We start from the raw sequence: 57671 nt of genomic DNA on the forward strand, positions 1-57671 counted from the left end.
CTGGATTTTAAACGCCTTCGTATATTTGACCATAAAAAACACCCCATAAAAGTTGGATTTTCATGTCCAACTTTTATGGGGCAGTTCATTTTGAGGGGTGCTTTTTAATGGTTACATGAAGAATTTTCATTCATATTTCCTAACGTTTGAATTCACCTTGGAGTGCACTCTGTATGACATCTTGTTCTACATACCAATCGTAATTCCTAATCAACTCTGTCAAGCGATTCGGTGGCACCTTCAATTTTATAATGAAGAACGGTACCAGTAACAACTAAATAGCTTGAATTTATTAGAATCAGGAATTAAGTTGCTTAAAAGATTTTGTCTTGTCTACTTGACGGTCATTTGTCTTATTTGCTTTTAGTCTATCGACTAATCTTGAAAAAAATCGAATACAAGAACTGAATTGTAATATTAAGTGCTGCATTTATCCGAAAACAAAAAAGTCCATAATGTCCTTTGGATGAGATGTTACATGCTGATTCGCTAGGAATTCAATTCTTTTTTGGTAAATCGTTTTATTTTGCTTATGTATACGCTAACATTTTTATTTATCTGGAGGCATCATTCTTTATTTAATCCCATCAGAAAAGTACATAACGATCAATAAGAAAGGAAGTCCTTATGAATCTAAATGCTTATTTCCGCACTCACTTTGACAATCCAGATATTTTGGAAGAATCTTTTGCGGAGCGTCCGCTGACACTCAGTCTCGACTTGCAAAAAGGACTTTACCAAATTCAAGAGGATTCTGACGAACTGAACATGGCGTACTTTGAGAAGGTCTATCAAAAATCCCTCACTTTGTTTGAAGATCTGTTTCAAGAAGATGATCGTCTGTATCTCATTGTACGTGTCCGAAAAGAACTTTATTCTCCTGCAATGAAAAGTACGGAAATTTTTGAGCGTTTTCTCAAAAATAACAAGGAACGATACGCGATTGAGTTTGAAAAAAAGCATGTCCGTGGTGAGGAGGAAGTCATTTACCAATACGCCCGTTTGTTGCCGAGCAGACAGACCATTCGTTATAAAAAGTTGCTTCAAGCGATCTGTAATCAAGACTTTCCTGAGTTGTAACCCCGATTTAAATCAAGACAGACGTACTATCCCGAGATTTATTTTGTGAATCCGGGCAAAGACATCATCCTGTATATTTTTGACGACCGGGGTTGTTTCATTCTGCTCAATGAGGAAGAAACCTTTCACCGTCTGAAGGAAACATATAAATCGGATCAGTCAGATGGCTTCCCGATTGAGAAACCATGACATTTTAATTTGACTGTTTTGCCTCCATCTATTTCAGCTTTCCTTACGTGTCCTCAAGTTATCTTGATTTCCGCCTGTTCCTCGATCGTCCGCTGAATCGTTTGCAACACACTGTCCGCATCATTTGATCCGATTACGGCATGCGCCCGGGCCTTCAACTCCGGTACGGCATTACTGACGGCATAGCTGAAATCCGCCTGTTCAAACAGTTCCAAATCATTATAGCCGTCACCAAATGCCATCGTCTCATCCGGCCGGACCTGTAAGATCCGTTGCAATTGTTCAACGGTCGTTCCTTTGTGGACCCCATGATTCGCAATATCGATCCAGGCGGCTTCCGAGGCAACAAAATAAACACTATCCCGGAACGGTTCCAGTGACTTGACCGTCTCAAAACAACGTAACTTCGGATCATGAATGGTAATTTTGACAAAATCGTCTTCAATCGATTTTAAGTCCGCGACCCGTTCCACCTGTCTGTACGATCCACGGACGATTGCCCACTCCTCGTCTGAAATCGTCTCGCTGACGACTGCTGCTGTTCTTGTACAGGCGATGATCGTATGTCCGAGCTCCAGTTTCTCCAATTGCCGGATAATTTGACGACCGATGTTGTTCGGAAGCAGGGATTCATAAACGTAAGTACCCGCCCGTTTAATCCGCGTCGCACTGTCGCCTAAAATCCACATCCCGTTGGCGGCTTCCAAAAAGAGCTCTTCAATCCGTTCACACTGCTTACCGCTGACTGGTGCAAATTGAATATTGTGTTGCTTCAACAACGTCTGGATTTCTTGAAAAAAAGTCCGATTAAAATCGCCGCTACTGTCTAAGAACGTGCCATCCATGTCAGTCAAAATCAGCTTAATCATCTGTCGAATCCCCTTTTGAATACTCGATTTTGTAGCTTCCCCTTCATATTGGCTCACTGCTGAATTCGATGCAAGTGATACCCGGTCAAGACGGTGCCGAATAAGACTGGTCGTGACGAACTGTTTCCTGTTGCGTCCATCTCATTAAGAAATCAATCGGTTAGTCTTCGAATTTTTTTAAGACAATCGCCGCGTTATGACCGCCAAACCCAAAGGAATTGGATAATCCGAATGTCATATCTGCGGTTCTGGCCACTCCCGGAACATAATCCAAATCACATACAGGATCTGCCGTTTCGAGATTGATCGTCGGTGGAATGATCCCCTCCTGTAAACTCTTCGCCAAGGCGATCGCTTCCGCTCCTCCTGCCGCTCCGAGCATATGGCCAAGCATGGACTTGTTTGCTGTAACGGGAATCGTGTAGGCATGCTCCTGAAACAGTTTTTTGATGGCCAGTGTTTCTGACTGGTCGCCCACCAAGGTACTGGTTGCATGCGCACTAATCACGTCAATTTGACCGGCTTCGATTCCAGCACTCTGCAATGCCTTTTTCATGGCCAGGTATGCGCCTTGACCTTCCGGATGAGTGGCCACGATATGATACGCATCAGAACTCGCGCCATATCCTGCAATCTCAGCATAAATTTTTGCCCCTCTTGCTAAAGCATGTGTCAGTGATTCGACTATTAAGATGCTCGCCCCCTCGGCCATCACAAACCCGTCCCGTCCTGCATCAAACGGACGGCTGGCTTGAGTGGGGGCATCGTTTCGTGTAGATAAGGCAGTCGCGTTTCCGAAACTTGCTAAAGATAAATCCGTGATTGCGGCTTCCGTCCCTCCTGCAAACATGACATCCGCTTCTCCCATACGAATCAGCCGGAATGCTTCTCCGATTGCCGTATTTCCAATGGCACATGCCGATACAGGCGACATCGTCGGGCCCATGGTTTTCCATTTGATGCTGATATGAGCCGCAGCCGCATTTGACATGATGGACGGTACTAAACTCGGACTTACTCTTCTCGGTCCCCGCTTATCCAGGACATCCACGTTCTGAATCAGGGTCTCGATTCCGCCTATTCCTGAACCGACATACACACCCATCTTCTCTGGATCGATGGAAATGCCTTCTAATTCCGCATCTTCCCAGGCTTGAGTTGCTGCTGCGAGTGCAAACTGTGTGAACCGATCCAGTCGCTGTGCCTCTTTTTTCCCGATGACCTGTTCCGCATCAAAATCACGGACGATTCCAGCAATCTTCGCTTTATGCGGCGTTGTATCAAACGTATCAATCATTGAAATACCGGACTTTCCTTCAATTAAATGCTTCCAAAATGTATCGACATCATTTCCAATAGGAGAAATCACACCAACACCTGTAATAACCACTCGTTCCAAATTCCTCACTCCTCGTTATCGTATAGGGTAATCATATCCGTTTACTATCCTATTACAAGTGGCTGTTTATCCTATTATAAATTATACTTGGATGGTGATTTCGATTGGAGGACCAAGACATGAACGATAAAAACAGACTCGACGCCCTTTCAACGTTTTTAAAAACCAAAAGAGCCGAGCTTAAACCGGAATCCCTCGGTTTTCCGTCAGGTGCAAGAAGGCGCACCCCGGGGTTACGCCGGGAAGAAGTCGCCCAATTAGCAGGCGTCAGCACGACATGGTATACCTGGCTCGAGCAAGGCAGAGACATCAAAGTCTCGAGAAGTGTATTGGATTGTGTGGCGCAAGCATTGCGTTTGAACAAGGATGAGCGGGAGTACCTGTATGATTTAACGATTGATGCGAAATCCGTCACTCCGTCGTTAAAAAAAGATCCATCCCCGATCAGTTCATCGCTCGAAAAAATTTTATCGGACCTGACTTATTGTCCGACGATTGTCACGGACCGCTATTGCCAGATTGTCGGTTGGAATACGGCGGCGGCCCACGTATTCGTAGACTTTTCAAACATTCCGGAATCTCAACGGAATTTAATTCGGCTCGTTTTTTCCCAAAAGGAATTTAAGGTGTTAGCTGTTAACTGGGAACATTTCGCAAAAGGCTTTTTGTCCATTTTCCGCACCTATTACGGTCAGTATTCTGGAGACGAGTGGTATACCGCCTTTATCGAGGAGATGAGTATCACATATCCGGATTTCCTAGAATTATGGACTCAAAGCCAGGTCAGTAAAGCTCCCGAGATCATGATTGAATTTCGGCATGCAAAAGCCGGAAAAATGCTGTTTGATCTGACCTCGCTACAAGTTCAGGGAGAGACTGATTTAAGATGCAGTATCTATACACCAATGGAGGGCACGACGACGGAACAAAAGTTAAAACGGTTAATCGCCAACACTTAACATACGTCTAGCTTTTGCTTTGTATCTTCTTCATCAAAAAAACGTGAACTCTTCTCCTACGCTGTATTTAGCGTCGGGAAGAGTTCACGTCAGTTGGTTTCAAAGCATCTATCCTGTTTATATCCGTTTTCGGTTTCGCTCATAACCTATGACCCAACCATGTAACATCATTCCGATGATGCCCGATAATATCATGACGAGTCCGACGAGCGTTAAAATAATCTTCAAAAATGGTCCCATTTCCGTATCCGATAAGAAACGCATGAAGACGATGCCGGCTATCGTCAGCATCACTAAAGCAGGAAAATTCTTAATCATTATCGTCGCTCCTCCTAAAATCACATTTACTCTGCCGATTTATCCGCACCGAGTGCTGTCCGTTTTTGAGCTTCCTGTTTTGCATCTTCATTCCACCAGCCATTGATGAAAAACGTACAGCCGACAATCAAAGCACCAATCGGGAAATACTTCAGGTAATAATCATCAAGCGATTCACCGGCAAAGTTCGGTGACAGCTCGATGTAGGCACTGAACAGTTGAACAATGAAAAACAAGAAAAAGCTGACAATCAATGCCCACGTGCCATAACGATAATTTGGATTCTTCAACATGTGTGTTCCTCCTGGATTGAATTATTTTAATCTGATTTCTATATCGCCACCGCTACTTTCACCTTTATCGTCACGAACGATATAGTCAATGTCATACACACCCGCCGGAATGACACCGGCTTTGACTTTTCTCTTAAGCGTCACCGTTTTATGCGGTTGTACTTCTTTCGACAACCGTTTCGGTTCCACCTCTTCGTACGAATCATAGACGACTTTTTGTGAACCATGTTTACGGACCTTGACGTTGAGCAGATGACCGGCCCGGGAGGCGACTTTCACCGGATAATCGCCGGTATTGGTCAGTTTGTATTCAAATACAAACCCGTCTTTGACACTTCCTGTGTACCCCGTTTCGATTGTCTGACTGCTCGGCTTCACGTCGAGGGACATACATCCGGCTAAACTGAATAACAACGGAATAATCAGTATTTTTTTCATTTCAATTCCTCCTTTTCGCATGCGTTTCAAAAGAGTAGATGAAATGAAAGTGCTCCTTGAACGTAATGCTTTGCTTATTCCCAGCCTGGTAACGGGCGCGGTAACTGATCCGCAAAGGCGCGGTAGCCGTCATACGTCAAACCTTGACGTTGCGGATGTTCGTTTCGAATCAGTGGATCACCGGTTTCGGCTTCATTTCTAAAAAAGCTTGGTTCCGCCTGCAGGACGTGGATGGAAGAATACTGAAATCGTCGATCTGCAAGTAACTCACGGACGTCTTCCATCAGCTTTTTAAAACGCGGTCCATCGTTATATTTTGACATCAACTGCTCTTTTCGAGACTTGCCTTCATAGATCGAGACCGTATAGTAAGAACCGGATTTTGAAATCGGATATTCGATTTCGACCCGGACGGAATCAACGAACTTAATCGGCAATGGCGGCTTGACGTTTTCTTCTGGAGTATCTTCGTCGACAAAATAACTATCCTTTTCAATACTGAAGCCCTTGAACTCCCAAAACATATCACCCTGGGCGATGATCGAATACTCAAGGAACGTGCCGAAGTTTTGGCCGATTGGATCGGTGTCCTCAGTTGTTCCCTCATGATACTTCCAGTACATGTAAGGTGTGTCTTCTGTTTTAGCATGTTCCGTATGAATCAAAAGATATCCTTCACTGACTTCACCAATCACCCAAAAATAATCAAAATCTTCATCAATAAGACCATCTTCTTTTGCTTCTATTGTCGATTCGATTACTTTATCAAGAGAATACAACACCAGACCAAGACCGTCGTCAAGAATAAACAGATCCGCTCCGTCATGCAGTTCAAGAAACGTTTGGTATTCACTCGGTAATTTTTGATTAAATTCGGCTTCGAATGCCGCAAGTGACTCTGCCGTCACAGGTGCCGGAAGATTGAATTTTGCCTGCCCGATTTCATTGTACTTCCGTTGAATGAACGTTGATCCATGACTGATTTTCTGCTGAAGCCCACCGAGTACTGCTGCGATTTGATTCATATCATTCTCTCCCTGTCATGCTTTTTCCCAGCCTGGTAACGGACGCGGTAAGTCGTTCACAAATGCTTGATACCCGTCGTACTGCATGATTTGGATTTGCGGATGTTCGACGCGTTTCGCAATCTGTTCACCGGATGCATCTTCACTTTCCCAAAGTGGTGCTTCTTTTTGGAACACAGTGATTTCTGTAAAATGGAACTTTGGTTCTTCCAGCGTTCTCATAAGAGATTGATGCACCTGTTTCATCGTATCGTAGTCAAATTTCCACCATAAATCAGGTTTTCCATTTTCATATGTATAAAAAGAAACGATAAAATCTCCCTGGCGGTAAATCGGATACTCGATTTCGATCCGGACCCGTTCCTCGGATGCAATCGGTACGCCCGCCTGCACGTCCTCCGTTTCTTCTTCAACATAGTAATCATCTTCCCGGACATCAAAGCTGTTGAACTCCCAGTATATGTCGCCTTGGGCGATCATCGACCGTTCCAGAAACGTCCCGAAATTTTGACCGATGGCATCGGTGTCTTCAGTCGATCCTTCATGATACTTCCAGTACATATAAGGGGTATCTTCTGTTTTTGCATGATCCGTGTGAATCAAAAGGTACCCTTCGTTGATTTCGCCGATGATCCAGTAATGATCATAGTCTTCATCAATCAGACCGTCTTCCTTGGCTTCAATCGTCTTTTCGATCACTTCTTCGAGCGGATGTAAGACCAGCCCCTCGTCGCCTAACATAAACAGTTTTGCGCCGTTATGCAGTTCGAGAAATGTCTGGTATTCGCTCGGTAAAGGTTGCTTGAACGCGGCTTCAAATGCTTGAAGCGTTTCCGGTTTGACCGGTTTTGGCAGATGGAACGTGGCCTGACCGATTGAATTGTAACTGCGTTGAATAAACGTCGATCCATGGCTGATTTTTTGTTTGAGTCCGTCGAGGACAACTGCGATTTGATTCATTGGATCCACCCTCTTATTTCTCTATGTATGAGCCACCTGGCCTCATCTTCCTTTAGTCTACCATTTTACCAATAATTTGGGTGAACTCAACTTCCTGTTTCTGTGGTATTCTTTTTCTAATCAAAAATGATTCCTGAACAGCATCTATGTCCATCGACCTGGAGGTGAACCATGCAGAAACAGTCTTCGATGCTGCTGATTTTACTGGCGGCAATGCTTTGGGGTACGACCGGCACGTCCCAGGCGTTTGCGCCGGAAGCGGCCCATCCGATTGCGATCGGTGCAGTCCGTTTAGCGGTCGGCGGCTTCTTTTTACTTTGTCTCGTCTTATTGACCGGAAAGCTAAGCTTAAAAAATTGGCCGCTGCCCACGATTTTCCTCGCTGCCCTCAGCATGGCCGCTTATCAGCCGTTGTTCTTTTCCGCTGTCCTTATGACCGGAGTCGCCGTCGGAACCGTCGTCGCAATCGGCAGTGCACCGATTTTTTCCGGAGTGATTGAATGGCTTGTCTTAAGAAATCGACCGGGTACCATTTGGTGGCTGTCGACATTGCTTTCGATTGCCGGTTGTTTACTGTTGGTCATGAATCAGGCATCCGTTTCAGTCGATCCGTTCGGGATCGTGCTCGCACTCGGTGCCGGACTATCGTTTGCCGTCTACACGTTTGTCAGCCGGGACTTAGTGAAAACACACCCTCCGCTATCCGTCGTCGCGGTCGTCTTTACACTCAGCGCCCTCTTGTTATCGCCACTGTTATTCCTGTTTGATCTGTCGTGGGTCTTCAGTCTGCGCGGTGCCGGTATCAGTCTCCACCTTGGTGTCCTCGCAACAGGACTTGCCTATCTATTGTTTGCCCGCGGTCTTGCGCACGTCTCGTCGTCAACCGCCGTTACACTGTCACTTGGTGAACCGTTGACCGCTGCACTGCTCGGCGTATTTGTCCTCGGGGAAACACTCAGTCTGTTGTCGTGGAGTGGCATTTTACTTTTATTTTGCGGTATCGGTCTGCTCATCTGGTCGTCGCGTTCGCCATGGCAGCCGGACATCCTCAAACTCGCCAAGGAAAAACATTCTTAAGGAGGGATTCCTTCATGCACCTCACATTCGAAAAGCTGTTGTACCGGGAAGACTACCAGATTGCGCTCGATCACTTTGTCATAGATGAAAAAAACGGCGATCGATTGGCCTTTTATTTTCGCGGCCATACGGACGAAATCATGGTGCTCATCGGTGACTATTCCTGCAATTATTTTGAATTGTTGTTTGAAGCAGATTGCGTCCTGCTTCGCTCGTCGGATTTGCATGAACTGGATGACGGGCTGGAGTTTAGTCCGGTTCCGCTCACTCTGTATCAGGACTCGGCACTTCTGACCTTTGCGACGGCCTGGATGGGCTTGAAGCGGGACCCATCGCGCGACTGGACGCACTATGCCATCCGAGCATTCGAGCAGGATTTTCATGTCCTGTCCCCGCGTCCGCCGGTCTTTACGGATCTTGGTCATAAGATGAGTGACTTTACGGTCAGACATTCTTTTAATCTGCCGAAAGAGAATTAATATAAAAAAAGCCCTACCTCGCCAAAGGTAGGGTGATGCGACTCGTCCCGCCCGACGGCTTGCGCCGGACGGGACGTAATTCAATTATACATAGCGCTCCAGTGTTTTTTCAATCGTCTGAATCGAATCGACCGGCGCAAACCGTTTGACGACCCGTCCTTTTCGATCGACAAGAAACTTTGTGAAATTCCATTTGATTTTTGACGATAACAGACCACCCTGCTGTTGCTTCAAATACGTATACAACTGATGTTCCGTCGGTCCGTTTACGTCAATCTTCTGAAACATCGGGAATGTCACACCGTAATTCAACTGACAAAACTGCATCGTTTCCTGCTGATCGGCAAACTCCTGATTGTTGAATTGGTCACACGGGAATCCGAGCACTTTGACACCTTGATCGGCATACTTGTCATGCAACTGTTGCAGGTCTCCGAGTTGCTTGACGAGCCCGCACTTACTTGCAGTATTGACGATGACAAGCACCTCTCCGGCGTAGTCGTTGAGTGAAACAGTCTGACCGGTTGCGTCCTGTACCTCGATTTCATAGAGCGATGTATTCATTTTCATTCCCCCTTTGTCATCAGTATACCTCGCTGAAAAAGCACCGTCTTTTTTGAACACGCGTCAACTTACTTACCAGATGTGTTCATCCCGGTCGCTCAGCTTAATGACAAACGGCATGATCAACAGAAAAAACAGACTGATGTATCCGAGTGACAGATAATGTTGGGTATCTTTTGAAAGATATTGCTTCTTCCCGCAGTTCGGACATGTTTTGCCGTGGTTTGCAATAGTGACAGCAAGCACATCCTTCGTCTTCCACTTATAGTCGCAATTTGTACACCGTACCATCTCATCATCCCCTTTGAATTCTTTTACCTGTTTGTTCCAACAAAGGTTTCATGAATATGATGATTGGTTGAGAAAAGCCAATCAGCGAAATGTACTCAATCCTTAATTTTAAAGTTTTTCTCCTCTTCCTGAAATGCTTTGATCCAATCCCGAAAATCGTTGTCTACATGAAAATACTCGTTCGGAGTATTTTGCAAATCCATTCCATAGACTATCGTCAGACAACGAAAGACAGCCAATTCCTGCTTCGTCAACGACCTGCCTTCTTTCTCTTCCATCCACTCCAAAGCCGCCATCCGTTCATATGCCCACTCGGATACTTCCTCTCGTGTCAGTTGTTTTTTCAGAACGTGTTCCAGTTTTTTTATTACATCATCGATTTGAATAGTTCTCATGTCATCATCTCCCAATTAAATAATCATATGAATAATTCAGGCATTAAATCCTTTAATTTTTATGGTATAATTTTACATATGAAGTTCTGAACTCTATCCTCATCGTGAAACAAAGAAGTTCATAGTCCTAACGATTTAGAAATGGAGGTCATCCCGTTGAAAAAAGTAATTACTCCTTTGCTTTGCATCCCGTTCCTGCTGTTATCATCCTGTACAGACGAAACAGAAAAAACAGTGACGCACTCTGAAAGTAAAGAATTTAAACCGGAAACTGTGAAAATCAACAAGGATAGTGAATTAAACATCGTTCCGCTTTATACGCCCTATCAAAACTATTTGAAGGCATCCCTTAAAGAAAATGATCCAGAAGCGGATAAAAATAGTTATGCGAAATCTGTTCTCGGTTACATAGATGAAATTGGAGAGAAGGAAAACTTTGATACGACCAGTTTAAAAGGCTACTTTTTATTGCAATCAACTGTTTACGAGCAAGAACTGGTGGATCGGACAAACGAGTTGATGAAACACCATGACGAAATCAAAGACATCATCATAAAAAACTATACCGCTGCAAATAAGGTACTTCCGAAAAAAAAAAGTACGATTTTCATCGTACCTACCAACTCGGAATATTCTTCTATGAGTGAATCTATGAAAGGCGTATTTGCCGCAGCATATAAGGACACGTTCATCCTGTATCTCGATACAAACTTTGATCAGGATACACTTGCTTACACAGTCGCACATGAATACCATCATTTGATTCTTCAAGATACAGCCGAATATAAAATGAATGAGATTCTTGATTCAATCATCACAGAGGGCAAGGCGGATGCCTTTGCCGACCGTGTCGTCAAGGACGTTTCACCGCCGTGGAACGTACCGATGGATGACAAGTCCAAGAAACATGTAGCCAGTTTGATCGAGAGCGGTGAAGCTACTTATGAAGAAGTTGTAGGCGGTAGTCAGCAAAAAGACATTCCCCAATGGAGTAACTATATCTTAGGACGGGATGTCATGGATCATTACTTTAAAACGAATCCTGATCATTCCATATCGGAATGGACATTTGCAGATCAACAGGATATTTTAAAAGGCTACAAGTACCAAGATATTCTGGAATGATACATTAATACATTTCGAAAAAACTATCATTGTAAGATGTTTACTTAGTAAACGGATTTCAATCTTCTCTTAAACTTACGTTGGATAATGCCCGAATTACATTTTCGATGATGTCGAGAGAAGCTGGAATCTGAATCCATTTTTCCATTACCTGGTCAAAATAAAGTCCTTGTTTTCGCATGTTTTCTTTATTGTTCACTTCATCAAATTCTAAAATTTGATTCAGATTTCGATTGGCTTCCTCAAAGTCATCGAACGGTCCTGAGCCATAATAAAAGAGTAAGTCTTCTTTTGTAAATCCTTCTAATTCTAGAATCTTTTCTTCCATTAATTCGAGCGGACGTATGCGGGCTTGCGCGTAATCGATGATTGTCGGATAAATGCCAAATGGTATGTCGTATTCTAAAAATCGTTCCGAATACCATTCCCAAATCCATTTCCACTTACAGATGAAATACACGATGTATTCTACTTGCGATGTTTCTTCCAGCTCATGCATTTCGTAAGATAATGTGATGGTGTCTTGTTCCAGCTCGAATTCAATAATAAATTCACCATTCCTATTTTCATCTTCCAGAAGTTCATTGATTCGTAAATCATTTAGTTTAAGATAGTCCAACAATGAAACTGGTCTTTTCGCTTCTTCACGAAATAAAACGCTAATATTTTTAATCACTTCGATTGTCATTTAGAACCTCCAAAAGGAATCAAGCAAGATCACCTTGCTTGATTCCAGTAGTTTTATCAAAACCAGGTACAAATATACCTACTCCTAAACCTTAAGAACGAAATCCTCATAAAAGTCATAACCGGGTACCTATATACAACAAATACAAAATGAAGGAGTAGAAAACATGTTTTATGATGAATACGAACTGCTTGAATTATTCGAATCCGAACCGGAAGAACTTTATCAGGAAGGGGCCGGTTTTTATATGTATAAGAAGGTCGACAAACTTGGGTTTCAGCTATTATTGTTCATCTCATACTATGGAAAAGAATGTACCATCAGCTTAAGTAATGATGAGTACAATTGGACGATCTTCGATTTTGAACTACATCATATAGAATCAATCAGAAATGAAAATGAGTGTTTAAAAATCAGAGGCAATTCAGGAAAAACGGAAATTGATATACAGTGTAAACCACATTTCAGTTTAACTCATATTAGATTATCTTATTAAGCATACGATTGATCTTTTAAGAAATTACTTACGAAGGAGGGCAGTTTCAGATGCGTAAATTTTTATTAATCGGCTCTGTGATTATCATCATTGCTTTTTTTGTTCATTTCAAACCCTTCCGTGATGAACCACCCGATCCCCGTGTCGAGATACAGGGAAAAAGTATTCCGACGGTCCAAGGGACATTTTGCTGGAGTGGCCTGTTTAGCGGCCAATGCGTAGACAAAATCTATGTAGACGGTTTACACATGACTGAAAAAAGTAAACCGGTCACCGTCATGCCGAACGAGAAAATCCAGATTTCCTTCGATCCAGAACCTGATACAATCAAAATCCTTCGATTTAATAAGGAGACCGGTAACCCGGTTACGTTAAAAAATAATCAACTCGTAACACCGAAAAAAGCCGGCACATATGCCTATGAACTTCAAGCAAGATGGTCAAAGAATGGTGACGGTCAGTTTGCTTTCTTAATCAAAGTAGATTGAAGGAAGAACGAATAGATCTTGTGTCTATACATCTAAATACGTATTACAATGTATTGCAAAGGAGATGATAAGTATGAGTATAATTTCTGTCTGACTCGATGATCAGGATGCACAATTGATCAAAGAATATGCGAAAGCGAAAAACATCACGATTTCTACACTTGTTCGCGATGCCGTCCTCGATCGTATTGAAGATGAGATCGATTTACAACTCTATCATGATTCCATGGCAGCACACCGCAAAAAATCAAAAGCAATCTCATTTGACGATATGATGAAGGAACTTGTTTTAGAATGACAGTATATACGGTATAGTTTGAGCGCGGAGCTCAAAAGTCTCTTAACAAGATAGATCCGCGGATCATCATGTCCTGGATCAAGAAGAATGTGGTCAGGACGGATAATTCGCGTTGTCATGGAAAGGGACTTGTTTCGAATCGTTCGGGTGAATGGCGGTATCGCATCGGACTATCGTCTGATCGCTTACAAAATTCGTCATCTTGATTCTCGATATCGGGCATCGTCGTGATGTTTATAAATGATTGTTGTGAAGAATAATTAAATATTTAACCTAGCAAACAGCATAGTTACTATAGAAAAAAATCCACATCATTCCTCAGATGTGGACTTTTTTTCTTTCAAATCTACCCTGGAACAGTTCGTCTATCTTGTTCACCTTTATCTACATAGAAATTTAGATTATCAACAATATTTTATAAAGATCATTTTTATATTAAAAATCAATCTAAAATATCCGATATTACTTTAAGACATACTTTACTTATTTTTAAAAGGAGAGGAACTATTTTGCCCAAAAATAAAAGTTATCCTTTTCTTTTAACCACTGGAATTGGTTTATTATTTTGGTATTGTAACAACTTTTTTGAAGCATCTCGATGGAATGCATTGGTTTTACTAAATATTATTCAGTTTCTAGTTGGTCTATTAAGCACTTTTTGGATTGCAAGAGCTTACTATCGCTCTCATCCATCACTCAAGCAATTTTGGCTTTTTTTGAGCCTAGCAACTAGTATGTCTGCTACAGGTACCTTCATATGGATCGTTTTACTTTATTTCGAACAGACGATGAGTTTCCCTACTACATCCTATCTTGCATGGACAGGGTCCTATCTCTTTTATTTTGCAGCACTTTTAAACAGACTAAAAAAAAGCTCGCTTGGAGTTTCGAACGCCACCTACCTTTTTAATACCATGATCTATATGATTACAGCCAGCTCAATCAGTTATTACTATCTACTTTATCCGCTTTATCGGATCGAGCAACATTCGATATGGAATATAGCCTTCACATTTCTTTTTCAACTTGCCGATTTAGGCATTTTATTTTTTGTCATCACACTTTTTTATCTGATTCAATTCAATAAAAAAAACCATTCACTCCTCTTTCTTATTACTGGATTATCCCTTCAAGTTCTAGGCGATGTTCTTTTTGCACAGATGAATATGGAGAGCGGTTATAAAACCGGCGGGATTGTGGATTTCATTTGGACAATCGCATTGCTCTTCATTGGATTCACTGCTCTTTTTTACAAAGATGAACAGAATGAGAGAGATGTTCCTCCTGCGACAGGACCTTACTTAAAAAAAGAATTTATCTTTCCTTACACGAGCATCCTTATTCTCTCTATCTTGATGATGCAGAGTTACGAATGGAATTTAAATGCATTGAGTGCCGGTTGGATCATCATTTTTCTTCTCGTCATAGTCAGACAAGCTTTTACTGTCCTTAAAAATAATACGTTGTTACTTGAATTAAAAAAGACTGCTTATATAGATGTATTGACAGGACTAGGTAATCGTTCTGCGTTTAAACAAGAAACAGCATCCTTGTTCAACAATAAAGAACGATCTCTTTCTTTTATATTGTTACAAATTGACCGGATAAAGATATTCAACGACGCCTTTGGTCATCAGGTCGGCGAACAACTCATTCAGGAAGTTTCTTCACGACTGAAACATTTAGATACGATGAAGGTTACAATCTATCGTTTCAGTGAAGATGAGTTTTTACTTGTTCTCAAGAATAGTTCGAAATCAGCTATTGGAAAAGTAAAGGAACATATCCTGATGTCTTTAGAAGATTCATTTAAATTAAAGGACTTTGAATTAAATATCATCGCGCACGGTGGCATCACGACATTCCCTGATCAAAGTCAAACCATTGAGGAAGTGCAGTTACAAACAGCGGAAGCTCTATCTCAAGCGAAACAACATGGAAATCATTCTTTCGTATTTTATGATTCCGAACTAAAATCAAACGTGGTGCGTAAACTCGAAATGGAATCTCATTTACGTCATGCCATCAGCCAAAATCAATTGGCTGTCTACTATCAATCTAAAATTGATTTGAAGTCGGGACGGATTGTCGGAATGGAAGCTCTACTCCGTTGGTATCATCCAAAACATGGATGGATATCGCCTATAGAATTTATTCCAATCGCTGAAGAATCTGGTTTGATTAACGAAATCGGCGAATGGGTGATTCGAACTGCGGCCTATCAAAGTAAGCAACTCCAACTGATTGGATTTGATCCGTTACTCCTGTCTGTGAACGTATCGGCACTTCAATTCCAAAATCCGTACTTCTGCAAAATGATCCATCAGATCATTCAAGAAACACAGTTAGATCCTCAATGGCTTGAACTGGAGATTACAGAGAGTATCGTTCAAAACATTCAGGAAAGTGTCTCCATCTTGCAACAACTGAGGTCTTTAAACATCAAGACATCCATCGATGATTTTGGGACGGGATATTCCTCTTTGAATGTATTAGAACAATTACCCATTGATACGTTGAAAATTGATAAGTCATTCATCGACCGTTTGACTCAAAATACGTCTTCTCCCATGGTGAAAACGATTATCGATCTTGGATTAAATCTCAATTTAACCGTCGTAGCGGAAGGAATCGAAACGATTGAGCAAAAATCGCAGCTGGAATCCTATGGATGTATGATTGGCCAAGGCTATCTATTTTCTCGGCCCATCGATTTTGACTCGTTCATTCATCTACTACAAAATCATCCTATTCCTAAAGAAATGTCCTATTGAAATTGAAGTGCATGATGGAGACGATGCTTGACTGTCTCTATCATGCATTTCATGATTTATTAATCGTATGATGAATTCAGTTATATGACAGGAATACCTAGAGTTCACTTTATAAAATCATAGACCTGTTTTATAAACCATATTTTATGAAAGAAGAACTCATTGTATACTTAGAAAATATGATTAAAAGGAGTATATGAATAGCATGTCTAAACGACCTAAGATTTTTATCCTGATCATTCTCCTATATGTTTTAGGATATTACGGCTGGATATTCACCTTCCCTGATTCAGCCTCTCTACAAATAGTAGGAGGAAGTCTCTTTTCGATCGTCGGACTCTTGATTGCGCTCTTCTATCTAAAATTAGCCGTCAGTCAAGCGAATTCCAAAGACCGTAAGTTTTGGTCCTTCATCGGACTCGGAACCTTTTTTTATTTAATCGCTGAATTGATTTGGTTTTTTTCAGAGAGTGTCTTAAACGAAGACGTGTCATTTCCAGGATCACCAGATATTTTTTACATTTTACAGGCTCTTTGCCTCCTCTATGCTTTGATCCATAAAATTTTAAAGGAAGCAGCTATCCAACAACGGATTTCTTTTTTGTTTGATGTCATGATTATTCTAGTCGTGGCCAGTACGTTCTCATGGCACTTTTTGATTGCACCTATCCTGACTACAAGTGTTGCTTCTATGGAGGCTTTAGTCGTTTCTTTGATCTATCCGATTGGAGACCTAGGCATGCTGGTCGCTGTTTCTTTTCTATTTTTCAATTTATCGACTAAAGACAAAAATCATTCAATGTATCTCATTATCGTAGCGGTGGCATTGCAAGCCATTGCCGACTCCGTCTATCTGTACTTAATCGCGCAAGACACTTATATTACAGGTAGTTGGATTGATCCTTTGTTCATTGTTGGAATGATTCTCTTAAGCTTCGCTGGTCTTCAAAGTAACTTAGACCAAAAAAATATAGAGTCTCCTAAAGAAATTGAAAGACTAAACGTGTTTCAAATGTTGACGCCTTATGGCGGCGTGTTGATCCTGTTCGTCTTCATGGGATTTCACTCTACAAACTTTGATATCGTGACGATGGGTTCTGGTCTTTCGATTTTATTGGTCATCATCCGGCAAATTTTAATCATTTTCGAAAATCACAAATTAATCCGGCGTTATTATCATCAAGCTCAGATTCTCGAAATGAGTGAGGAGCGCTATAAATCGTTATTCGAATACCATCCGGACCCTGTCTATTCCACGGATCTCAGCGGGAAATTCGATAGTGCCAATACAGCGTGTACTCATCTACTCGGCATATCCAAGGTTGATTTAATCGGCCAAAACAGTTTGCGGTACGTCAAAGACTCTCACCGAAAGCGTGTATCGCAAGAATTAAAAGAAGTCTTTAATGGCATGCCCCGTAGTTATGAGACGGTCGTCCAAAACGTGGCTGGCTCCGCACTACATATGAACATCACGAACGTCCCGATCATCGTCCGAAACGAATTGGTCGGAATTTTTGGCATCGGTAAGGATGTAACCAAAGCGAGACGGATTGAACAAGAGATTCATTACCTCGCTTACCACGATGCACTTACGGGACTTTTCAATCGTCCTGCTTTCGAGGAGCGTCTGTCTGGACTTATTAAACACCGCCCCTCGAAAAATGACTCAAACGTTTCTTTGTTTTTTATGGATTTAAATCAGTTTAAACATGTCAACGATACACTCGGACACGATGTCGGAGATCAATTACTCAAAGCCGTTGCTACACGATTAAAAACATTCGAAGACCTTTTCGACATGATGGCGCGACAGGGAGGCGACGAGTTCACGCTTTTGTTGAGAGATGTTGCCACGTATGAACAGTTGCTTCAATTAGCAGACCGATTGTTGACGGCATTACAGGAACCCTATCAAATCGATCATCATGTCATCACTTGTCCACCTAGTATCGGAATTTCTTGTCACCCGAATGATGCTTTGACTATGCTAGAAATGATGAAGCACGCGGATCTCGCGATGTATCATGCGAAACAAACCAAAACAGGAAGCTATGTTTTTTACAGTGAACTTCAACATATGCCACTATAAGCGCACCCCATTCTACTGAAACTCTTTCGTTTCCATGGACGTATCGAATATCTCGAATAGACTGTACAATATACGGTTATTGAACTATTTCAAATCAATTCTTCTAAATTTCTAAAGCGCTCCATGTTTTATAGAGCAATAAAAAAACATGTCTTATCATACTATTACTTCTTTTAATTGGATTAGCAGGATATGGAATTTCTGCACTGATGAAAGGAATAACAAGTTCTTTAATATTTGAAAAACCCGGATATATAGTATTGCTAGTTGCTTATATGGCTTTAATACCTTTAATATTCTCTATTTTTCATGGCCTTCGTATATTACAATTCATATCAAAAAGCTCTAAATCAATCGATTTGATTTTTTTATCGGCTCAAATGATAAGAAAGTCGTTTTTATTTATTGCCTTTTTAGCTCTTTGTATTTTACCGATATTTTTTTATATTGGGCAAATGGACGATGCTCCAGGTTTGGTACTAGTGGGCATAATTCTTGTTGTAGTACCGTTAGCAGTAAGCGCTATATTTAGATGTTTTCAATACATTCTTAAAGATCTTTTTCTTTCTTAAAGATTAAAAACTAGTATGAGGAATTAAGTATAAAACAGTGTTACTCTTTCTTATACAATCAAGAAATCATAAAAGGTATACATTTCGACGTCGAAATGTATACCTTTTATGATTTCTATTACTTATTCAGAAGGTTTACCAAAGATGGGTCGCATATCTCTATCCCATGTAAACACTTGTGCGCGCGTATGCCTATTAGGATCATACAATGGATCGCCCTCAATGTTCGTATAAGTGCGGGCATGATAGACAATGACATCTTCACCATACTCGTTCACAGTAAAACTATTGTGCCCAGGACCATATTGGCCGGCCTCTATATTTGTTTTAAATACTGGCTTAAGTACTTTTTTCCATATGGAAGGATTGAGTATATCTCCTTCTTCAGAAGCACTTAACATACCTATGCAATAGTTTTCATCTGTTGCACTAGCAGAGTACGTTATAAAAATCTGACCATCGCGTTTTAATACTGCCGCACCTTCATTGACGAGAAACCCTTTTGTTTCCCATTCTAACTCGGGTTTTGTGAGCATAATTTGTGGTAATTTGATGGTCCACGGATTTTCTAACTCTGCAATATAGAGATTAGAATTTCCTTCAATAGCTGGATCTTTTTGTGCCCAGACTAAATAATGAACATCTCGATGCTCAAATACAGTCGCATCAAGCGCAAATGAATCCCATTCCGTTTCGATTTGTCCTTTTTCTACCCACTCGCCTTCAAGAGGATTCGTAGAACTATTTTCCAGTACGAACATCCGATGATCAAAGAGTCCATTCACAATCTCACGTGATTTTGCAGCTGCGAAATAGATATACCATTTCCCATCAATATAATGTAACTCTGGAGCCCAAATCAAATCACTCATCGGACCTGTTTCGTGTTTGACCCAGGCTGTTACAGGTGTTGCATCACTTAATTCTTGAAGCGATGTGGCACGACGTAATTCAATTCGGTCATATTCAGGAACAGACGCCGTGAAATAATAGTAGTTATCAGAATGTAAATACACCCACGGATCTGCTCGTTGCTCTACTATAAGATGCTGATCCTCTGTCTGATTCATCGTATTACCTCCTCGTTTGCTAAACTCTTCTCGAATACAGGTAGTTCTCCCTGCCAAGTAAACGGTCGTATATACGTATGACGATTTGGATCCCATAGTGGGTCGCCATCGATTTCTTTATAGCTACGGGCATGATAAACCAAAATATCCGTCCCATCTGTAAGCGTCGTAAAACTATTGTGACCCGGTCCGTATTCGCTGATCGCTTCATTTGTTGTAAGAACAGGCTTCGGATGCTTCTTCCAACGGGTTACGTCCAGCACATTCTCCGTCTCATCAATACTAAGAAGACCCATACAGTAGTTATGATCGGTCGCACTTGCTGAAAACGTTACGTATATACGCCCGTGTCGCTTCAAAACAGCCGGACCCTCGTTTACAAGAAAACCAATCTTTTCCCATGGATGCTCCGGACTAGCAATCATCGTTTGTGGTCCGATTAAAGTCCAAGGATTTTTCATTTCTGAAATGTACAGATTAGAGTTCCCTTCAATTTTAGGATCTTTCTGTGCCCAGATGTAATACAGATGTCCTTCATGTTCGAACGTTGTCGCATCGAGTGCAAACGATTCTCGCCATGTTTTGATCTGCCCTTTTTCTATCCAGTCACCTTCCAAAGGGTTAGCTGCGCTATTTTCAAGAACATACATACGATGATCAAAAATAGCATCCTCACGTGCTGCTGCGAAATAGAGATACCATTTCCCTTGAATATGATGCAGTTCAGGCGCCCAAATGTTAGCACTCATGATACCTGTCGGACGTTTCGTCCATATGATTTGTTCCTCTGCTTCTGTTAACTCTTTAATGGTCTGAGCTCGACGGAGGGGAATCCCACTAAAATCAGGTAAGGAAGCTGTGAAATAATAATAGCCGTCTGTGTGACGCATTATCCATGGATCTGCGCGTTGTTCAACGATAGGGTTTATAATTGCTTCTCTCATAAAGAATTCTCCTCTGCCTCAGAATGAGTAGACTGTAGGCTCATCTGTTTTAAAAGTGTATGCCGTTCTCGCAATCGGTAAGCTTCTTGTTTACTACTTGCTAGCAGAAGGGGTGAGACACCAATTTCTTCCGGTCGAAGAGGTGCTTTTAAAGCACCAAAGATATACTCCATCTCCTGTCGAGTCGGCATATGTTGTGCCCAATCGTTCAGCTTCACTGGCGTATCAGAACGTTCCTGGATCATTGTTCTGTAGAGATCAATGAGCTCCATTGTGGCGACAGCCACCTTTGTACCATGTAAGACTGCCGGGCGATGGTGCGTAATGAAATCCATCTCCCAGTAATGAGACAGGTGATGTTCCCCACCAGAAGCGGGATGCGAATGACCAAAGATCAACATGGCAATTCCAGATAGGAGTAGTGAGTCCATGAGTTTATCCAAACCTTTCGCTTTTCCTTCGTAGATCTCTGGTAGAACCTCCATACAGGCAAACAATGCTCGTTCTGTTAATCGAGCGACAATAGGACAAAACGGTTCATTTCCATCAAAAGCGCCAAAGTGCCAATCCAATAAGGATGTATATTTTCCGAGCATATCACCTACACCTGCTGCCACTAAAGCTTGTGGTGCGTTGCGAATAATATCATTCGGTACAAATACAGCAATCGGCGAAACAAGTTGATAGGTGATCTTTTTACCTCTTACAATCAATGGTGCCCCTTTCGATGTAAAACCATCCACTGAAGGAGCAGTTGGCACCGAGAGAAATGGCACTTTTGTTTTTGCAGCACAGAATCGTGTCACATCATGAATCGTACCTGTTCCTAGTGCAATCAATGCATCTACACTCGCATCTTGCTCTAACAACACTTGAACAACTGATAATTCACCAGCTAAGACATCCCCTTGTTCGTTCGAGGAAAGTGAGACGAATGATATGTCGATGCCCACTTCTTCTAATACTTTTTTCAATGGAGAATAACCGACAGCCTGCGTATTTGCATCTGCGATGACGAGAAGGTGACGCCATTCTTTTTTCTGTACAAACTCGGCTAACGATTGCCAAACATTTTCTGAAGCACTAATCTGTTCTATTGTAATGGTGTGATGCGGATTTCCACATGTGCAAGCGGCTACCTGTTCCTGAATCTGTTCGAGGTTCATCGACTGACTCCTTTCTCGACTCGATACACCGTTTCCCATCGATATGTCTGTCCTGCTGCTAATAGGATAGAAGGGAACTCTTCATGATGGACCGCGTCAGGAAGATGCTGCGGCTCTAAACATACACCGTAATGTTTTCTTGATTGTCCTTCACGTAACATCGTCTCCTCATTCATCTGATTTCCTGAGTACAAAACGAGTGCGGGAGTAGATGTAAACAATGTCAATGTGCGTTGGCTTTCAGGATCATAGAGCTTCGCTTTTCGTTGATCGGCGAACACAAACGGATGATCATAACCACCGACCAATTGGTTTTGAGGATGATGCGAAGCAGAACCTTCCGATAAGGTTCGGCCTAATCGGAAGTCGAATGGTGTTTGGTCTACCTCTAGTAATTTTCCTGTAGGTATCAAATCCTCACGTAGCTCAGCAAAGCGATCAGCAGATAATGTCAATTCATGTTGTAAAATATCACGTTTACCTGCACTCAGATTAAAGTACGTATGGTTCGTCAGATCACACACCGTATCAGTATCACTGGTTGCCTCATAGCTAATCCTCACACCATCAGAAAGTAACTCAAAAGAAGCCCGAATATCAAGCATTCCTTTATAGCCATTCTCACCATCAGGACTTACGTAACGAAGGGTTAGGAAATCTGCTGACACGTCTTCTACTTTCCAAAACTGACAGTGCAGACCGTCTCCTCCATGTAAATGATGATTCCCTTCGTTTTGCGGTAACTGATACGTCGTTTTCTCTAGATCAAATGCGCCGTTTTCGATTCGACCTGCGACGCGCCCGATGGTCGCTCCTAAGTAATAGGTATCTGCCATATACTCTTCCAACGTATCGTAAGACAGGATAAGATTTTTCCATCCTTCATCTTGTATCGAAAATTCTTGAAGCGTAGCTCCATATGTCAAGATACGCAAACGACACGTCTCATTCTCAAGCATGATTGCCGTCTGATCCACTACTTCTGTCTGTCGTTCCATATTGTTGCTCCTTTCTCACCAAACCTTCATAGGACAATGCTTCGTTGCAAGACGTGCTCGATAAGAGATATAACATCCACACTTTAAACAGGTATCATCCTGATGAAACGGACAGGTCGAACACTGACGAAGTCGTTCTTGGTACTCGGCATCCGTAACTTGTTGCATCACTTCTGCATCGATGGTCAACAACCAATCTGTCTCTAGCGCTGTGGGAGAACAAGTCCGACAACGTCGTGTCTCTGCGACCTTCATCTCAGCGAACCGTAAGCGTAATGACGCTCATTGCGGGTACATCAAAAATAAGTTTTCCTTCTTCCGTCAGCTGCACTTCATGATCGCGTGGAGAAACCAGATCAGGTTGTTCGAACGTATTATGGGCATTGAGATGATCTGCTGTTAAAATACGTGCCGATACTTCAGAAATTGTCCCGATACCACGCAAATCAATTTCTACCTTATCGCCGTTCTCGTGATCGAGCTGACAAAGACTGATATGCAACACACCTTCTGCGTCACGAGAAGCTGTTGCATTTATCGCGGGAATGGCTTCCTGTTTAGTGACATAGTCACGTGTAATGGCTGCTAGTTCGACACGTTCAGCATCTTGATGGACACGATACATTTCAAACACGTGATACGTCGGAGTAAGAATGAACTGATCACCTTCCGTCAATATCATCGCCTGAAGCACGTTGACCATTTGTGCAATGTTCGCCATGTGAACACGATCATTGTGCTTATGGAAGATATTGAAGTGAATCGCTGCTACGAGTGCATCACGGATTGAATTTTGTTGATACAAGAAGCCTGGGTTCGTTCCTGGTTCTACATCGAACCATGTTCCCCACTCATCGACGATCAGGCCGACTCGCTTCTCCGGATCATATTGGTCCATAATTTGACCGTGCTTCGTGATCAATTCATCCATGTAATAAGCACGTTTTAATGTGATGAACCACTCGTCTTCTGTGAAATCTAACGCCGATCCTTTACCTAACCAGAAATCACCCGGGATTGTGTAATAGTGAAGGCTGAGTCCGTCCATCATCGTACCTGCTTCACGCATGAGAACCTCTGTCCATTTGTAGTCATCAATATTGGCGCCACCAGCAATCTTGTAGAGCTGATTGCCATCATAGTTTCGTACATAAGTCTGATAGCGGCGATACAGGTCTGCGTAATACTCAGGACGCATGTTTCCACCACAACCCCAGTTCTCGTTGCCGACGCCGAAGTATGTAAGCGACCACGGTTCCGTGCGACCATTCTCCTGACGCCAGTTCGCCATCGGTGACTCTCCGTTGAATGTCATGTATTCGACCCACTCAGACATTTCTTGAACCGTTCCACTTCCGACGTTCCCACAGATATATGGCTCGCATTCGAGTAGTTCACAGAGACGCATGAATTCATGTGTCCCAAAATGATTGTTTTCGACAACGCCACCCCAATGCGTGTTGACCATCCGTTTTCGGTTCTCGTTCGGTCCGATTCCATCTTTCCAATGGTATTCATCAGCAAAGCAACCGCCAGGCCAACGCAAGACAGGAATACTCAATTTCTTCAGCGCCGCTAACACGTCATTCCGAATGCCATCCGTGTTTGGGATGTGCGATTCCGGACCGACCCAGAGACCTTCATAGATGCAACGTCCGAGGTGTTCCGCGAAGTGCCCATAGATATGCTTGCTGATTTTGCCTCTCGGTAGATCCGCATTGACGATCAGTTGTGTTGTCGCTTCTTTTGTCTTCAGTGTTGATTTAATGAGTTGGTTATTCATAATATCTCCTCCATGAAAAGGGACCTGATCAGGTCCCGATAGATTATGGTCGATAATACAGCTCGTTCCAGCGTAATTCATTATTGAACCTGACTGTCTCCGTTTGTTCGTCGATGACAGCAATTTCGACATTGAGAAGTTCCGCAAAGTCGCGCAGTTGGTCTGTTGTGACTTCATAAGAGTAACAAGTATGATGAGCGCCTCCAGCTTGAATCCAGTTTTCAACGGCCTGAGCCATCGACGGTTGTGTTTTCCAAAGAACACGTGCAACTGGTAAGTTCGACATTTCTTCATCAGGTTGGATTCCTTCCACCGTGTTGACTAGAAGGCGGAAGCGATGTCCTAGATCAATCAGACTGGCATTAAGTGCCTTACCGTTCTGTCCTTCGAATACCATTCGCGCCGGTGCCTCCCGATCTCCGATGCCGAGCGGATGTACCTCGATTCGTGGCTTGTCTACAGCAATCGTCGGACAGATCTCGAGCATATGTGCACCGAGGACCATCTCGTTTCCAGGCTCAAAGTGGTACGTATAATCTTCCATGAAGGAGGTGCGCTCGTTGCTGGCCATGATCTTCATAAGACGCACTAAAGCCGCTGTCTTCCAGTCCCCTTCTCCCGCAAATCCGTAGCCTTGTTCCATTAAACGTTGAACAGCTAGACCGGGTAATTGCTTGATTCCATGTAAATCTTCGAAAGTTGTAGTGAAAGCTGTGTATTCTCCCGCTTCCAAGAAAGCTTTCATCCCGAGTTCGATGCGTCCTTGGTAGCGAACTGAGGCGAGGAATGCTTCTTCTTTCATTCCTTTATTCGTCAATTCATATCGTGTTTGATATTCTTCCATCAGCTCATCCAACGCTGTCTCCGTCACTGCATCCATGTATGTGACGAGATCCCCAACGCCATAACCGTCAACCGTCCAGCCAAGCCGAATCTGTGCCTCAACTTTATCGCCTTCCGTCACGGCAACATTACGCATGTTGTCACCAAAACGCGCTACCTTCAAGACTTTACTTTCCGCTAAAGCATGGGCGACACTCATCCAAGACGCCATCTTTTGGCGAGTACCTGTATCTTCCCAATGCCCGACTAGCACTTTGCGTTTCACATTCATCCGGCTTGTGATGAAGCCATGTTCTCGATCCCCGTGTGCCGACTGATTGAGGTTCATGAAATCCATATCGATGGCATCCCATGGAATGTCACGGTTGAATTGTGTACCAAAATGAAGCAATGGTTTTTGTAGAACGCGCATCCCACTGATCCACATTTTGGATGGAGAGAAGGTATGCATCCATGTAATGACACCAGCACACGTATCATCTGCATTGGCTTGGAGCATCATCTGCCGAATTTCCTCGGCATTTTTGACGACTCCTTTAAAGACAATCCGATCACGAAAGACGTCGGCTCCGTCTAACCCTGAAACCATTTCTTTTGAATGCGTTTCGACTTGGCGCAGAACATCCTCTCCATAAAGCATCTGGCTTCCTGTTATAAACCAAAATTCATGCGTATTTGCTGTCAACATCTAAAGTCCCCCTAATCTAGCTATGAGCAGGTATTATTTCTGACCGTAATATGCGTTCGCTCCATGCTTCCGCAGATAGTGTTTGTCTAATATGCTTTGTTTGATTGGTGTCAAATTCGGATTCAAGTTCAAGGCATGGATTCCCATCTTTGCTACTTCTTCAAGTACGACGGCATTATGCACTGCTTCATCCGCATCCTTTCCCCAACAGAAGGGAGCATGATTGGCGACAAGCACACCAGGTACAGCAACGGCTTCTAAGTGGAGTTCGCTCAATGTTTCAATAATGACATGTCCCGTCTCTAACTCATAAGCTGCCTCGATTTCTTCATCTGATAGCTCCCGCGTACAAGGAATTTCTCCATAGAAGTAATCAGCATGCGTCGTCCCAAAAGCAGGAATCGATCGTTTTGCTTGGGCCCAGCTCGTCGCCCACGGTGAGTGCGTGTGAACAATGCCCCCAATCTCTGGAAGAGCACGATACAATGCAAGATGAGTCGGTGTATCTGAGGATGGACGCAGTTCACCTTCTACAATATTTCCTTCTAAATCAACGACGACTAAATCTTCTATCGTCAATTGCTCATAGGGCACCCCGCTCGGTTTGATGACAACCAAACCTGTATTGCGATCGATTCCACTGACGTTGCCCCACGTGAACGTAACCAAATCATGTTGAGGTAAAGCTAGATTGGCTTTTAGTACTTCTTCTTTCAATTGACGACTTACCATACGGGTTCCCCCTTCTGACGTGACGCTTCAGCTTTAATTTTTTTCAAACGCTTCATCACATCGTTCTCTCCACGACCGAAATAATCATACAGTTTCGTATACTCAGCGAATAAGGCATCGTACACCTCGACATTTTCTGGAATCGGAACATAGGTCTTGTCCTTCACGCGTCCCATTTTCGTCGCTGCTTCTGTGATCGTGGCATATCCTCCTCGCTCTGCTCCTGCTGCGACGGCACCGAACATTGCAGATCCTAACGCTGGCGTTTGAGAAGAGGCTGAAATTTTGATTTCCATATTCAATACGTCCGCGTAAATTTGCATCATCAGTGTGTTCTTCTCTGCGATTCCACCTGCTGCATAGACTTCGTGTACCGGAACGCCACTTGTCCGAAACGCTTCGACGATGGTTCGTGTTCCATAGGCAGTTGCTTCAATCAGCGCTCGATACATATCCTCCGTTTTTGTGAGCAAGGTGGCTCCAAGCAGTATTCCTGTCAGATTCGTATCGACAAGCGTAGAGCGATTTCCATTCCACCAATCTAGAGCAATCAGACCGTGCTCTCCGACACGCTGTGCTGCCGCCTTGTCTGTCAGGAGTTGATGGATACTCATTCCTTTTAGAGCTGCTTCTTCTATATAGTTGCTTGGCACACAATTTTCAGTGAACCATTCAAAATGATCTCCGACACAGGACTGACCCGCCTCATAGCCCATTAATCCGGGTAGAACGCCATCTTCTACGATTCCACACATACCCGGTACGACTTGTTCGTCTTTTCCAAGCAAGATATGACAGGTGGATGTGCCCATCACCATCAATAATTTACCCGGTTCGGTAATTCCAACGGCTGGTACTGCTACATGCGCATCTACATTCCCTACCGCAACGGCTGTTCCTGGAAGAAGTCCAATCCGAGCGGCGAAAGCTTTCGTTAGTTCACCTGCTTTTGCTCCGATAGGTGAGATGTCGTTGGAGAGTTTCTCTTCCACCACGTTCTCTAGTCGGGGATCCAGCGCTTTAAAGAATGATTTTGAAGGATAGCCTTCTTGTTTATGCCACATTGCTTTGTATCCAGCCGTACAACTATTACGTACAACTTTTCCTGTTAACTGAGAGACCACCCAGTCTGTCGCTTCTAAAATTTCATGTGCTTCCGCATAAATAGTCGGTGCCTCATTTAAGATTTGCCAGACTTTCGGTATCATCCACTCTGATGAAATTTTCCCACCGTAACGTTGCAAGAAGCTTTCTCCACGTTCACTAGCAATCCGGTTCAAAGCATCTGCTTCATCTTGGGCTGCATGATGCTTCCACAACTTTACATAGCTATGTGGGTTTTGTTGATGTTCATCACGGAAACATAACGGATTCAAGTCTTTATCAATCGGTAAAATCGTACATGCAGTAAAATCAATACCAAGACCAATCACTTGATCCGCCAGGACACCTGCTTTTTTTACAACGGATGGTATGGTGACTTCTAACACTTCAAGGTAATCTCGCGGATGCTGGAGTGCCCAATCATGTTCCAAACGCGTTTTTCCATCTGGTAAAAATTTATCCATGACACCATGTGTATACGTTTTGACAGCAGTCGCTACTTCGCGACCTGTTTCTACGTCGATCAAGACCGCTCTACCTGATTGTGTCCCATAGTCAATTCCAATTGTATACTTAGACATTTCATCACCCTACTCCCAAAAAGAATACGCTTACATTTCGGAATAAAAAAATAAAGTGTGTGGGCACTCCTTTTTTTCATCCGGACAATTGATAGAAGTGTGTAGAAAAATAAAATAAAAATAAAAATTTGTACGTATAACTTACAATATGATTGTATCAATTATTTCCAATTAATCAACTATTTTTTCGTAAATAAGGCTATTTTTTTGTTCAAAAAGACTTTTAAGGTTGTTTCAAGACTCTTTCATGTCTATTTTATCACAATTGGTACGTACATGTTGAATTGCGTTCAATAGTTTTAGTTCATTCAGATGACTAATTTAATGATGAACACCATTTGTGTTTGTCTAATTATTCAGAGACTAGACTAGAATTCAAACCAAAGCACACAGTAAGATAGGTTGCTTTTGAATCCGCATTTGATTAGTTGACCCTTCTTACATCAGGTATTCGTTTCAATATATGCTTCTCTTATTCAGCATTGCATTCTTATTTTTCATAAGCGTTTTGCCCAAATAGTAGTTCCATCCTTACTCATACCGGTCATAATTATCGTCGACTTCCAGTTCTCCCAATCCCATGCTGCACCCATTTGCATATCATATGTTTCTTGCCCTACACGAAGTGTAAGCATATGGTTTTTCAGACGCCATGATCCCTTTTCATTTAGTAACTTTCCATTCTTTTTCAACGTCACTTTTTCCGATTTCTGTTGTCCATCATCAAAGCGGGGAAATGTAAGGATGTTCCATTCACCGACCATATGCGCGTCTTTAATTTTAATTTCAGATTCTCCCGCATAGCGTTCAGGTGAGACGACGGGCCAACCGTCTTTTGTCCAGTACACTTTTCGAACTTGCAATTGGGACCAGTAAATATCTTCATTAGGCCGCGCTTGGTGAATGATGAACGTATCTTTCCCATCCTTTAAGAATGCAGCGTGGCCTGTGCCGACGTATCCATCATCTCCTCTAAATTGATAACCACCTATAATCTTCACGCCAGTATCAAACGATTCATCTGATGTATCACGTAAATCACGCCCACGGGAGTCCACATAAGGACCCTTTATCGATTTCGAACGGCCGATTCGAACGTTATATGTATCTTCTAACCATCCATATGAAACCATCAAATAGTAATAACCTGTTTTAGCATTGTAGAGAATTTCCGGCCCTTCGATTCCCATCGTCATATCTTTTCTTTTGGCGAGCAACATACCTTCGTAGGATTCCTTCATGAGCTTACCGTCCTTCGGATCAATCTCCGTCAAGAAAATACCACCAAAGTACGAACCGTACGTCATCCACCACTTACCGTGCTCATCTTGAAGAACGTGTGGATCAATGGCGTTCACCGTCTTTCCATCTCCGTCTTTCGATGCTACGACGACTCCTTTATCTTCCCATGGTCCATCAATGTGCGCAGCGGTCGCTAATCCAATATAAGAAGTACGACTCCCGACTTTGGAGACAGAATAGTACAAGTAAAACTTCCCTGCTATTTTCGTAATGGCTGGAGCCCAGAATGTGTTTCCACCTGTCCAATCAAAGGCTTCTTCTGTTACTTGATCAAATACACGACCCGCGAATTGCCAATGAATAAGGTCTTTTGATTTTCGTATTTGAATCCCAGGTTTTGGTGGACTTCCTACCATATAATCTGTTGAAAAGACGTAATAGGTATCCGCTTCCTTTAGAATGGCACCATCATGCGTAAAGTTGGTCGTCCATTTGTTCTCTTGATGGAGTATTTCAGGTCGTACATCTGAAATCTGTTTTTCAAAAGGTGCTTTTGGTAGTGCCAAACCTTTGATAGATGCACTCGTAGACCACCAAAACAAAAAACTGCCGATCACAAGGATTAACATTGTTATTCCTATCATGATTTTTCTCATACATGTTTCCTCCTTCAATCAAAAGCACCCGCCTTTAATCAAGACGGGTGTTCTTCTCTCTATACACCTCAGCCCTTCACACCAGAAATGGCAATCGACTCGATGATCTGTTTTTGAAATATCATGAAGACGATTAACATCGGGAGTAATGCCACAACGGATGCAGCCATGATTAATGGATAGTCACTTTGAATTGCATAAGATGCATTGAAATTTGCAATAACCAGTTGAAGCGTTTGTTTCTCAGGTGAATTCAGATATAGAATTGGACCTAGATAATCATTCCAAATGGCCATAAACCAAAGAATCAATTGTGCCGCTACAGCGGGCTTGATCAGTGGAAAGATGATTTTATAGAAGATTTGGAAATACGAACAACCATCGATTTTAGCGGCTTCGATAATTGAGTTCGGAATGCTGTTCAAGAATTGACGCAAGAAGAAAATCATGAAGATGTTTCCAAACAATCCAGGTACAATCAGCGGCAGTAATGTATCGACCCATCCAATATTCGAGAACATCATAAACTGTGGAATCATCAGGACCGGGTATGGAATCATGACTGAGGCGAACAAAAGTAGAAAGATTTTATTTTTCCCTCTAAAATTCAATTTAGCAAAAGCGAACGCTGCTAAGCTTGAAGTAAATGTTCCTACGATCGTGACAGACAACGCAACAATTAAACTGTTTGATATCCCTGATAAGAGTGGACCCATATTCCAAATCTCAAAATACTTATTAAACGATATGTCAGTCGGAATCCATACCGGTGGAAGCGAAAATACCTCTTCTTTCGACTTCAAGGATGTCGATACCATCCAAAGTAACGGTGCGATCATGACGACCGCTCCCATCGTTAAGAAGACAAAGACAAAGACATCCGTAATCCGATCCTTTTTCTTTACTGACATCTTCTCCACGTTTTCTTTTTTACGCGTAAGAGCTAACTGCATGGTTATTCTCCTTTCCAAGGTGCTAGTTGCTTAATCGATGTCGAATGATGATTTTTCGTTCATCCGGAATTGAAGTAGCGTGATGATGAAGATAAAGAGACCTAGCACAAGTGCCATCGCCGAAGCATATCCCAACTGGAAGTTCCCGAACGACTTTTGCCAAATATAAAAGACAGCAGAAGCAGAAGAATACTCCGGTCCACCCGTTGGCGTCATGACGTTAATTTCCGTAAAGATTTGAGCACCACCGATAATGTTTGTCACGATAATGAAGAATGTCACAGGCTTGACCATCGGGAGAGTGATGTACCAAAAACAGTGCCACGCATTCGCACCATCTAATTTCGCTGCTTCATAGTAGGATTTAGGTACACTTTGCAATGCCGCCAAATAAAGGAGCATCGTATAGCCTAACCCTTTCCAGATGGCCATGACAATCAATGCTGGTTTGACCGTATTTGTATTTTGTAGCCAATTCGGACCGTCAATACCAATCAGATCTAAGAACTGATTTACTAGACCGTAATCCCCGTTATACGCCCACTGCCATAAAATCGAAACAGCAGCAATAGAGGAAATGACGGGGATGTAGTAAATGACTCGGAAGGTATTCGTGCCAAAAATTCCGCGATTCAGTGCTAAAGCGAGCATGAGAGCGAGTACGATCCCGATTGGAATACCAAGCATCATGAAGAGCGTGTTATACATCGACTTATAGAAATACTCATCTTGGAACAAATTAATGAAGTTCTCTAGACCAATGAATTTCATTTGTCCAAGTCCATTCCAATTGGTGAATGCGCCATAGAAGGAGTACATCAATGGCAATAATGCGAAAAAAAAGAATCCAATGACTGGCGCTGCAACAAACAAGTAGGCATAACGTTGCTCGGTTCGATATAACTTAGAAATCGTTTTTGTTTTCATCGTTCTTCCATCCTTTCCACGTCAAAGGGTCAGGTGGTGATAAACACCACCCTTTCTAAAACCTTTGATCAGTTCGCCTGTTTCTCTTGTGCGATGGCAGCATCCAGCAACTTCTGCATTTTTGGTTGCTCTTTCTTTACATAGTCTTCGACTGATGTTTTACCATCAAGGACAGGTTGGATGTTTTTAAAGAACTCGTCGTACCATTCTGCTGTGTACGTTTTCTCGGCTGGGAAACCACGACCGTAATCATTGATCAAGTCTAAGAACTCTTCTTTGTTCTTTGGTTGGATGGATGTGTCCTCCACCCAGTCTTTTGCAATTTCCATGCTATTTGGCAACTGGACTTGTGCATCGACTAATGCCTGTTGTCCTTCCTGATCAGCCGATAAGTACATGGCTAATTCAGCCGCTTCTTTTTGGTGTTTCGTCGTAGATCCGACACCGATACCGAGCGATCCGACCCAACCAGATGGCTTACCCGTTGATCCCGCTGGCCAAGGAAGTAGATCATACTCAAATTTCAATTGATCTTTGAACGCTGCCATATCCCACGGCCCGACTGGGAAGAACGCGAGTTGCCCCTTCATCCAACGTTGATACGTATCCAGTGTTTGCGTCTCACCGATAGAAGGCGTAATTTTATGTTTCACTTGTTGGTCGACGAAGAATTGCAAGGCTTCGATAAATTTCGGGTCGTCGATCGTCACCTTTGTTCCCTCTTCATTGATCCAATCTGCACCGTTGCTCCAAACGAACGGTTGTAGTGCCCAGTTCGCGTTAAAACCAGTACCATACTGATCCATCTTTCCGTCGCCATTCGTATCTTTCGTCAATTTTTTAGCTACTTTCACAAATTCATCCCATGTATAGGGTTTATCTTTATCCGGAAGTGGAACATTCTCTTTCTCAAACATCGTCTTGTTATAACCAAGTGCAAAAGGTCCTAAGTCCTTCGGTAGCCCGTAAATCGCACCTTTACCAAGGGCTTTTCCATCATAACGGTACTTATCAACACCTTTTTGCCAGATGTCTTCTAATTTGATGTCTTTTGAACCTTCGACGTCTTTTGTAATATCTAATAGCACACCCGAGTTCACATACGCTTTGACTTGCGCTGGATTATAGAAGAAGACGTCAGGTACTTTGCGTCCCGCAATAGCAGATTTTAATTTTGTATCATATTGATCGGGGGCCGTCTGAACCATCGTTACTTTGACATCTTTATGTGCTTCTTCAAATCGCTTAACTGTCGCTTTATAGGCTTTTAATTCTTCAGGATTTCCACGGAACATGAATGTCAGTTCCACTTTTCCATCGGCGCTCTTTCCGTCTCCTGAACAACCAGCAAGTGCGATAGAAGTTGTCATGAGGGCCGTCATCGTTAACGCAAACATCTTTTTTGATTTACGATTCATCGTCAATTCCTCCATTGATTAAGTTTTCGGATTCAAAAAAACTAAGATGTACGTACATATTTAATTAATAAAAAGTAATAGATGTATAACGAAGCCCACACAACATTATACTTAAATCGACTAAAAAGCTTTCATAACGGTAATGAAAGCGTTTTCTACACAACTTGAGTCTATTACATGGATTTGAACATGTCAATTTGATTTTTGTCATTTTTTCCTTTTTTGTACGTACATATATTCAACAAATCTGGTTTATTTCTTTATATTCGTAGCAAACCATACAATTATTTGCTACTATGAAGTTAATATCATGTCTTGTACGGATGAGTTGATACCGGTACAAGAAAGAAAGCAGGGACGCCTCATGGCACAACGTACAAAGTACAGTATGGTCAAAGATCATATTCTTAATTGGATAAATGATGGAACAGTAAAACCAGGCGAAAAAATTCCTCCGGAAAGTGAACTGGTCCACTCTTTCGGAGTAAGTCGACATACGATTCGACAAGCTGTCGGTGAGCTTGTCAATGAAGGCTATCTTTATCGCGAACAAGGTTCAGGAACTTATTGTTCCCATGTGTTACCGAATCCCATTCCGGAAACCATTGAACGAATAAGTAATGGAAAAAACATCGGCGTCATCACGACCTATATGTCAGATTATATTTTTCCCTCCATCATCCGTGGGATAGAATCACACTTAGCCTCTAAAGGTTATACGTTAACCTTATCGTGTACAGATAATGATGTAGAAAGAGAACGTCAATGCCTTGAAATGATGATTGATCGTCAAATCGACGGTTTGATTGTCGAACCAACGAAGAGTAGTAACTATAATCCAAATATTAAGTATTATTTGGAACTAGAACAGCAACATATACCTTACCTCATGATCAACCAGTTCTATTCACAATTGGTACCTGCTCACCTCATAATGGATGACGAAAAAGGTGGATTTTTAGCGGCGGAACATTTGATTAAACTCGGACATGAACGAATCCTAGGTCTATTCAAAACAGATGATTTACAGGGTGTCCATCGAATGAGTGGTTTCATCCGAGCATTTCGTGAATACGGTCTTCCTTTAGAACCAGAGCTGATCGTTACCTATACAACAGAAGACATGGTTCCGAGTTTCTATGACTCGATTGGATATTTTTTTGAGAATGCGGAAGAAAGACCGAGTGGTGTTGTTTGCTACAATGATCAACTTGCATTAAGCGTATTGGATCAGTTACGAAAGTTACATTTATCAGTGCCACAAGATATCTCGCTCGTCGGATATGATGACTCGATTCTTGCGGTCGCGACAGAAGTAAAGCTCACGTCAGTCCTTCATCCTAAGCAAGAATTAGGCCGCGCAGCAGCAGAATGGATTATCGCTGCAGTCGAAAAACAGGAGGCTCCACCCTCTCACATCTATGAACCTGAGCTTATCATTCGGAATTCGACAGCACCCTTCAATCGTCTCGAATCCAAATTAGGTTAATTTTATGGAAATTTCAAGGAGGCCATTATGAATTTAAAACATGAACAAAGTAAATTATTTCAGTTGCTTGAATTCGTCACTGGGCTCGTACAATTAAATTTCATTTTTCTGTTAACCCTATTACCCGTCTTTACGATATTTCCAGCTCTGTATGCTCTGACCTCAGTAGCTCGGCAGTGGTCCATTCATCAAGATTATAGTGTGTTTCGTTCATACGTTCATTTTTTTAAAGAAGCGACGCAACAGCATTTTAAATTCGGAATCGTATGGACGTGTATAGTGTTGTTCTTGATATTCGATTTCTTGATCATTCGTCAGATTGACTCGGGTCAGACTATTCTATTTACGGGTCTCATCGTCGTTAGCTTGGTCTTTTGTGCTCTTTCTCTATTTCTTTTCCCGATTTTGTCACATTTTGAAATGAAAAAAATCGATGTCTTGAAGTTAGCTTTCTTTAGCACTATTCGTTACGTACACGTTTTATTGCTTGCTTTCCTCTTACTAGCAACATTAGCTGTCCTGGCTTATCAATCACCTCTCTACCTATTGTTTGGTTTCTCTTTTATTATGTTTTTTACAACAAAGTTGTATCTTCATCAATTAAATTGTACATTATCGAAAACATAAAAAATGTATTTTTAAATTTTAACGAAGAGAAAAGAAAAATTCCCTTTTTATTGCAATTAGGATAATCTAAATTTATGAGATAACATAAAACACCTCCGATACTAGTACTTTTAAAAGTACTAGTATCGGAGGTGTTTCAGATTGAAGACAAAGTAGTCATTCTTTTCTTTATCAAGAAAAAGCGTTTATTGTTCGCTTCGAATCGTGCATCCTCATCATTTCCTTTAATTGTTTCTCGAATTTCATCCATACTAGGATAGTCCGCAAATACATCGTCGTATAATAGCTCAACATCGTTATCTCGTTTTTCGAGATTTGGTAGTAGTTCTTCAAAAGATTCTGTTACAAAATGTGCAGTCTCGTCAGAGATTTCTAAACACCATACTTTTGGATTTTCAAGTTTTCATCAAAAATCAAAATACCAAGAATAATTCCCTTCATTTTCACCAAATATCATTTTTTCCCCAGCTCAGCCCCATTCTGAACTGAACACTGAATGGGGGCTTTTATCAAGTGTCCACCATTCAAGGTTCAGTTCATCAATCAGGAAGGAGGGGATAATTATGTTCCACCCGAAAAATATAATCACTTCATTATTAATTCCTACCGTTATTTTTCTAATAACCCTCAAATAAGAATTAAATTTTTCACAATACATTTGTGTTTTTATTTTTATCGACCGATGTGAACAGACGTAAAGACAAACTTGTCATACCGGTGCCTCGAAAATGAATACTCGAACGGTTTTCCGTTTCCGAGGAATACCACTTGTTCGACTTCAATCACAGGATCGGTTTCTTCGTTCCCGAGGTATTCACGGTCCCACTGATTCGGTTTGTCCGCGCGAATCATCTTGTGTGAGCTGGTGATCGTATACCCAAGCTCTTCCTGAATGTACCGGTAAATTGAAGTATCCAGAATTTCTTTCGTCAATCCGGTGATCAGGGAAGATGGCATGAACGTATGTTCAATGACATATGGTTCTTCTTCTACGTAACGGACACGTCGAATTTCGTAGACCGGATCCGTCTTTTCGATCATCAGGTGACGCGCAACTTCCGCTTCCGGAAAACGGACCTCGAACTGCAAGACCTCACTCTTGACTGCCCGTTCGCCAAGCAGCTTCGTCAAGCCCTGCGATTCTTTGTTCAATACATTGATTCTTCCCTGCGAAAAGCTCGACGGCAGGATGAACGTTCCTTGTCCTCGTTGCCGGTAGATGATGCCTTCGAGTACTAAGATCTCCAAGGCGCGTTTCATCGTCATCCGGCTGACCTCGAATTCCTCGGCCAATTGAATCTCGTCCGGCATCGCCTCTTCGACATCATAACCTCCGTTAAGAATCCGTTTGCGTAACTCATCTGCGATTTTTTCATATTTTGGTTTCTTTTTTGTAGACATGATTCCACCCCATGTATAGACATATAAGAACAATATAACAAAAAAAGATAATCAGGGCTAGATATACCCTGATTATCTTTCCTCATTTTATGAATCCGTTCTCTTCAATCAAATGCTTGAACCAAAGCCCACTCTTTTTGACCGTTCTCGTCTGACTGGACAGATCTACCCCGACAAAACCATAGCGGTTTTTATAGGCGTTGCTCCATGACCAGTTGTCCATGAACGTCCAGAGATGATACCCTTTGACGTTCGAACCTTCCTGTAAGGCAAGATGCACCCACTTGAGATGCTCCGCGATGAAATCAATCCGGTAATCATCCTGAATGCTTCCGTCCGTATCACGATACCGTTCTTCCCCCTCGACGCCCATGCCGTTCTCCGAAATGAAGCACTCGATGTTTCCATAGTTCTCACGCAAGTTCGTCAAGATGTCATAGACACCCTTCTCGTAGATTTCCCATCCCCGGTGACGGTTCATTTTACGTCCCGGCATCTCATAATAATCGAACAGATGCTCCGGCATGAATGGAGCCGCCGGATTCGGAAGATGCTCCTTCACTTTGATCCGTCTTGGCTGGTAATAGTTGATACCGAGCAGGTCGACCGTATACGTCGCAATCATCTGCCGGTCCGTTTCTTCCATGACCGGTAAAGCGTCCTGTTCTTCTAACAGTTTGACCAATTCCTGCGGGAAGCTGCCTAAGACGGACGGATCCAGGAAGGAGCGGTTGAACAGGATGTCCGCCAAATGAGCAGCTTGGACGTCCGCCTCATTCTGACTTCTCGGATAAGAAGGCGTCAGGTTCAGAATGATACCAATCTTGCCCGCCTGATCTGAATCCTTATACGCCTTGATCGCCAGCGCACTTGACAGGATCGAATGATACGCGACCTGAACGGCTCTTTTGAAGTCCACCACGTTCGGATAGTGGAAATCATATAAATATCCACCCTCGACCGGGACGATCGGTTCGTTATGTGTGAACCATTTCGCCACGCGATCCCCGAACAAATCAAAGCATTTCTTAGCATAGTCGACAAAATGCAGGACGACGTCCCGGCTCTCCCAGCCACCTTTCTGCTGTAACGCAAGCGGCATATCGAAATGATAGAGATTGACGAAAGGTTCAATCCCTGCCTCGATCAGCTCATCGATGACACGATTATAGAAATCCACGGCCAACGGATTGATGTCCCCTTCACCTGTCGGGAACAGCCGGGACCAGGAGATCGACATACGGAAAGAGTTGTGTCCCAGTTCCTTCATCAGGGCGATGTCTTCCTCATACTGATGATAGAAGTTCGAAGCTACCGTTGCCCCAACGCCGTCAAAGAAGCGATTCGGTTCCTGTTCGTACCAATAGTCCCAAATGTTCGGGCCTTTCCCCGCTTCATCAGCGGCACCTTCCATTTGCGTTGCGGAAGCAGCCGTTCCCCACCAAAAGTCAGTCGGGAAGGTATATTTTTTTGTCCGTCCGGTCATATTTTCAATCTGATTCATCGTATGCACATCCTATCTGTAGTTTTCACTTAACCGATTTGTTGGTCCTTCTCTTGTGTAGCCTTTTCTTCTTCTCTTTCCTTCTTCAGGTTCAGACGATCGATGAAAACGAGGAACGGGAACCATACGGCCATGATGATGGCGAAGTTGACGAGCTGTAATAACCCGCCGGCAAGGGAATTCGTCGCCATCATTCCACTGATGAACATCGGAACGGTCCACGGAACGGCGACACCGGTCGGAGGAGGAACGAGACCGGATGACATGGCGAAGTACGTCACGGTGACAGTAATCAGCGGTGCGACGATCCACGGAATCATGATGAGTGGATTCATGACGATCGGGAGTCCGAAAATCATCGGTTCATTGACGTTGAAGACACCCGGTCCAATCGACAGCTTCCCGATTTGTTTCAATTGTTTGGAGCGCATGAACAACAGGATGGCGACGACAACAGCCAATGTCGAACCTGATCCGCCGATCCCGACGGTATAGATCTCGATAAACTGTTTGCTGATGATGTTCGGAATTTCTCCGTTCGATGTGTAGGCGTTCAGGTTTTCGAGAGACAGCGTGTTCCAAATCGGGTCCATCACCGAGTTGACGATGACCTGACCATGCAGACCGAAAAACCAAAACAGCTGGACAAAGAAAATCGCGATCAAGGTCGGGACGAGTCCATTTCCTAGATTGACGAGCGGCTTTTGAACGAGATCAAAGATAAGGTCATGTAAGTTCGTGTTCAAAATAGAAGTGACTGCAATGTTGATCCCGAGGAAAATCGTGAGGGTCAACAAGGCTGGAACGAGGGCCGAAAACGATTTGGCGACCGCGGTCGGTACGCCGGCCGGCATTTTGATCGTCCAGTTCTTTTGGACGACGAAGCGGTAGATTTCTCCTGCCAAGAATCCGGTGATCATGGCAAGGAACATGCCTTTCGCACCTAAACGGTCGAGTGGAATGACGTTTCCGACCGGACCTGTGACATTTTCAACTGAAACAAAAAACGGAGTAAGTAATAAGAACGAGACTAAAGCGATGACACCACCGAATACGGCTTCAACTTCGTAACTTTTAGAAAGATAATAGCCAATTCCAAACACCACAAACAATGACATGATTCCCATCGTCGCGGACGGTGCATTTCCGAGTGACGTCTTGAAGGCATCGAGTACGCCGGGAGACATGAACTTATCAAGAAACGGCAGATTGGCGACGACGACGATCAACGAACCGAACATCGTAATCGGAAAAGCAAGCATGAACGCATCACGTAACGTTTGCAGGTAACGACTGTTATTCAAAAATGCCGCCATCGGCATCAGGAAACGACTCAACAGGTCGAACCACTTACTATTCTCAGTCATCTCAAACACTCCTTATTATTTTTTAGAAAACTTATGTTCCATGAGCTCAATGAGCCCTGAGGTTAAATCAAGCATCGTCTGTGTCGACATCAAATGGTCTTCTGCATGCAACAAGAGAAGAGATAACGTCGTCGGTTCACCATTTGCTTCCTTTTGGACTTGGCTGAAGTGAACCTGGTGCGCTTCCTGTAGTTGCGAACGTGCACTGGTCAGTAATTGATCAAACTCTTCAAAAGTGCCCTCTTTGTATACTTCGATGGCTTCGCGGATTGTGCTTCGTGCATTTCCGCTGTGCAAAATCATCATGAACGCTACTTGTTCGATCGTCTGTTCATTTGTCGGCATATTGTTCACCCCATTAATTTTACGGCTTGTTCGTACGCCGCTTTTCCGTCAGCCATTCCATATGCCATCATATCGATCACTTCGACCGGCTTATCTGTCGCCTTTTGAAATTTCGATAATAAAAAGCGCATTTGAGGTCCGATCAGAATGACATCAGCACCGTCGATCTCCTTCAATGCCTGATCTTGACCCACTGCCCAAATCTTGGCTTCTTCTCCGATTCCCTTCGCATGTTCCTGCATTTTCGATACCAGGATACTCGTCGACATTCCCGAGCTGCACGCCAACATAATTTTTTTCATTTGATATTTCCTCCTTTTTTGAAATCGCTTACAAGTTTGATTATACGGATTTATTCTTTCATGTCTATACTTGATAATTATTTTGTTTATTTTTATTTTTCAAAAGTGTAGAGTTGTTATTGAAAATAGATTGAAGGAGGAAAAAGACATGCAGGAACCGATTTTTTTCGAACCCGTCGTGAAAGAGCGAATTTGGGGTGGTCAGAAGCTTCGACAGTATGGTTTCCCCGTTTCAGATGAACGACGTATAGGTGAAGTCTGGACGATTGCCAGTCATCCGAACGGCATGACGACCGTTCAATCCGGAACACTGACAGGTCTTACGCTGGAAGAATTATGGTCAAATCACCCTGAAATTTTCGGAATGGAGACGAACTATGACTTCCCGCTTTTACTGAAGTGGATCGATGCCTCAACTAATTTATCGGTCCAAGTCCACCCGACCGACGCGGATGCGAGACGCTATGAAGACCAGCCGTTCGGTAAGAACGAATGTTGGTACATCATCGATTGTCCTGAGAACGCTACTCTCATCTACGGTCATTCCCTGTCCTCGCCATCCGAACTTGATACGGCAGTCGACCAGGGAACCTTAGTCCAATCGCTGAAGCACATCCCAGTCTCAAAAGGTGATTTCTTTTATGTCCCGGCCGGAACGATCCATGCTTTGACGAAAGGCTGTGTCGTCCTCGAAATCCAGCAAAGTTCAGATACGACTTACCGGCTGTATGATTATGATCGTCTCGATCCTGTGACAGGAATGAAACGTCCGCTTCATCTCGAGCAAGCCCGACGCGTCATCCGTTTCCCGCATTTTCACTACGCGGAACCTCCTGTTTTCTTGTCTTCCTTCCGCAAAAGATTGACGCAGACACCTGATTTCTTCGTCGAAGAATGGACAATTCGCCAGACACATACCTTGGAGTCATCCCCTTTTTTCCAGATTCTTACGGTCATCGAAGGAACGATCGAATTAAATGGTGTCAAATTATCAGTTGGCACAACGGTCCTCTTACCCGCTAACAGCGAGCATACTGTCTCCGGAACAGGACTTCTGATCGTCACCGGTCCCGCACTAAAAATAATGCGCCCGCTCCGGATCGGGATCGATTTAGGCGGCACCCAGACACGCGTCGCCGTCGTCGATCAGGATACCATCATCAAGCAGCTGTCGTTTCCGACACGTCCGGCAGCGGGTCCGGATCAAACTATCTCTCACATCAAACAAGCCATTCAACTGTTCTCGGACGAATTCCAGCTGACCACAATCGGTATCGCCGCCCCCGGGCCGCTCGATGCCAAGACGGGACATCTCCTGTCTCCTCCGAACTTGCCGGGTTGGGATGACGTCGATCTCGTCACCCCTCTATCCTCGACGTTCGACATCCCGGTGTCGCTTGAGAATGATGCGAATGCCGCAGCCCTCGGCGAAGCACTATTCGGAGCAGGTCAATCGTACTCTTCCGTCTATTACGTGACCGTCAGTACGGGTATAGGCGGCGGATATGTGTATGAGAAAAAACTCATTCGTGGGGCACACGGATATGCTGGAGAAATCGGCAATACGATCATCGATTCATCCGGTCCGGCACATCCTGTGCTTAATGCCGGTTCGCTTGAAGGACTGGCTAGCGGCACAGCTCTTCAATCACGGGCTTTAGAAAAGCAGACGTCGTCCATCGAACGATTACTGGAGGACCCGCAAGAACGGACCCGTTTCATCAACCACCTGGCGACAGGACTCGCCAATATCATTCATACGATTGATCCCGATGTCATCGTCATCGGCGGCGGTGTTACCGGATCAGCCGATTTGTATTGGGAACAGTTGCTTGAAGCTGTCAGCGGACTGGTTTATCCAGCGCTCCGAACAAATATCGATATTCGTCTCGCGACACTGAAAGGACATGCAGGAGTCATTGGAGCGGCATATCTAGGGTGATTCACTCCCTCACAGATGTTCTCTATCTCAGAAGTATCAACTCGATGATTCGATTCGTTACACAACCTAAATATTGTCATTTCCTGTTTGGAAGGTATAATGAGTTATGAATCTATATTGGAGTTGATCCCATGCCTCAAACATTGTTTTACGCTTCCGTCCTCAATAGCATCTACATCGCAACCAACCTCTTTACTTATTCCGATAACGTCTTCAACGCACCGCTTGGTGTAACGACTCTCATTGCAATAGTGTTGCTGATTCTCAACAATCGACTAAAGAAAACTGCAACCTCTACTTTCATCAAAACTACAGATGTCCTTAGTTTTATTAACATCCTGATTGGATTTTCGCTGATTGTTTTTATCTAGTCATATGAAAAAGAGAAGCCTGCACATCAACTCATGTGCAGGCTTCTCTTTTTCAATTTATGTAGAATGACCTTACATTTTTTGAATCAGTTTTATTCATCGATGATTTCCCGGTCTTGAAACGGGTGCTCCGTGAAGTTCGCAACAAAATCAAAACCGGCAGCATCGTGACCAATCATTAAATAGTAGATATCCTTAGAAGGAATTGAAAAATCAAATTCAAACAACAACCAGTCCTCCGGATCATTGATGATCGAAACGTCTTTTTCCGTCGTGATCAGAACATTTTGCCCGTTATACGCATCAAAATAAGCTAGCGGAAGAAGCTGTTCGATTTCTTCGAGTGAACGTATTTCAAGGAGATCATGATACCGTCCTCTTGATAACTTGGTCGTTTCCCCTACTTTTGGAAGGCAAATCTCTGAACCACCACTAAAAGAATGCACATAGAGCGGATACCGTTTCAGTCCCAAAACGAAGTGTTTCAGAAGAGAAAACTTCCCATCTTGATATTGATCTGCTCCAGGAAATACAGGCTCATAATCTGTATCATCAAAAAAAGCATAGAATTGCGTGTCTCCTTGAAGTGTGGTTTTCCATTTAAACGTGTCGTCTAATCCTCCTAATAGTCGGTACAAAATCATCGACTCCCCCCTTTCACTTTCGACTCGATTTCCTCGTTGTACGTCCCCATTAACTTTTGTTCCATATTCACTTCATGATTTCTGTATGCAGACGCATTTTGACGAATTCATAACTTCCGCCGTTCGTTTCCTGCTGAAACCGTTCGACCGGCTCAAAACCGCTTTTCGTATACAGCCGGATGGCCCGTTCGTTAAAAGCCGCGACGGCTAATTCGATTTGCTGTGGTTGATACTTTTGAATCGCAAAGGCGAGACCACTTTCCAAGAACGCTGTCCCGTTTCCCTGCCCCGTCAAATCCGGCCGCATCCCTAACGCCAATTCAAGGCTGCCCTGTCCGGGTTCGAACACAAAAAATCCGATTAGTTGTGTACTATCCATAACAGCATAGTAATGTTCCGTCCGTTGATCCGGATCCAAAAATTCCGCCAGGTCCTTTGGATCATTCGGCATATCGTAGAACGAAAAGTCACCCTCGTATTGCCAGTCATATGCAATCTGTTCCGCCTGACGTTGTGTCAGTGGTAAGTAGGTATAGGTCATTGTAAGCGATCTCCTTTCAAAAGGAATTTATGTATCAATCAAGATGGATTTTTTCTGTATTCGAGTAACAGTGGTGTCAGATTCAGTCCAATCGACACCATCGTTAAGAACCACCAAGCGCGTTCCATTCCGGGAACAACGTCTGCAAGCGCCGCCCAGTCTTCTGCTTCGACCCAGCTCGCCAGTTGGCTGTATTCTGCGCACAGTGTGAGTGCCGTAAGCGATAAACCGGCAGCCATTGCGAATTTATAGTTTTTCCCGATGAAGTACAAAATCAGATTCACCGCCGTTGCTAGAATCGCAAGTATCCCGAACAGTAGCCACATGATACGATTCCTCCTCTCCTTGTTGTGTTTCCTATTGTTATTCCTTTCAGCAATCAATCAAATATTTTATTTCTTATCTTCGAGATAAAATGTTTCGTGGATTTCTTCATACGTCGAAACATCATCATACGTTACAGTTAGTTCAGTGTCTTCTGACCACTCCCAAAAGTAATCGCCCTGCGCGATGATAGCACGTTCTAAAAAACATTCGAAATTTAAATTTAACGCAACAGCAGTGTCCAGACCATCTGATGGATGCACGACCGTGATATATGGTTTTTTAAAGGAGTCTTCTGCATCTGTACATTGATTTTTATCAATTAAAATCCATTTCTCATCTATTTGACCTATGATCCAGTAGTTTCCTTTTGAGAGGAGACCGTCTTCTGAATGGTGCTCTTCCGACATTTCGAGCATTTCCTCAAGAGGAAACAATTCTAGGATTAAATCGGATTCTGTTTCAAATAAACCGCATCCATTATGTAACGTTAAAAAATGTTTATAGTCTTTCGGCAAAGTAAAATTATCTTCAGGCAATCAGGATTCAATTTCATGAGAAGTTAAGGGCTTATTAAAACTACAGGTTGCCCATCCTTTTCTACCATATCTTCCCATAATAAATCTAGGCTCATCTTTAAACATTTGTTTGAGCAAAGTCAATGTTCTTTCAATTGGTTTCATCTTATATCCCCCTCAATTTTCGAACTGCTCCTATTTACAAGTGTTCTCTTCATTCTATACCTTTAATTGGAAATAAAGATACCAACTTCTCATGTTTATGGTATGATCAACCCAATATAAAAATTACATATATTACCTTTTAAAGCAGAGTAGAGGTTTTTGAATGAGTGGTGATGGACTAACTTGGAGTGTTCTACTATCAAGCTTAATCGTATTAAATGTATCGGCTATTCTTTTATACAGAAAAGGAAAAATGCCTTTATTGGGATCCGGGTTAATAATCGGAATTCTTGGACCAATCATCGCTTTGATAACCGGCTCTATTTTTTTAAAGATCGACTATAGTATGGGCGGAGACGGTTTTGGAGCAGCTTATTCAGCAGCTTTTATTGGATTCGTTATCGTTGGTAATGGAATCCTTTATCTTATTGTCGGTGTTGTAAAAGTGATTAGGAACTTCATTAGGAACTTCATTAGAAAACGTCAATTAGATCAACGATGATGAAAGCATAAAGTATCCATAAGTAAAATGAAAATTAAGGTGGTCTGTATATTTTGAGAGAACGAAGACGTTCGGATCGTTATTCATCAGGGCTTAATGGGAAAGGAACGCTACTGGCTATTTTTATCGTAATTGTCATAGGAGCAGTTGGGGGTATGGCGAGCAATGATGAAACGGTGGAAGTGAAAGAACCCAAGCAAGAAGCGAAAGCGGAGGATAAAAAAGAAACAGTTAATCAAGGAATGTCTGAAAAGAAAATTAAAACTACCGTTAAAGTGAAATCACCTAGCGATGTGAGCAATCTAAATGAAATACAACAAGCTGTGAATACGGGAGAAGATGACTTGCGAGACGCCATCGATTCAACAAATCAATTTGTAGACGATCTCGTGACAAAGCAAGAAGCCTTACGTAAATCTAAAAATCTCGCTATTCAAGATTTCCAGAAAACCATCACTGGTGATGTCGTGGAAAAGCTCGATAATCAAATTTTATTGTTGAACGATGCAGCTCAAACTGCTCATTCCATGGCAACTGGCGTTTTCTTGAACAACGAAAAAAACATTTCAGTCGAAGGTACTGAAAATCTTGATTTTGTGAAGCTTGAACAGTTAGCAGACAATTTTAATTCAATGGCGTTTAGCTTAGAGACATACGGGATGGCTCGTAGTTTTGAATCGTGGGAAGAAGCCTCTGCTTACCTTCCAAGCCGTCGGGAAGAATCGCTTCTTGCTATTCCATTAAACGAAGCAATCATCCATTCTTCATCCGTTATCGATGAACCGATTATTGCAGAGCCGGTTACGGAAGAAAGAAATGTCGACGGGGAATCGGTTGCGAGTACAGAACAAACCGACGCCGAACGATATCCAGAAGCCATCACAAGCGTTTTTAAAATCTCAGAAGCTATGAATGCTATCTATGTAACGGCTGATGAATTACAACAGCGCTTTACCCCTTATGAGAAGGAGGACGGGTTTGGTCAGTTTGAATACATCTCAGTGGACGACTTAGATGATTTATACAAATTTGACGCAACCGTAGCGAATGAAATCACAGTGAGCATTCATTTCGAAGCACCTGATTATACGACAGATGGATTTACGCAAGCTATGGATTCACACCGTATTATCATAAAAGAATTGGATCAATTGAGTGCGCTCCTCGAAGTGTATTCAAGTGAATTCCGGCAAGATCCACAAGGCACACTTACACAAGCGAAAGGCCACCTTGAACGAATCAAAGCAGCAGCCCAGATTGAACGACCAGGCTTTGAAAAATTCTTCAAAACTGCTGGACCAGAAGCAAACTAATCGTAATACACCACGCTCGCGTCTTTATTAGACGACAAAAAAACCGCTCAACCGAGCGGCTCCTGACATTTTGGCTAAAAAAATTAAAAAGTGGGAACTGAGTGGGAACTGGCGTCCATCCCATCATCGAAAATGACTTAAGACTGCGGTCTTTTCCGACGGAGACCATAATATTAATAAAATTGTACTTCAATATTTCCGTTATAAAGCTTACGACGTTTTGTCGCCGGACAGCCGAATGCTTTTTTGAACTCGACGTATGACGTGTTCATATAGACACTGTAATACGGGAATTCTTTAAAGGCATTACATCAATCTTCCCGTACAGCTGGTGGACTTCACGTGCGTCCTCAAGACGTTCCCCGTATGGCGCACCAAAGTCTTCCTTCGGCTTGAAGTCAGCCGCGTCGCGTTGCATGACGTTGATCGCGTCCCGGACGTCTACAAGCTCGGCGTTTTGTTTTGAAAGCTTGACCATCTCCGGATTCGTATCGTTGGCATAGATTTTGAGCGGCTTGTCCTACTCGTTTTTTTGTTCGTCACCTTGAATTGAAGTAGATTTAATAACACATAAATAAAGATTTAATAACACAGCATGAATGATATCTTAATTATAATGTGCTGTAAAACTGATTACATTTGTTTTGAATGGATTTTAGAAAAGAAAACAAAAAGCACAATTTAAAATAATCTACTCATACGAGTAAGTTATTCTAAATTGTACTTTTTATTAAACTTTATAATTTTAGCCTGATGTCGGAACCACCAATTTTAATAAATCGTAAACCACATTAATTGATACACCAGTAATTAATGTTTTTAAGCCTACAGTGTTTTTATCCAATGGCATCGCCTCCAAGTTTACTATTTCAAAAGAAATTTTTACGATGAAGATAATTGCTAGAATCGAACTAGCAACATCAGGCACAAGGCTAAAATTATAAAGTATTTTAATATCTTACAATACCTTCTGCTAAGTTACAATAGTTTTTTTAAAAATATATTAGACAAATTTACTAATGTATAACATAAAGATGAACATACTTATATAGATTTTATATTTTTCTATACCGGTAGTAGAGTAGATTGATTAACCAAATAATCTTCATGCGAAGTTGAAGGTTTCTTTTTTAATGCGCTCTTGCAACAGATGATTCACTTACTAAAACAACTCTATTTTTTCGAACTTTGGACATGATATTTATACTTCAAAAGTATTATAAACATTGTGTTTTTTTACATTATGAGTCTTTCCCATGTGAACATAATAAGATTTTACAACATCTTAAAATTATTAGTGCCTATTATCTTAATATTTTTAGTTGCACTAATAATTCCTACACTATATTTTGCCCTTGTTAAAGCAACATAAAATTTAGCTAAAGTAGTTTCATCTAAATCCAACTCCCCAGTTCTCAAATACTTTTCCATCTTAGCTGTAGGTTTTATTAGCACCCTCTCAAATGTTAAACCTTTTGAATCTCCAAAATTAATCGCATTTGGTAAAACCGTTCTAGCATCGTATCTTAAACACTGAGGATTGTATTTTTGAAGATACTCTTCCACATCATTTGGATGAACAATAAATACGCCATCGTGTCCAGTACGTTCTTCATTTTTAGATAATGTACTAGCCATCCCTTCAAATAAACCATCACTGAAATCACATATAAATTTGTTGCATCTATGACTAATATTCAAACTTTGATCAACCTCACAAATATCTGTTCTTTCTTTAAAGTAATCAATAATATTTATACCTTTATATTTTTTGTTCTTATTTGTATTATTTGTTGTATAAGTCGCTTGCCTAATATCACCTACAAATAATACGTTTGTATTAGAAAGCATAAAAAAATTAAATATCTCTAAATCATACCCAGCCATATCTTGTACTTCATCTATAAAAATATAGTCATATAATTCACTAAAACGAGTAATACTTTTATAATCACTGTTTCGTGCAATTAGATCTGCTAATTCAGAAAGTCTATCCTTGTTAACTTCATTTTTTGCATTTAAAAAGTATGCCTTAATATTAGATTTTGTTGCAAATCTATTAATTGGTTCCGTAGGAAAATATACACCTTCTATGCGTTCTTCATGAACGAAATTTTGATAAGGTCTTATTAAATCAGATAATAAAAATGCATACCAACTTCTTACAATAAGATGATTTGGTATAAATCCATGTAGCTCTATAATTTTCTTCTCAATTTCTTCACGATTCTTATTAGTATATGTAACAATTAATGTTTTTTTCGGAGCATTATTAAGGGCTTCTTTCACTATATATGTTGTTTTACCGGACCCAGCAGCTGCTACAATAATTTTATTCTTCAATCGCATTTAATATATACCTCGGCATTTTGATAGTCTTGTCAGTTTCGAATATTTTCAATGCACACTTTGTTTTATTATTTAACATGTACGTGATTAAACGATCATCTTCGTAATCAGAGTGACCTAAAATTTCTTTAAGAACCGATAAATTTGATTTGTTAGCGTCTATAATATTTGGCTCAAGTGTTTTAAGATTTTCATCCAGACTATAGCAGAGTTTAACTAAATTATTTGATAAATATTCTTCGTACTTGTTATTAATGTTTTGTTCGATGTCTCCATCGTTATCTGTTATTATTGTAATTTCTTTTTGAAGATTAGCGGATATCTCTATAAACCTTTTAAAAGACAAACCATCAATACAAAATATATCCACACCATTTTCTAAAGGTAATTTGTCATACAAATCTTTATAAGCTCGTTGTACAATTAAATCTTCAGATGGCCCCTCCACTAAAATAACTTTACGACTTAATACGAGACGCAGTGTATCATAACCAGGCAACCTCATAAAAAACTCTCTAGTTTCATTTTCAAGATCATTGAACGATGTAGTTACCTTATCACTAGAGAGTAAAATCATCTTTCCAATGTCCAATTTATTTAAAATAAAACTACTATGCGTTGTAATTATTAATTGCTTATTTTCGTTCCTAGTTTTAATTATATTTAATAATTTATTTAAATTTGAAAGCGACAAATGGTTTTCAGGTTCTTCTATTAAGACTACAGCTTCCAAATCTGTATTAGATTCTAATGCTAATTTCATTTTTATAGCATTTTGTTCACCTTTCCCTATGTAATCAAATGGAACATCATCTAAATATGCAGTAATAATTTTATCCCAATTTGTTTTGCTTGAGATATCGACTGATACATTTAAATTTTTATCAGTAATATCTCCTTTTTTTTCGTTTAAGCTTTCATTTATGGTTGCAATGGATTGATTTTCGGAAAATGTTTCTTTTAGTTTTCTGTAATGAACAGCTAATTCTGTGCGTTGTGAAGGTTCTAAGGAGTCGTTTAGAATCTTGTGTAGATATATATCTGCACCATTTTTATATTTTGAAGTGGACGTATCTATTAACGTTGATCTGGCAGGTATACCTCTTGAAGTTAAGCTATTTCCAGCAAAAGACCGCCAAACAATTTTGTAATATTCAATTGGTAACGTTTTTATTGTTCTTACATCTTGAATATAAATTTCGTATTCAGATTGGTATGTTGAATCAAATTCAATACTGATAGATACACCTGGAGCATCAGTTCTTAACAAATTATTTGTACCTTTTAATTCGCTATATATGTTGTTCGGATTATCAAAATAGAGTTCAATTTTGATACTAGGTAATTCAGCTTTTGAATTAATTATTAATTGTTCTAAGTATGTTTTTACACTATTAATATTAAACAAATATGGACTTAATTCATTCTGAAGCAGCCTATTATTCAACTGACCCGTCAAAGCTAAATTTATTGTTTCTAATAGTGTTGATTTTCCAGCTTCATTATCTCCGATAATTATATTTAAATCAGAATTTAAATCCAACTCAAAGTTCTGAAAAGACTTATAGTTAATTATTTTTAATTTATTTATCATATATAGCATCCTTTTACTTTGTTGTTTATTACAACATTTTTTATAGTTAGTTCTTTTCTGCTTTACTTCTCCCCTATTATTAAAATTATTACTTATAACGGTATTATTTTCCACCATCATTTAGGTCTAGAAACTCAAATAAAAAATTTGACGCCATTACAACACAAGCATCTCCACAAAATTACTAATGAAATATATAATTTAAATTGACTTGTACATCTTAAAAAATTATCCAAACTGACGTCCTAAGTCTCATATCACTACAAATCATGGTTACAGGTTCGTATCATCCGATAAATAATCGTAAATTATCTTTACCTGTATCGTATAAAAATCCATTAATTTTTTATACTCATATCTAAAAAAGAACCGCTCAATTGAGCGATTCTTAAGGTAATCTTCCATTGCACAATAAGTGTGCAATGGTTTTTCATTAAATGTTGGACGTAACTTACGCTTGCGGACGTTTCCGGCGCAATCCGTAGTACTGGTAAAACTGAACTTCAATATTCCCATTATACAGCTTACGGCGTTTCGTCGCTGGGCGGCCGAATGCTTTTTCGAACTCGACGTATGACGTAATCATGTAGACACTGTAATACGGGAATTCACGGAACGCATTGCCGATCTTCCGGTACAGCTGATGGACTTCACGTGCGTCCTCGAGACGTTCCCCGTATGGCGGGTTCCCGATGATGACACCAAAGTCTTCCTTCGGCTTAAAGTCGGCCGCGTCGCGTTGCATGACGTTGATCGCGTCCCGGACGTCTGCGAGTTCGGCGTTTTGTTTCGCGAGCTTGACCATCTCCGGGTCCGTATCGTTGGCATAGATTTTAAGCGGCTTGTCCCACTCGGCTTTGTCGTTCGCTTCCTTGATCGCATCGAACCAGGCTTTTTTCGGAATACAGGCCCATTCTTGCGACGCGAACTCACGGTTGATACCGGGTGCGATATTACGGCCGATCATGGCGGCTTCGATTGCCAGTGTCCCGGATCCCGTAAAGACGTCGTAGAGCGGCATATCCGGTTTCCAGTTCGTCAGCATCAGCATCGCTGCCGCCATCGTTTCTTTCAGCGGTGCCGCCGAATGAAACTCGCGGTAACCGCGTTTATGGAGGGCATCGCCTGACGTATCGATCGTCAGCGTCGCGATGTCTTTTAGAAGCGCGACTTCGATCGGGAAGCTGGCGCCGGTTTTCGGTAACCACTCGTCGCCCATGTTGTAGGCTTCCTGCATGTGCGAGACGATCGCTTTTTCCGTGATTTTCTGACAGTCCCGGATCGAGAACAACTTCGATTTGACCGAGCGGCCGTTGACGACGTAGTTCGCTTCCCACGGCAACAGTTCGCTCCACGGGAGGTCTTTGACCTGATCAAATAATTTTTCGAATGATGTCGCCTTGAATTCCGCAACGACGAGTTTGACGCGGTCTGCCGTCCGTAACCAGAGGTTGAGACGGGGAATGTCCTCGAGCTCACAATCGATGTAGACCTTTCCGTCTTCGACCGTACATTCGTATCCTAAATCGCGGACTTCCTTGGCGACGAGGGATTCGATTCCCATTGCCGCCGTCGCGATGACTAAACGTTTTGCCATGATTGTTCACGCTCCTACCTGTTTCTAAAATTTCCAAAAATCATTTCAATAAAAAAAGAGCCCAGTTGGACCTGGACTCTCGTTCAAAGTAAAAATAACAGCCTATGTGGTCCTGTAAGCCATGTTCTGTTCCCTAGTGTTGCAAACGGTTTGACCCTCACACGTGGGCGACAATCATCTATCTCCGTATTTACATACGCTCTCCTTCGCGTTCAGTTCCGCTCCGGAAATTCCCCTACCAAATTTGGGTTTCTCGCTCGTGGGGTTTACCTCGTTCCACCCTTACTGTTTCCAGTAAGGCTCCGTCACTGTGGCACTTTCAAGAAGTTTCGGCCATATCCGAAGACTTAGGCGTTCCTTCTGCCGTCAGCACGACGCTGCCTACACTTATCTTTTCGTGTAGCACGATCACTACAACCATCGCAGGTTGTGCGAGCATGGACTTTCCTCAAAGCACCGAAGTGCCCCGCAATTGTCCGAACCAACATAGTCACTGCTTAACAGTGTAGCGCACGTAAGCGTTTCTAGCAAGAGGTATTTCGCGATTGATGGGCGGAAAAGTTGCAATTCTTCCTGATTTTACGGTATAGTACAATGGTTCAGAAAGGGGCATATACCATGAAAAAAAGACGCTCTGGTACGAACCAGCGTACCGTACGGAAGTTGACGTTCTTGATCGAGATTGATGAAATCAAGGCCCTTCATCTCCGGAACGGCATTTTTGCCTTTTACCGCAAGGGTGAACTCATCCATGCGTTCGAGCCATTTAATGTAAAACAACCTGATGCATTTTCGAAACGGAGTTACCATTTTGACCAGCATGACATCTTACTGATGAATGAACGGTTCCCGCAACAGATTCCGCTGTACGATGAAGCGACGACGTTACGGTCGTGGGCGAATCAAGTGGAATACGGCTTGTATCAGCTAATCGATTCAGGACGCCTGTCGTTCATCCATGAAGACGATACCGGCTACAAAATGGAAGCAACGATTCAGTGGACCGGCGAAACGCTAGACGTTCCGACGCCCATCTATAAAAAAGGAAAAGACCCAAAGTAAATACTTTGAGTCCTAACGAGCTGTCTCCCCTGGGTGAGACGGCTTTTTTTGTTTTTATTTGACGGTAATGATCCGTTCCGTCACGCGTGTATGACGCCCGCTTGAGGTCGCAAAGACGAGTTTATACGTCCCTGCTTCTTTTAAGGCATACGTATACTTATGCGTGCCGTTACGCAGATAGTCATTCGTAAACGTCTTGACGATTTTGCCGTCCTTGTACAGACGGGTCAGCGTCTTCGCATTCGAATACTCGTCAAAATAAAGCGCGAACGGCTGATTCGGCTTTAAGACGGACGGGACGGACACTTTCGAGACCGGTGACGGAATCGTTGCGAGCATCCCGGCATTCAGACGGCCTGTCCCGTAATGCAGCGACGTATCGCCGGTCTTTTTCGCCGCTGCCGCATACAGCTTGCTGCGAAGCGTACTGTTCGTAATGAACGGGTTCTTCGATTTTGCCAGGGCAATGACACCGCTGACGATCGGTGTTGCCATCGATGTCCCGTCGAGATACCCGTACTTATTGCCGACCATCGTCGAATAAACACCTTCCCCGGGTGCCATGATATTCAGCCCTCTGCCGTAGTTCGAGAACGTCGAAGCGCGTCCGAGCGTTCCGACTGAACCGACGGCGATGACGGATTTCATCGAAGCAGGGAATAACAGTTTATTGCGGCCGTCGTTTCCGGCTGCACTGACGACGACGATATTTTTCGCTTCCGCTTTTTTAATCGCGGCTTCCATGTACGGATCGTATTCGTATTGGCCGAGCGAAAGATTGATCACATCGGCGCCTTGGGAAATGGCATACAACACGCCGTCCCCGATATCGATTGAACTGGCGAAGTCGCCGTCAAAAACGTCGGCGCCGATCAGTTTGACACCAGATGCGACTCCGACCGTTCCTTTCCCGTCTTCCGCCGCTGCAACGATTCCCGCGACATGCGTCCCGTGATCGTCCGGTTTCCGGATCCCGGAAATCGTCGTCGTCTTATAGATGACGTTTTTGAACTCGGAATGATTGACATCAATTGCATCATCGATGACCGCCACACGAACATCGGATTTACCGCGACTGTACTTCCAGTAAGTAGGAATACGCGATTGATCAAGATATGTCTGTTGCAATTGCGCGGAATCCGTCGCCTTTTCAACGACACTGACCGGAATCAGGTCGGCTTCGACATCTTCTTTATCGACATGCGGCAACGGTTCGACGAGTGAAAAGCCGTTCTGTTTCAGTTCCCGCACTTCCTGCAGACCCTGTTCTGCAAGCCATGTTTGTTTCTGTTGTTCATTAAATGTCGGATCATACTGCACATATTGAGAATTAGCGAACGCAGAAGTAGGTAACCCTACGACAACAGCAAATGTGAGTAGTGCAAGTTTCTTTTTCATTGTGGACCCTGCCCTTCACTTTTTACACGCCGATTCTATTGATGTGCTGATCCAAACAGACTAAAAAAATGGTACCGTCCCATCGGATTCTTCGCTGACTTCAAATGGAATGATTTTTCCGATCGTGACATAGGAGTAATAACGGACGAGAACGGCACGCCAACGCTTGGCATCAATCCCGGTCAAATCTTCACCGAGTGGGGAGCCGTCAAACGTTTCGAACTGTTGGCAGAAGAATGCTTCCTCTGCCTCGCTCCACGTCACGGCCTCCCCGATGAAACCGGTGGAAAACCGAACAAAATCAGCAATCGACGGACCGATTACTTCAGACGGCAAACGTTCGCTCATCCGACCAACCAGTTCATATCGATCCCGTTCCGCCTGCTCGGCCTCTTCGAGTGAGTGGCACAATAAGACTTCCCGGTTGATTTCAACCAAAACGACATAATCACCTTGCGGCAAATTGACGTGTATCATCCCTACACCCCTTGAATTAAATTCATGCAGTATCTAGATGTCACTTTCTATGGGTTAATTTATAATGTCCATTTTCGATCAAACATCAATTCTATCGGTTTGTTATCCTTTGACTTTAACATACGAACCCGTGTCGTATCAATTTGATCAAGTAAATCCGCTTCTGCGAGCGAACGGATGACCGGTGCGTCCGACTGCTCAATCCGTGACCGGAACGGTGTCAGTAAATCCTGCTGACCGCTCGCGAGCGCGTACCACGCGAGGCGGGCAAACGGTTCATCCTTCGCTGTCTCAAGCGCATAGCTTTCAAAAATGTCTGGTAAGTAACTGGAAAATTGATCAAGCGCGTCAATTCGTTCTGCGAGATCAAGTACCGTCAACCAACTTGGTAACGACAATAACGATTCACTTGACCACCAATCGATCAAATCAATATGTTCTTTAAACAACTGTTGCGCTTCATTGCGGTCGATGAAATGGTGCATCGTCTGAATCAATTCGTTCCAGGCGATCGACCAGTATTCTTCCGACGGATTGGCGGAAATGAAGAATTGGCGATAGACCGTCAACAGTTCCGAGACTTCCTGAAGCTGTTCTACTTCGAGTCGCTGATTTAACCGACTAACTGCTTTTGTGAAATAACTTGGCTCTAATGTCAACGCCATATAGAGTAATTTCGGGACATCTTTTAATTCCCCTTGATCGACCGTCTCAAATAATTCCTGAATCCATTCTGGTTGTGGGTTTGTCATACACTTTTCTCCTCTGCATAGTAAATGTATTTACTATACCCGAAAAAGAATTAATGTAATCCTTTTCCTTATAAAGCCCCGATTCGCTGCGCCGTCTCTTCACTGCATAAGACAATCAACGTCGTATTCGGAGGAATCGGTTCGTTCAGCCGCCGGTTCAAGTCGAGTCGTTTACCGTCCGACAAAATTGTCACCCCGTCTTCGAGCAGGACGTGGAATGCGTCCCGAAACGTTTGCCACTCCGGTTTCGCAGGAATCGAAAACATGCCGTCCCCGTTCTTCGTCAACAGGTTCGTCACGACTTTCGAGACGCCGGGATGATACGCGGCAAGAATCGCCATACGGGCGACCGTCTCGTCACCGAGCAGCACTTCATCGACTTTGACCTGTTCAAAGCTGTCAAGATGTTCCTCAAGCATCATCTCGACGATCGTATAGATGTTTGGATTCGCCCGTTCGATGCTCGCGGCAATCAACAATGTCCGGCCGTCGGCAAGTGCCGGCGGAATCGAATGATCGGCGAGAATGATTGCCCGGGTCGCTTTTTTGATGTTCGCCCGCTGTAAGGTCGCGTCAAGCGCCGGATCACCGCTGACATAATGGAACCGCGGATGACTGAACGGTTCCCGCTCAAGATCGTCAATCAGGATGACGTCCGTCGTTTCAAGCAACTCGTCGATGACGTGTTTTGAACGCCGGCTGTAGCCGAATACTAACGTATGTCCCGTCTCTTTCACTTGCAATAACCCTCTTTCCTTTTGATTGCGAATCAGTTGGACACCATCGACGAGTTTCGAAATCAAACCCCCGACGATTCCGATCCCGAAGATGAAGACGAAAATCGTCATGAAACGTCCGAAATCCGTATTCGGGAAAAAGTCCCCGTACCCGACCGTCACGACCGTCGTCATCGTCCAGTAGACAGCCCGGAAGTAAGTTCCGAACGTGTCCGGCTCCGCCAGATACATGATCAGGGCGACACCGAATACAAACAGAAACGACGCATAGGCGAGCGTTCGCATCTTTAAAAAGGACATCCGTCGTAAAAATCGTAACCAGACCATACTTTTTTTCACCCTTTCCGAACATTTGCTGTTTTCGTCCTGTCAATAA

Annotated in this window: 56 protein-coding genes, 1 other RNA gene and 2 pseudogenes; 16 read left to right on the forward strand and 43 right to left on the reverse strand. The window is 42.6% G+C overall.

The window, feature by feature from the left end:
• The first annotated feature begins 627 nt into the window (after positions 1-627).
• Positions 628-1269 (forward strand): annotated as a pseudogene (locus KNP93_RS04445) (DUF3885 domain-containing protein).
• 53 nt (positions 1270-1322) lie between these two features.
• Here the strand turns inward: KNP93_RS04445 and KNP93_RS04450 are convergent.
• Both KNP93_RS04450 and fabF read right to left on the reverse strand, forming a co-directional pair.
• The gene (locus KNP93_RS04450; RefSeq protein ID WP_214853492.1) at positions 1323-2138 is read right to left on the reverse strand and encodes an HAD-IIB family hydrolase; all 816 of its coding nucleotides are present in this window, start codon (positions 2136-2138) and stop codon (positions 1323-1325) included.
• Between the two features lie 160 nt (positions 2139-2298).
• The gene (fabF, locus tag KNP93_RS04455) at positions 2299-3537 is read right to left on the reverse strand and encodes a beta-ketoacyl-ACP synthase II (protein WP_214853495.1); all 1239 of its coding nucleotides are present in this window, start codon (positions 3535-3537) and stop codon (positions 2299-2301) included.
• A gap of 119 nt (positions 3538-3656) precedes the next feature.
• Here fabF and KNP93_RS04460 point away from each other — a divergent pair, with 119 nt between their 5' ends.
• The gene (locus KNP93_RS04460; RefSeq protein WP_214853498.1) at positions 3657-4496 is read left to right on the forward strand and encodes a helix-turn-helix transcriptional regulator; all 840 of its coding nucleotides are present in this window, start codon (positions 3657-3659) and stop codon (positions 4494-4496) included.
• Positions 4497-4613: 117 nt separating this feature from the next.
• Here the strand turns inward: KNP93_RS04460 and KNP93_RS04465 are convergent, their stop codons facing one another.
• The 5 genes from KNP93_RS04465 to KNP93_RS04485 all read right to left on the reverse strand — a co-directional run bounded on the left by KNP93_RS04465 (position 4614) and on the right by KNP93_RS04485 (position 7530).
• On the reverse strand, positions 4614-4814 hold the full coding sequence (locus KNP93_RS04465) for a hypothetical protein (RefSeq protein ID WP_214853501.1): 201 nt from the start codon (positions 4812-4814) through the stop codon (positions 4614-4616).
• A 26-nt stretch (positions 4815-4840) separates the two neighbouring features.
• Entirely contained in the window at positions 4841-5107 is a 267-nt protein-coding gene (locus KNP93_RS04470) for a hypothetical protein (RefSeq protein ID WP_214853504.1), read from the reverse strand.
• Positions 5108-5128: 21 nt separating this feature from the next.
• A complete protein-coding gene (locus KNP93_RS04475) occupies positions 5129-5545 on the reverse strand; it encodes a hypothetical protein (protein WP_131972943.1) in 417 nt (138 codons plus the stop codon).
• Between the two features lie 74 nt (positions 5546-5619).
• Positions 5620-6570 (reverse strand): SMI1/KNR4 family protein, encoded by a 951-nt coding sequence (locus tag KNP93_RS04480; protein ID WP_131972944.1) that lies wholly within the window; start codon positions 6568-6570, stop codon positions 5620-5622.
• Between the two features lie 15 nt (positions 6571-6585).
• The gene (locus KNP93_RS04485) at positions 6586-7530 is read right to left on the reverse strand and encodes an SMI1/KNR4 family protein (RefSeq protein ID WP_214853507.1); all 945 of its coding nucleotides are present in this window, start codon (positions 7528-7530) and stop codon (positions 6586-6588) included.
• Positions 7531-7701: 171 nt separating this feature from the next.
• Between KNP93_RS04485 and KNP93_RS04490 the strand changes: the two genes are divergently transcribed.
• Positions 7702-8607 carry an EamA family transporter gene (locus KNP93_RS04490; protein ID WP_214853510.1) on the forward strand — a complete coding sequence of 302 codons (906 nt, stop codon included), beginning with the start codon at positions 7702-7704 and terminating at the stop codon, positions 8605-8607.
• Positions 8608-8621: 14 nt separating this feature from the next.
• Complete coding sequence (locus KNP93_RS04495; RefSeq protein ID WP_214853512.1) at positions 8622-9086, forward strand: hypothetical protein; 465 nt, start codon at positions 8622-8624, stop codon at positions 9084-9086.
• 84 nt (positions 9087-9170) lie between these two features.
• On the opposite strand, the gene KNP93_RS04500 is transcribed toward KNP93_RS04495, so the two are convergent.
• From KNP93_RS04500 to KNP93_RS04510, 3 genes are all read right to left on the reverse strand, one after another.
• Positions 9171-9650: a glutathione peroxidase gene (locus KNP93_RS04500; RefSeq protein ID WP_131972948.1), complete on the reverse strand. Its 480-nt coding sequence runs from the start codon at positions 9648-9650 to the stop codon at positions 9171-9173.
• Positions 9651-9722: 72 nt separating this feature from the next.
• On the reverse strand, positions 9723-9941 hold the full coding sequence (locus KNP93_RS04505; RefSeq protein ID WP_214853514.1) for a hypothetical protein: 219 nt from the start codon (positions 9939-9941) through the stop codon (positions 9723-9725).
• A gap of 95 nt (positions 9942-10036) precedes the next feature.
• On the reverse strand, positions 10037-10336 hold the full coding sequence (locus KNP93_RS04510) for a hypothetical protein (RefSeq protein WP_214853516.1): 300 nt from the start codon (positions 10334-10336) through the stop codon (positions 10037-10039).
• 156 nt (positions 10337-10492) lie between these two features.
• Here KNP93_RS04510 and KNP93_RS04515 point away from each other — a divergent pair, with 156 nt between their 5' ends.
• Positions 10493-11461 carry a DUF2268 domain-containing putative Zn-dependent protease gene (locus KNP93_RS04515; protein WP_214853518.1) on the forward strand — a complete coding sequence of 323 codons (969 nt, stop codon included), beginning with the start codon at positions 10493-10495 and terminating at the stop codon, positions 11459-11461.
• 58 nt (positions 11462-11519) lie between these two features.
• Here KNP93_RS04515 and KNP93_RS04520 read toward each other — a convergent pair whose 3' ends face one another.
• Positions 11520-12149 carry a hypothetical protein gene (locus tag KNP93_RS04520; RefSeq protein WP_214853520.1) on the reverse strand — a complete coding sequence of 210 codons (630 nt, stop codon included), beginning with the start codon at positions 12147-12149 and terminating at the stop codon, positions 11520-11522.
• A 546-nt stretch (positions 12150-12695) separates the two neighbouring features.
• Here KNP93_RS04520 and KNP93_RS04525 point away from each other — a divergent pair.
• The 5 genes and pseudogenes from KNP93_RS04525 to KNP93_RS04545 all read left to right on the forward strand — a co-directional run bounded on the left by KNP93_RS04525 (position 12696) and on the right by KNP93_RS04545 (position 18869).
• Positions 12696-13133 carry a hypothetical protein gene (locus KNP93_RS04525; protein ID WP_214853522.1) on the forward strand — a complete coding sequence of 146 codons (438 nt, stop codon included), beginning with the start codon at positions 12696-12698 and terminating at the stop codon, positions 13131-13133.
• Positions 13134-13239: 106 nt separating this feature from the next.
• Positions 13240-13431: pseudogene (relB, locus tag KNP93_RS04530) on the forward strand (type II toxin-antitoxin system RelB family antitoxin); the annotation flags it as partial.
• A gap of 509 nt (positions 13432-13940) precedes the next feature.
• Positions 13941-16205, forward strand: coding sequence for a putative bifunctional diguanylate cyclase/phosphodiesterase (locus KNP93_RS04535; protein WP_214853525.1), 2265 nt, complete (start codon positions 13941-13943; stop codon positions 16203-16205).
• 205 nt (positions 16206-16410) lie between these two features.
• Complete coding sequence (locus KNP93_RS04540) at positions 16411-18297, forward strand: DUF4084 domain-containing protein (RefSeq protein ID WP_214853528.1); 1887 nt, start codon at positions 16411-16413, stop codon at positions 18295-18297.
• Between the two features lie 209 nt (positions 18298-18506).
• Positions 18507-18869: a DUF2975 domain-containing protein gene (locus tag KNP93_RS04545; protein ID WP_214853531.1), complete on the forward strand. Its 363-nt coding sequence runs from the start codon at positions 18507-18509 to the stop codon at positions 18867-18869.
• Between the two features lie 122 nt (positions 18870-18991).
• On the opposite strand, the gene KNP93_RS04550 is transcribed toward KNP93_RS04545, so the two are convergent.
• The 13 genes from KNP93_RS04550 to KNP93_RS04605 all read right to left on the reverse strand — a co-directional run bounded on the left by KNP93_RS04550 (position 18992) and on the right by KNP93_RS04605 (position 33974).
• A complete protein-coding gene (locus KNP93_RS04550) occupies positions 18992-19939 on the reverse strand; it encodes a glycoside hydrolase family 43 protein (protein WP_214853544.1) in 948 nt (315 codons plus the stop codon).
• Positions 19936-20883: a glycoside hydrolase family 43 protein gene (locus tag KNP93_RS04555; protein WP_214853546.1), complete on the reverse strand. Its 948-nt coding sequence runs from the start codon at positions 20881-20883 to the stop codon at positions 19936-19938. Before KNP93_RS04555 ends, KNP93_RS04550 begins: the two co-directional genes overlap by 4 nt.
• A complete protein-coding gene (locus tag KNP93_RS04560) occupies positions 20880-22049 on the reverse strand; it encodes a sn-glycerol-1-phosphate dehydrogenase (protein WP_214853549.1) in 1170 nt (389 codons plus the stop codon). The genes KNP93_RS04555 and KNP93_RS04560 overlap by 4 nt, the downstream gene beginning before the upstream one ends.
• Complete coding sequence (locus tag KNP93_RS04565; protein ID WP_214853553.1) at positions 22046-23047, reverse strand: aldose epimerase family protein; 1002 nt, start codon at positions 23045-23047, stop codon at positions 22046-22048. Before KNP93_RS04565 ends, KNP93_RS04560 begins: the two co-directional genes overlap by 4 nt.
• 15 nt (positions 23048-23062) lie before the next feature.
• Positions 23063-23302: a DUF6171 family protein gene (locus KNP93_RS15925; RefSeq protein ID WP_223146463.1), complete on the reverse strand. Its 240-nt coding sequence runs from the start codon at positions 23300-23302 to the stop codon at positions 23063-23065.
• Between the two features lies 1 nt (position 23303).
• Complete coding sequence (locus KNP93_RS04570) at positions 23304-24830, reverse strand: alpha-N-arabinofuranosidase (RefSeq protein WP_131972965.1); 1527 nt, start codon at positions 24828-24830, stop codon at positions 23304-23306.
• A 43-nt stretch (positions 24831-24873) separates the two neighbouring features.
• Positions 24874-26361 (reverse strand): L-arabinose isomerase, encoded by a 1488-nt coding sequence (araA, locus tag KNP93_RS04575; protein WP_131972966.1) that lies wholly within the window; start codon positions 26359-26361, stop codon positions 24874-24876.
• A gap of 33 nt (positions 26362-26394) precedes the next feature.
• Positions 26395-27093 carry an L-ribulose-5-phosphate 4-epimerase gene (araD, locus tag KNP93_RS04580; protein WP_188004151.1) on the reverse strand — a complete coding sequence of 233 codons (699 nt, stop codon included), beginning with the start codon at positions 27091-27093 and terminating at the stop codon, positions 26395-26397.
• On the reverse strand, positions 27087-28778 hold the full coding sequence (gene araB / locus KNP93_RS04585) for a ribulokinase (protein ID WP_131972968.1): 1692 nt from the start codon (positions 28776-28778) through the stop codon (positions 27087-27089). Before araB ends, araD begins: the two co-directional genes overlap by 7 nt.
• 497 nt (positions 28779-29275) lie before the next feature.
• Positions 29276-30676, reverse strand: a complete 1401-nt coding sequence (locus KNP93_RS04590) for an arabinan endo-1,5-alpha-L-arabinosidase (RefSeq protein WP_214853556.1) — start codon at positions 30674-30676, stop codon at positions 29276-29278.
• Positions 30677-30744: 68 nt separating this feature from the next.
• Positions 30745-31587 carry a carbohydrate ABC transporter permease gene (locus KNP93_RS04595; protein ID WP_131973272.1) on the reverse strand — a complete coding sequence of 281 codons (843 nt, stop codon included), beginning with the start codon at positions 31585-31587 and terminating at the stop codon, positions 30745-30747.
• A gap of 72 nt (positions 31588-31659) precedes the next feature.
• A complete protein-coding gene (locus KNP93_RS04600; protein WP_214853559.1) occupies positions 31660-32556 on the reverse strand; it encodes a carbohydrate ABC transporter permease in 897 nt (298 codons plus the stop codon).
• 68 nt (positions 32557-32624) lie between these two features.
• A complete protein-coding gene (locus KNP93_RS04605) occupies positions 32625-33974 on the reverse strand; it encodes an ABC transporter substrate-binding protein (protein ID WP_214853562.1) in 1350 nt (449 codons plus the stop codon).
• A gap of 364 nt (positions 33975-34338) precedes the next feature.
• Here KNP93_RS04605 and KNP93_RS04610 point away from each other — a divergent pair, with 364 nt between their 5' ends.
• Positions 34339-35463: a GntR family transcriptional regulator gene (locus KNP93_RS04610; protein ID WP_214853565.1), complete on the forward strand. Its 1125-nt coding sequence runs from the start codon at positions 34339-34341 to the stop codon at positions 35461-35463.
• 27 nt (positions 35464-35490) lie between these two features.
• Positions 35491-36090, forward strand: coding sequence for a YesL family protein (locus KNP93_RS15860; RefSeq protein WP_188004148.1), 600 nt, complete (start codon positions 35491-35493; stop codon positions 36088-36090).
• 672 nt (positions 36091-36762) lie between these two features.
• Here the strand turns inward: KNP93_RS15860 and KNP93_RS04620 are convergent.
• From KNP93_RS04620 to KNP93_RS04640, 5 genes are all read right to left on the reverse strand, one after another.
• The gene (locus KNP93_RS04620) at positions 36763-37491 is read right to left on the reverse strand and encodes a GntR family transcriptional regulator (RefSeq protein ID WP_131972974.1); all 729 of its coding nucleotides are present in this window, start codon (positions 37489-37491) and stop codon (positions 36763-36765) included.
• An 82-nt stretch (positions 37492-37573) separates the two neighbouring features.
• On the reverse strand, positions 37574-38995 hold the full coding sequence (locus KNP93_RS04625; protein ID WP_251138663.1) for a glycoside hydrolase family 1 protein: 1422 nt from the start codon (positions 38993-38995) through the stop codon (positions 37574-37576).
• A gap of 29 nt (positions 38996-39024) precedes the next feature.
• Entirely contained in the window at positions 39025-40362 is a 1338-nt protein-coding gene (celB, locus tag KNP93_RS04630) for a PTS cellobiose transporter subunit IIC (protein WP_131502823.1), read from the reverse strand.
• A gap of 15 nt (positions 40363-40377) precedes the next feature.
• Positions 40378-40707: a PTS sugar transporter subunit IIA gene (locus KNP93_RS04635; RefSeq protein WP_165871650.1), complete on the reverse strand. Its 330-nt coding sequence runs from the start codon at positions 40705-40707 to the stop codon at positions 40378-40380.
• Between the two features lie 5 nt (positions 40708-40712).
• Positions 40713-41009 (reverse strand): PTS sugar transporter subunit IIB, encoded by a 297-nt coding sequence (locus KNP93_RS04640; protein ID WP_131502825.1) that lies wholly within the window; start codon positions 41007-41009, stop codon positions 40713-40715.
• A gap of 148 nt (positions 41010-41157) precedes the next feature.
• Here KNP93_RS04640 and KNP93_RS04645 point away from each other — a divergent pair, with 148 nt between their 5' ends.
• Entirely contained in the window at positions 41158-42951 is a 1794-nt protein-coding gene (locus KNP93_RS04645) for a type I phosphomannose isomerase catalytic subunit (RefSeq protein ID WP_214853568.1), read from the forward strand.
• Between the two features lie 463 nt (positions 42952-43414).
• On the opposite strand, the gene KNP93_RS04650 is transcribed toward KNP93_RS04645, so the two are convergent.
• The 5 genes from KNP93_RS04650 to KNP93_RS04670 all read right to left on the reverse strand — a co-directional run bounded on the left by KNP93_RS04650 (position 43415) and on the right by KNP93_RS04670 (position 45514).
• The gene (locus KNP93_RS04650) at positions 43415-43966 is read right to left on the reverse strand and encodes a hypothetical protein (RefSeq protein ID WP_214853571.1); all 552 of its coding nucleotides are present in this window, start codon (positions 43964-43966) and stop codon (positions 43415-43417) included.
• Positions 43967-44033: 67 nt separating this feature from the next.
• Complete coding sequence (locus KNP93_RS04655; protein ID WP_214853574.1) at positions 44034-44507, reverse strand: GNAT family N-acetyltransferase; 474 nt, start codon at positions 44505-44507, stop codon at positions 44034-44036.
• Between the two features lie 38 nt (positions 44508-44545).
• Positions 44546-44833, reverse strand: coding sequence for a hypothetical protein (locus tag KNP93_RS04660; RefSeq protein WP_214853577.1), 288 nt, complete (start codon positions 44831-44833; stop codon positions 44546-44548).
• Positions 44834-44899: 66 nt separating this feature from the next.
• Complete coding sequence (locus tag KNP93_RS04665; RefSeq protein WP_214853581.1) at positions 44900-45370, reverse strand: SMI1/KNR4 family protein; 471 nt, start codon at positions 45368-45370, stop codon at positions 44900-44902.
• Positions 45371-45514, reverse strand: a complete 144-nt coding sequence (locus KNP93_RS04670; protein ID WP_214853584.1) for a hypothetical protein — start codon at positions 45512-45514, stop codon at positions 45371-45373.
• Positions 45515-45677: 163 nt separating this feature from the next.
• On the opposite strand from KNP93_RS04670, the gene KNP93_RS04675 reads away from it, so the two are divergent.
• Together KNP93_RS04675 and KNP93_RS04680 are read left to right on the forward strand one after the other, a co-directional pair.
• Positions 45678-46016: an ABC transporter permease gene (locus KNP93_RS04675; RefSeq protein ID WP_214853588.1), complete on the forward strand. Its 339-nt coding sequence runs from the start codon at positions 45678-45680 to the stop codon at positions 46014-46016.
• 53 nt (positions 46017-46069) lie between these two features.
• A complete protein-coding gene (locus KNP93_RS04680) occupies positions 46070-47329 on the forward strand; it encodes a hypothetical protein (protein WP_214853591.1) in 1260 nt (419 codons plus the stop codon).
• A gap of 268 nt (positions 47330-47597) precedes the next feature.
• On the opposite strand, the gene KNP93_RS15620 is transcribed toward KNP93_RS04680, so the two are convergent.
• From KNP93_RS15620 to rnpB, 5 genes are all read right to left on the reverse strand, one after another.
• Positions 47598-47807 (reverse strand): hypothetical protein, encoded by a 210-nt coding sequence (locus tag KNP93_RS15620; RefSeq protein WP_251138664.1) that lies wholly within the window; start codon positions 47805-47807, stop codon positions 47598-47600.
• A 797-nt stretch (positions 47808-48604) separates the two neighbouring features.
• Positions 48605-49678 (reverse strand): UvrD-helicase domain-containing protein, encoded by a 1074-nt coding sequence (locus tag KNP93_RS04690; RefSeq protein WP_214853593.1) that lies wholly within the window; start codon positions 49676-49678, stop codon positions 48605-48607.
• On the reverse strand, positions 49662-51272 hold the full coding sequence (locus tag KNP93_RS04695; protein ID WP_214853598.1) for an ATP-dependent nuclease: 1611 nt from the start codon (positions 51270-51272) through the stop codon (positions 49662-49664). Before KNP93_RS04695 ends, KNP93_RS04690 begins: the two co-directional genes overlap by 17 nt.
• Before the next feature lie 451 nt (positions 51273-51723).
• Positions 51724-52869, reverse strand: coding sequence for a THUMP domain-containing class I SAM-dependent RNA methyltransferase (locus KNP93_RS04700; RefSeq protein WP_071499832.1), 1146 nt, complete (start codon positions 52867-52869; stop codon positions 51724-51726).
• A gap of 110 nt (positions 52870-52979) precedes the next feature.
• Positions 52980-53353, reverse strand: an RNA gene (gene rnpB / locus KNP93_RS04705) — RNase P RNA component class B.
• Positions 53354-53487: 134 nt separating this feature from the next.
• Here rnpB and KNP93_RS04710 point away from each other — a divergent pair.
• Positions 53488-53931 carry a hypothetical protein gene (locus tag KNP93_RS04710; protein WP_251138665.1) on the forward strand — a complete coding sequence of 148 codons (444 nt, stop codon included), beginning with the start codon at positions 53488-53490 and terminating at the stop codon, positions 53929-53931.
• Between the two features lie 54 nt (positions 53932-53985).
• Here the strand turns inward: KNP93_RS04710 and KNP93_RS04715 are convergent, their stop codons facing one another.
• The 4 genes from KNP93_RS04715 to KNP93_RS04730 all read right to left on the reverse strand — a co-directional run bounded on the left by KNP93_RS04715 (position 53986) and on the right by KNP93_RS04730 (position 57622).
• On the reverse strand, positions 53986-55329 hold the full coding sequence (locus KNP93_RS04715) for a S8 family peptidase (RefSeq protein WP_214853606.1): 1344 nt from the start codon (positions 55327-55329) through the stop codon (positions 53986-53988).
• Positions 55330-55389: 60 nt separating this feature from the next.
• On the reverse strand, positions 55390-55806 hold the full coding sequence (locus KNP93_RS04720; protein WP_114596058.1) for a hypothetical protein: 417 nt from the start codon (positions 55804-55806) through the stop codon (positions 55390-55392).
• Between the two features lie 59 nt (positions 55807-55865).
• Positions 55866-56558, reverse strand: a complete 693-nt coding sequence (locus tag KNP93_RS04725) for a hypothetical protein (protein ID WP_214853609.1) — start codon at positions 56556-56558, stop codon at positions 55866-55868.
• A 68-nt stretch (positions 56559-56626) separates the two neighbouring features.
• Positions 56627-57622, reverse strand: coding sequence for a potassium channel family protein (locus KNP93_RS04730; protein ID WP_251138666.1), 996 nt, complete (start codon positions 57620-57622; stop codon positions 56627-56629).
• Between the last annotated feature and the right edge of the window lie 49 nt (positions 57623-57671).

This window comes from Exiguobacterium sp. s166, assembly GCF_018618855.1.
In the GTDB taxonomy this organism is placed as follows: Bacteria; Bacillota; Bacilli; order Exiguobacteriales; family Exiguobacteriaceae; genus Exiguobacterium_A.

Excerpts from the sequence above, each read along its gene's own strand:
- KNP93_RS04490 (WP_214853510.1), top strand. The coding sequence starts at position 7,702 with ATGCAGAAACAGTCTTCGATGCTGCTGATTTTACTGGCGGCAATGCTT.
- KNP93_RS04545 (WP_214853531.1), top strand. The coding sequence starts at position 18,507 with ATGAAAGGAATAACAAGTTCTTTAATATTTGAAAAACCCGGATATATA.
- KNP93_RS04600 (WP_214853559.1), bottom strand. The coding sequence starts at position 32,556 with ATGAAAACAAAAACGATTTCTAAGTTATATCGAACCGAGCAACGTTAT.
- KNP93_RS04450 (WP_214853492.1), bottom strand. The coding sequence starts at position 2,138 with ATGATTAAGCTGATTTTGACTGACATGGATGGCACGTTCTTAGACAGT.
- KNP93_RS04670 (WP_214853584.1), bottom strand. The coding sequence starts at position 45,514 with ATGAAACCAATTGAAAGAACATTGACTTTGCTCAAACAAATGTTTAAA.
- KNP93_RS04560 (WP_214853549.1), bottom strand. The coding sequence starts at position 22,049 with ATGAACCTCGAACAGATTCAGGAACAGGTAGCCGCTTGCACATGTGGA.
- KNP93_RS04645 (WP_214853568.1), top strand. The coding sequence starts at position 41,158 with ATGCAGGAACCGATTTTTTTCGAACCCGTCGTGAAAGAGCGAATTTGG.
- KNP93_RS04555 (WP_214853546.1), bottom strand. The coding sequence starts at position 20,883 with ATGAGAGAAGCAATTATAAACCCTATCGTTGAACAACGCGCAGATCCA.
- KNP93_RS04460 (WP_214853498.1), top strand. The coding sequence starts at position 3,657 with ATGAACGATAAAAACAGACTCGACGCCCTTTCAACGTTTTTAAAAACC.
- KNP93_RS04480 (WP_131972944.1), bottom strand. The coding sequence starts at position 6,570 with ATGAATCAAATCGCAGCAGTACTCGGTGGGCTTCAGCAGAAAATCAGT.
- KNP93_RS15925 (WP_223146463.1), bottom strand. The coding sequence starts at position 23,302 with ATGAAGGTCGCAGAGACACGACGTTGTCGGACTTGTTCTCCCACAGCG.
- KNP93_RS04500 (WP_131972948.1), bottom strand. The coding sequence starts at position 9,650 with ATGAATACATCGCTCTATGAAATCGAGGTACAGGACGCAACCGGTCAG.
- KNP93_RS04495 (WP_214853512.1), top strand. The coding sequence starts at position 8,622 with ATGCACCTCACATTCGAAAAGCTGTTGTACCGGGAAGACTACCAGATT.
- KNP93_RS04540 (WP_214853528.1), top strand. The coding sequence starts at position 16,411 with ATGTCTAAACGACCTAAGATTTTTATCCTGATCATTCTCCTATATGTT.
- KNP93_RS15620 (WP_251138664.1), bottom strand. The coding sequence starts at position 47,807 with ATGGTCAAGCTTTCAAAACAAAACGCCGAGCTTGTAGACGTCCGGGAC.
- KNP93_RS04690 (WP_214853593.1), bottom strand. The coding sequence starts at position 49,678 with ATGCGATTGAAGAATAAAATTATTGTAGCAGCTGCTGGGTCCGGTAAA.
- KNP93_RS15860 (WP_188004148.1), top strand. The coding sequence starts at position 35,491 with ATGAATTTAAAACATGAACAAAGTAAATTATTTCAGTTGCTTGAATTC.
- araB (WP_131972968.1), bottom strand. The coding sequence starts at position 28,778 with ATGTCTAAGTATACAATTGGAATTGACTATGGGACACAATCAGGTAGA.
- KNP93_RS04695 (WP_214853598.1), bottom strand. The coding sequence starts at position 51,272 with ATGATAAATAAATTAAAAATAATTAACTATAAGTCTTTTCAGAACTTT.
- KNP93_RS04730 (WP_251138666.1), bottom strand. The coding sequence starts at position 57,622 with ATGGTCTGGTTACGATTTTTACGACGGATGTCCTTTTTAAAGATGCGA.
- KNP93_RS04525 (WP_214853522.1), top strand. The coding sequence starts at position 12,696 with ATGCGTAAATTTTTATTAATCGGCTCTGTGATTATCATCATTGCTTTT.
- KNP93_RS04485 (WP_214853507.1), bottom strand. The coding sequence starts at position 7,530 with ATGAATCAAATCGCAGTTGTCCTCGACGGACTCAAACAAAAAATCAGC.
- KNP93_RS04570 (WP_131972965.1), bottom strand. The coding sequence starts at position 24,830 with ATGAATAACCAACTCATTAAATCAACACTGAAGACAAAAGAAGCGACA.
- KNP93_RS04475 (WP_131972943.1), bottom strand. The coding sequence starts at position 5,545 with ATGAAAAAAATACTGATTATTCCGTTGTTATTCAGTTTAGCCGGATGT.
- KNP93_RS04725 (WP_214853609.1), bottom strand. The coding sequence starts at position 56,558 with ATGACAAACCCACAACCAGAATGGATTCAGGAATTATTTGAGACGGTC.
- KNP93_RS04635 (WP_165871650.1), bottom strand. The coding sequence starts at position 40,707 with ATGCCGACAAATGAACAGACGATCGAACAAGTAGCGTTCATGATGATT.
- KNP93_RS04710 (WP_251138665.1), top strand. The coding sequence starts at position 53,488 with ATGAAAAAAAGACGCTCTGGTACGAACCAGCGTACCGTACGGAAGTTG.
- KNP93_RS04505 (WP_214853514.1), bottom strand. The coding sequence starts at position 9,941 with ATGGTACGGTGTACAAATTGCGACTATAAGTGGAAGACGAAGGATGTG.
- KNP93_RS04590 (WP_214853556.1), bottom strand. The coding sequence starts at position 30,676 with ATGAGAAAAATCATGATAGGAATAACAATGTTAATCCTTGTGATCGGC.
- araA (WP_131972966.1), bottom strand. The coding sequence starts at position 26,361 with ATGTTGACAGCAAATACGCATGAATTTTGGTTTATAACAGGAAGCCAG.
- KNP93_RS04650 (WP_214853571.1), bottom strand. The coding sequence starts at position 43,966 with ATGATTTTGTACCGACTATTAGGAGGATTAGACGACACGTTTAAATGG.
- KNP93_RS04640 (WP_131502825.1), bottom strand. The coding sequence starts at position 41,009 with ATGAAAAAAATTATGTTGGCGTGCAGCTCGGGAATGTCGACGAGTATC.
- KNP93_RS04660 (WP_214853577.1), bottom strand. The coding sequence starts at position 44,833 with ATGTGGCTACTGTTCGGGATACTTGCGATTCTAGCAACGGCGGTGAAT.
- KNP93_RS04700 (WP_071499832.1), bottom strand. The coding sequence starts at position 52,869 with ATGGCAAAACGTTTAGTCATCGCGACGGCGGCAATGGGAATCGAATCC.
- KNP93_RS04620 (WP_131972974.1), bottom strand. The coding sequence starts at position 37,491 with ATGTCTACAAAAAAGAAACCAAAATATGAAAAAATCGCAGATGAGTTA.
- KNP93_RS04605 (WP_214853562.1), bottom strand. The coding sequence starts at position 33,974 with ATGAATCGTAAATCAAAAAAGATGTTTGCGTTAACGATGACGGCCCTC.
- KNP93_RS04655 (WP_214853574.1), bottom strand. The coding sequence starts at position 44,507 with ATGACCTATACCTACTTACCACTGACACAACGTCAGGCGGAACAGATT.
- KNP93_RS04720 (WP_114596058.1), bottom strand. The coding sequence starts at position 55,806 with ATGATACACGTCAATTTGCCGCAAGGTGATTATGTCGTTTTGGTTGAA.
- KNP93_RS04715 (WP_214853606.1), bottom strand. The coding sequence starts at position 55,329 with ATGAAAAAGAAACTTGCACTACTCACATTTGCTGTTGTCGTAGGGTTA.
- celB (WP_131502823.1), bottom strand. The coding sequence starts at position 40,362 with ATGACTGAGAATAGTAAGTGGTTCGACCTGTTGAGTCGTTTCCTGATG.
- KNP93_RS04610 (WP_214853565.1), top strand. The coding sequence starts at position 34,339 with ATGGCACAACGTACAAAGTACAGTATGGTCAAAGATCATATTCTTAAT.
- KNP93_RS04510 (WP_214853516.1), bottom strand. The coding sequence starts at position 10,336 with ATGAGAACTATTCAAATCGATGATGTAATAAAAAAACTGGAACACGTT.
- KNP93_RS04625 (WP_251138663.1), bottom strand. The coding sequence starts at position 38,995 with ATGAATCAGATTGAAAATATGACCGGACGGACAAAAAAATATACCTTC.
- KNP93_RS04595 (WP_131973272.1), bottom strand. The coding sequence starts at position 31,587 with ATGTCAGTAAAGAAAAAGGATCGGATTACGGATGTCTTTGTCTTTGTC.
- KNP93_RS04470 (WP_214853504.1), bottom strand. The coding sequence starts at position 5,107 with ATGTTGAAGAATCCAAATTATCGTTATGGCACGTGGGCATTGATTGTC.
- KNP93_RS04550 (WP_214853544.1), bottom strand. The coding sequence starts at position 19,939 with ATGAATCAGACAGAGGATCAGCATCTTATAGTAGAGCAACGAGCAGAT.
- KNP93_RS04465 (WP_214853501.1), bottom strand. The coding sequence starts at position 4,814 with ATGATTAAGAATTTTCCTGCTTTAGTGATGCTGACGATAGCCGGCATC.
- KNP93_RS04520 (WP_214853520.1), bottom strand. The coding sequence starts at position 12,149 with ATGACAATCGAAGTGATTAAAAATATTAGCGTTTTATTTCGTGAAGAA.
- KNP93_RS04565 (WP_214853553.1), bottom strand. The coding sequence starts at position 23,047 with ATGGAACGACAGACAGAAGTAGTGGATCAGACGGCAATCATGCTTGAG.
- araD (WP_188004151.1), bottom strand. The coding sequence starts at position 27,093 with ATGGTAAGTCGTCAATTGAAAGAAGAAGTACTAAAAGCCAATCTAGCT.
- KNP93_RS04675 (WP_214853588.1), top strand. The coding sequence starts at position 45,678 with ATGAGTGGTGATGGACTAACTTGGAGTGTTCTACTATCAAGCTTAATC.